General features: G+C 74.6%; 58 protein-coding genes (2 of these 58 only partly in view). 33 read left to right on the top strand and 25 right to left on the bottom strand.

Annotated elements, in window-relative coordinates:
• The 3 genes from HNR08_RS07520 to HNR08_RS07510 form a co-directional block, all read right to left on the bottom strand.
• A protein-coding gene (locus HNR08_RS07520; RefSeq protein WP_246803026.1) for an NADH:flavin oxidoreductase/NADH oxidase crosses the window boundary here: on the bottom strand, positions 1-595 show its 5' portion. It extends 530 nt beyond the left edge of the window; 595 of the gene's 1125 nt are visible here — the first part of the coding sequence; the start codon lies at positions 593-595; its stop codon lies beyond the left edge, outside the window.
• Between the two features lie 74 nt (positions 596-669).
• Positions 670-1323 carry a VOC family protein gene (locus tag HNR08_RS07515; protein WP_146836371.1) on the bottom strand — a complete coding sequence of 218 codons (654 nt, stop codon included), beginning with the start codon at positions 1321-1323 and terminating at the stop codon, positions 670-672.
• A 52-nt stretch (positions 1324-1375) separates the two neighbouring features.
• Positions 1376-2227 (bottom strand): nuclease-related domain-containing protein, encoded by an 852-nt coding sequence (locus HNR08_RS07510; protein ID WP_146836368.1) that lies wholly within the window; start codon positions 2225-2227, stop codon positions 1376-1378.
• Between the two features lie 108 nt (positions 2228-2335).
• On the opposite strand from HNR08_RS07510, the gene HNR08_RS07505 reads away from it, so the two are divergent.
• Positions 2336-2722 (top strand): VOC family protein, encoded by a 387-nt coding sequence (locus HNR08_RS07505; protein WP_146836365.1) that lies wholly within the window; start codon positions 2336-2338, stop codon positions 2720-2722.
• Positions 2723-2726: 4 nt separating this feature from the next.
• Here the strand turns inward: HNR08_RS07505 and HNR08_RS07500 are convergent, their stop codons facing one another.
• Positions 2727-3248, bottom strand: coding sequence for a PadR family transcriptional regulator (locus tag HNR08_RS07500; protein WP_146836362.1), 522 nt, complete (start codon positions 3246-3248; stop codon positions 2727-2729).
• A gap of 35 nt (positions 3249-3283) precedes the next feature.
• Here HNR08_RS07500 and HNR08_RS07495 point away from each other — a divergent pair, with 35 nt between their 5' ends.
• Positions 3284-3661: a hypothetical protein gene (locus tag HNR08_RS07495; protein WP_146836359.1), complete on the top strand. Its 378-nt coding sequence runs from the start codon at positions 3284-3286 to the stop codon at positions 3659-3661.
• On the opposite strand, the gene HNR08_RS07490 is transcribed toward HNR08_RS07495, so the two are convergent.
• The 7 genes from HNR08_RS07490 to HNR08_RS07460 all read right to left on the bottom strand — a co-directional run bounded on the left by HNR08_RS07490 (position 3658) and on the right by HNR08_RS07460 (position 10123).
• The gene (locus tag HNR08_RS07490; protein WP_146836356.1) at positions 3658-3927 is read right to left on the bottom strand and encodes a hypothetical protein; all 270 of its coding nucleotides are present in this window, start codon (positions 3925-3927) and stop codon (positions 3658-3660) included. The two genes, HNR08_RS07495 and HNR08_RS07490, sit on opposite strands and share 4 nt — an antisense overlap.
• 338 nt (positions 3928-4265) lie before the next feature.
• A complete protein-coding gene (gene fni, locus HNR08_RS07485; protein ID WP_146836353.1) occupies positions 4266-5363 on the bottom strand; it encodes a type 2 isopentenyl-diphosphate Delta-isomerase in 1098 nt (365 codons plus the stop codon).
• Positions 5353-6495 (bottom strand): phosphomevalonate kinase, encoded by a 1143-nt coding sequence (locus HNR08_RS07480; protein ID WP_221287245.1) that lies wholly within the window; start codon positions 6493-6495, stop codon positions 5353-5355. Before HNR08_RS07480 ends, fni begins: the two co-directional genes overlap by 11 nt.
• A complete protein-coding gene (mvaD, locus tag HNR08_RS07475; protein WP_146839548.1) occupies positions 6492-7487 on the bottom strand; it encodes a diphosphomevalonate decarboxylase in 996 nt (331 codons plus the stop codon). The genes HNR08_RS07480 and mvaD overlap by 4 nt, the downstream gene beginning before the upstream one ends.
• Positions 7484-8476 carry a mevalonate kinase gene (gene mvk, locus HNR08_RS07470; RefSeq protein WP_183834920.1) on the bottom strand — a complete coding sequence of 331 codons (993 nt, stop codon included), beginning with the start codon at positions 8474-8476 and terminating at the stop codon, positions 7484-7486. The genes mvaD and mvk overlap by 4 nt, the downstream gene beginning before the upstream one ends.
• Positions 8473-9825: a tripartite tricarboxylate transporter permease gene (locus HNR08_RS07465; protein WP_146839544.1), complete on the bottom strand. Its 1353-nt coding sequence runs from the start codon at positions 9823-9825 to the stop codon at positions 8473-8475. Before HNR08_RS07465 ends, mvk begins: the two co-directional genes overlap by 4 nt.
• A gap of 10 nt (positions 9826-9835) precedes the next feature.
• The gene (locus tag HNR08_RS07460) at positions 9836-10123 is read right to left on the bottom strand and encodes a hypothetical protein (protein ID WP_183834918.1); all 288 of its coding nucleotides are present in this window, start codon (positions 10121-10123) and stop codon (positions 9836-9838) included.
• A 196-nt stretch (positions 10124-10319) separates the two neighbouring features.
• On the opposite strand from HNR08_RS07460, the gene HNR08_RS07455 reads away from it, so the two are divergent.
• Positions 10320-11213 (top strand): SDR family oxidoreductase, encoded by an 894-nt coding sequence (locus HNR08_RS07455; RefSeq protein ID WP_146839540.1) that lies wholly within the window; start codon positions 10320-10322, stop codon positions 11211-11213.
• A 106-nt stretch (positions 11214-11319) separates the two neighbouring features.
• Here the strand turns inward: HNR08_RS07455 and HNR08_RS07450 are convergent, their stop codons facing one another.
• From HNR08_RS07450 to HNR08_RS07435, 4 genes are read right to left on the bottom strand one after another with little or no spacing between them, the layout of a single operon-like run.
• The gene (locus tag HNR08_RS07450) at positions 11320-12075 is read right to left on the bottom strand and encodes a uracil-DNA glycosylase (protein WP_276509375.1); all 756 of its coding nucleotides are present in this window, start codon (positions 12073-12075) and stop codon (positions 11320-11322) included.
• Between the two features lie 2 nt (positions 12076-12077).
• Positions 12078-12464: a type II toxin-antitoxin system VapC family toxin gene (locus HNR08_RS07445; RefSeq protein ID WP_146839538.1), complete on the bottom strand. Its 387-nt coding sequence runs from the start codon at positions 12462-12464 to the stop codon at positions 12078-12080.
• Positions 12465-12466: 2 nt separating this feature from the next.
• Positions 12467-12745, bottom strand: a complete 279-nt coding sequence (locus HNR08_RS07440; RefSeq protein ID WP_246803129.1) for a type II toxin-antitoxin system Phd/YefM family antitoxin — start codon at positions 12743-12745, stop codon at positions 12467-12469.
• Positions 12746-12789: 44 nt separating this feature from the next.
• Positions 12790-13410, bottom strand: coding sequence for an L-threonylcarbamoyladenylate synthase (locus HNR08_RS07435; protein ID WP_146839554.1), 621 nt, complete (start codon positions 13408-13410; stop codon positions 12790-12792).
• A 375-nt stretch (positions 13411-13785) separates the two neighbouring features.
• Between HNR08_RS07435 and HNR08_RS07430 the strand changes: the two genes are divergently transcribed.
• Positions 13786-15123 carry an MFS transporter gene (locus tag HNR08_RS07430; protein ID WP_146839536.1) on the top strand — a complete coding sequence of 446 codons (1338 nt, stop codon included), beginning with the start codon at positions 13786-13788 and terminating at the stop codon, positions 15121-15123.
• On the opposite strand, the gene HNR08_RS07425 is transcribed toward HNR08_RS07430, so the two are convergent.
• Positions 15090-15788, bottom strand: a complete 699-nt coding sequence (locus HNR08_RS07425) for a helix-turn-helix transcriptional regulator (protein ID WP_146839534.1) — start codon at positions 15786-15788, stop codon at positions 15090-15092. The two genes, HNR08_RS07430 and HNR08_RS07425, sit on opposite strands and share 34 nt — an antisense overlap.
• A gap of 89 nt (positions 15789-15877) precedes the next feature.
• Between HNR08_RS07425 and HNR08_RS07420 the strand changes: the two genes are divergently transcribed.
• The 4 genes from HNR08_RS07420 to narI all read left to right on the top strand — a co-directional run bounded on the left by HNR08_RS07420 (position 15878) and on the right by narI (position 22629).
• Positions 15878-19603: a nitrate reductase subunit alpha gene (locus HNR08_RS07420; RefSeq protein WP_246803128.1), complete on the top strand. Its 3726-nt coding sequence runs from the start codon at positions 15878-15880 to the stop codon at positions 19601-19603.
• 64 nt (positions 19604-19667) lie between these two features.
• Positions 19668-21197, top strand: a complete 1530-nt coding sequence (narH, locus tag HNR08_RS07415; RefSeq protein ID WP_146839532.1) for a nitrate reductase subunit beta — start codon at positions 19668-19670, stop codon at positions 21195-21197.
• On the top strand, positions 21194-21907 hold the full coding sequence (narJ, locus tag HNR08_RS07410) for a nitrate reductase molybdenum cofactor assembly chaperone (protein WP_168430426.1): 714 nt from the start codon (positions 21194-21196) through the stop codon (positions 21905-21907). The genes narH and narJ overlap by 4 nt, the downstream gene beginning before the upstream one ends.
• Positions 21908-21909: 2 nt before the next feature.
• Positions 21910-22629, top strand: coding sequence for a respiratory nitrate reductase subunit gamma (gene narI / locus HNR08_RS07405; protein WP_146839528.1), 720 nt, complete (start codon positions 21910-21912; stop codon positions 22627-22629).
• Positions 22630-22729: 100 nt separating this feature from the next.
• On the opposite strand, the gene HNR08_RS07400 is transcribed toward narI, so the two are convergent.
• Entirely contained in the window at positions 22730-23329 is a 600-nt protein-coding gene (locus HNR08_RS07400; RefSeq protein ID WP_246803127.1) for a class I SAM-dependent methyltransferase, read from the bottom strand.
• A gap of 86 nt (positions 23330-23415) precedes the next feature.
• On the opposite strand from HNR08_RS07400, the gene HNR08_RS07395 reads away from it, so the two are divergent.
• Entirely contained in the window at positions 23416-23832 is a 417-nt protein-coding gene (locus tag HNR08_RS07395; protein ID WP_146839526.1) for a MerR family transcriptional regulator, read from the top strand.
• A gap of 59 nt (positions 23833-23891) precedes the next feature.
• Here the strand turns inward: HNR08_RS07395 and HNR08_RS07390 are convergent, their stop codons facing one another.
• From HNR08_RS07390 to HNR08_RS07380, 3 genes are all read right to left on the bottom strand, one after another.
• On the bottom strand, positions 23892-25967 hold the full coding sequence (locus HNR08_RS07390) for an elongation factor G (RefSeq protein ID WP_146839524.1): 2076 nt from the start codon (positions 25965-25967) through the stop codon (positions 23892-23894).
• 120 nt (positions 25968-26087) lie between these two features.
• Entirely contained in the window at positions 26088-27017 is a 930-nt protein-coding gene (locus HNR08_RS07385; RefSeq protein ID WP_246803126.1) for an FKBP-type peptidyl-prolyl cis-trans isomerase, read from the bottom strand.
• A gap of 82 nt (positions 27018-27099) precedes the next feature.
• The gene (locus HNR08_RS07380) at positions 27100-27492 is read right to left on the bottom strand and encodes a winged helix-turn-helix transcriptional regulator (RefSeq protein WP_146839520.1); all 393 of its coding nucleotides are present in this window, start codon (positions 27490-27492) and stop codon (positions 27100-27102) included.
• A 111-nt stretch (positions 27493-27603) separates the two neighbouring features.
• Here HNR08_RS07380 and HNR08_RS07375 point away from each other — a divergent pair, with 111 nt between their 5' ends.
• The 10 genes from HNR08_RS07375 to HNR08_RS07330 all read left to right on the top strand — a co-directional run bounded on the left by HNR08_RS07375 (position 27604) and on the right by HNR08_RS07330 (position 36915).
• Positions 27604-28467 carry an SDR family oxidoreductase gene (locus tag HNR08_RS07375; protein ID WP_146839518.1) on the top strand — a complete coding sequence of 288 codons (864 nt, stop codon included), beginning with the start codon at positions 27604-27606 and terminating at the stop codon, positions 28465-28467.
• Between the two features lie 69 nt (positions 28468-28536).
• Entirely contained in the window at positions 28537-29529 is a 993-nt protein-coding gene (locus HNR08_RS07370) for a TIGR03557 family F420-dependent LLM class oxidoreductase (RefSeq protein ID WP_146839516.1), read from the top strand.
• Between the two features lie 12 nt (positions 29530-29541).
• Complete coding sequence (locus HNR08_RS07365; protein WP_146839514.1) at positions 29542-29907, top strand: hypothetical protein; 366 nt, start codon at positions 29542-29544, stop codon at positions 29905-29907.
• 113 nt (positions 29908-30020) lie between these two features.
• Positions 30021-31148 (top strand): VIT1/CCC1 transporter family protein, encoded by a 1128-nt coding sequence (locus HNR08_RS07360; RefSeq protein ID WP_146839512.1) that lies wholly within the window; start codon positions 30021-30023, stop codon positions 31146-31148.
• Positions 31149-31216: 68 nt separating this feature from the next.
• Complete coding sequence (locus tag HNR08_RS07355) at positions 31217-32158, top strand: siderophore-interacting protein (RefSeq protein WP_146839510.1); 942 nt, start codon at positions 31217-31219, stop codon at positions 32156-32158.
• A 140-nt stretch (positions 32159-32298) separates the two neighbouring features.
• On the top strand, positions 32299-32487 hold the full coding sequence (locus HNR08_RS07350) for a DUF2180 family protein (RefSeq protein WP_183834916.1): 189 nt from the start codon (positions 32299-32301) through the stop codon (positions 32485-32487).
• 288 nt (positions 32488-32775) lie between these two features.
• Positions 32776-32967: a hypothetical protein gene (locus tag HNR08_RS07345; RefSeq protein ID WP_146840903.1), complete on the top strand. Its 192-nt coding sequence runs from the start codon at positions 32776-32778 to the stop codon at positions 32965-32967.
• A 419-nt stretch (positions 32968-33386) separates the two neighbouring features.
• The gene (gene rhaI, locus HNR08_RS07340) at positions 33387-34553 is read left to right on the top strand and encodes an L-rhamnose isomerase (RefSeq protein ID WP_146840902.1); all 1167 of its coding nucleotides are present in this window, start codon (positions 33387-33389) and stop codon (positions 34551-34553) included.
• A gap of 4 nt (positions 34554-34557) precedes the next feature.
• Entirely contained in the window at positions 34558-36066 is a 1509-nt protein-coding gene (locus HNR08_RS07335; protein ID WP_183834914.1) for a rhamnulokinase, read from the top strand.
• 24 nt (positions 36067-36090) lie between these two features.
• The gene (locus HNR08_RS07330) at positions 36091-36915 is read left to right on the top strand and encodes a class II aldolase/adducin family protein (protein WP_146840548.1); all 825 of its coding nucleotides are present in this window, start codon (positions 36091-36093) and stop codon (positions 36913-36915) included.
• Positions 36916-36951: 36 nt separating this feature from the next.
• Here HNR08_RS07330 and HNR08_RS07325 read toward each other — a convergent pair whose 3' ends face one another.
• Positions 36952-37953 (bottom strand): LacI family DNA-binding transcriptional regulator, encoded by a 1002-nt coding sequence (locus HNR08_RS07325; RefSeq protein ID WP_146840547.1) that lies wholly within the window; start codon positions 37951-37953, stop codon positions 36952-36954.
• A 192-nt stretch (positions 37954-38145) separates the two neighbouring features.
• Here HNR08_RS07325 and HNR08_RS07320 point away from each other — a divergent pair, with 192 nt between their 5' ends.
• The 4 genes from HNR08_RS07320 to HNR08_RS07305 all read left to right on the top strand — a co-directional run bounded on the left by HNR08_RS07320 (position 38146) and on the right by HNR08_RS07305 (position 42469).
• The gene (locus HNR08_RS07320; protein ID WP_146840546.1) at positions 38146-39411 is read left to right on the top strand and encodes an ABC transporter substrate-binding protein; all 1266 of its coding nucleotides are present in this window, start codon (positions 38146-38148) and stop codon (positions 39409-39411) included.
• Between the two features lie 63 nt (positions 39412-39474).
• Positions 39475-40407, top strand: coding sequence for a carbohydrate ABC transporter permease (locus HNR08_RS07315; RefSeq protein ID WP_246581789.1), 933 nt, complete (start codon positions 39475-39477; stop codon positions 40405-40407).
• Positions 40404-41321 (top strand): carbohydrate ABC transporter permease, encoded by a 918-nt coding sequence (locus tag HNR08_RS07310; protein WP_146840545.1) that lies wholly within the window; start codon positions 40404-40406, stop codon positions 41319-41321. The genes HNR08_RS07315 and HNR08_RS07310 overlap by 4 nt, the downstream gene beginning before the upstream one ends.
• 50 nt (positions 41322-41371) lie before the next feature.
• Positions 41372-42469, top strand: coding sequence for a glycoside hydrolase family 172 protein (locus HNR08_RS07305; RefSeq protein WP_246803192.1), 1098 nt, complete (start codon positions 41372-41374; stop codon positions 42467-42469).
• Positions 42470-42553: 84 nt separating this feature from the next.
• Here the strand turns inward: HNR08_RS07305 and HNR08_RS07300 are convergent, their stop codons facing one another.
• Together HNR08_RS07300 and HNR08_RS07295 are read right to left on the bottom strand one after the other, a co-directional pair.
• Complete coding sequence (locus HNR08_RS07300; RefSeq protein ID WP_146840544.1) at positions 42554-43990, bottom strand: MATE family efflux transporter; 1437 nt, start codon at positions 43988-43990, stop codon at positions 42554-42556.
• A gap of 109 nt (positions 43991-44099) precedes the next feature.
• Positions 44100-44540 (bottom strand): MarR family winged helix-turn-helix transcriptional regulator, encoded by a 441-nt coding sequence (locus HNR08_RS07295; protein WP_146840543.1) that lies wholly within the window; start codon positions 44538-44540, stop codon positions 44100-44102.
• A gap of 100 nt (positions 44541-44640) precedes the next feature.
• Here HNR08_RS07295 and HNR08_RS22630 point away from each other — a divergent pair, with 100 nt between their 5' ends.
• Positions 44641-44937, top strand: coding sequence for a DUF6412 domain-containing protein (locus HNR08_RS22630; protein WP_168430405.1), 297 nt, complete (start codon positions 44641-44643; stop codon positions 44935-44937).
• 201 nt (positions 44938-45138) lie between these two features.
• Positions 45139-45927, top strand: coding sequence for a membrane protein insertase YidC (gene yidC, locus HNR08_RS07285; protein WP_146840542.1), 789 nt, complete (start codon positions 45139-45141; stop codon positions 45925-45927).
• Positions 45928-46017: 90 nt separating this feature from the next.
• Here the strand turns inward: yidC and HNR08_RS07280 are convergent, their stop codons facing one another.
• Both HNR08_RS07280 and HNR08_RS07275 read right to left on the bottom strand, forming a co-directional pair.
• Positions 46018-46257, bottom strand: a complete 240-nt coding sequence (locus tag HNR08_RS07280; RefSeq protein ID WP_146840541.1) for a type II toxin-antitoxin system antitoxin — start codon at positions 46255-46257, stop codon at positions 46018-46020.
• Positions 46254-47210 (bottom strand): SPFH domain-containing protein, encoded by a 957-nt coding sequence (locus tag HNR08_RS07275; protein WP_146840540.1) that lies wholly within the window; start codon positions 47208-47210, stop codon positions 46254-46256. Before HNR08_RS07275 ends, HNR08_RS07280 begins: the two co-directional genes overlap by 4 nt.
• 280 nt (positions 47211-47490) lie before the next feature.
• On the opposite strand from HNR08_RS07275, the gene HNR08_RS07270 reads away from it, so the two are divergent.
• From HNR08_RS07270 to HNR08_RS07235, 8 genes are all read left to right on the top strand, one after another.
• Complete coding sequence (locus tag HNR08_RS07270) at positions 47491-48489, top strand: LacI family DNA-binding transcriptional regulator (RefSeq protein ID WP_183834912.1); 999 nt, start codon at positions 47491-47493, stop codon at positions 48487-48489.
• Between the two features lie 168 nt (positions 48490-48657).
• Positions 48658-49407, top strand: coding sequence for a cupin domain-containing protein (locus HNR08_RS07265; protein WP_146840538.1), 750 nt, complete (start codon positions 48658-48660; stop codon positions 49405-49407).
• Between the two features lie 67 nt (positions 49408-49474).
• Entirely contained in the window at positions 49475-50506 is a 1032-nt protein-coding gene (locus HNR08_RS07260) for a substrate-binding domain-containing protein (protein WP_183834910.1), read from the top strand.
• A gap of 61 nt (positions 50507-50567) precedes the next feature.
• Positions 50568-52085 (top strand): sugar ABC transporter ATP-binding protein, encoded by a 1518-nt coding sequence (locus HNR08_RS07255; protein ID WP_183834907.1) that lies wholly within the window; start codon positions 50568-50570, stop codon positions 52083-52085.
• Positions 52078-53124 carry an ABC transporter permease gene (locus tag HNR08_RS07250; RefSeq protein ID WP_146837019.1) on the top strand — a complete coding sequence of 349 codons (1047 nt, stop codon included), beginning with the start codon at positions 52078-52080 and terminating at the stop codon, positions 53122-53124. The genes HNR08_RS07255 and HNR08_RS07250 overlap by 8 nt, the downstream gene beginning before the upstream one ends.
• Positions 53121-54134: an ABC transporter permease gene (locus tag HNR08_RS07245; protein ID WP_146837016.1), complete on the top strand. Its 1014-nt coding sequence runs from the start codon at positions 53121-53123 to the stop codon at positions 54132-54134. The genes HNR08_RS07250 and HNR08_RS07245 overlap by 4 nt, the downstream gene beginning before the upstream one ends.
• Positions 54134-55150, top strand: coding sequence for a DUF4432 family protein (locus HNR08_RS07240; RefSeq protein WP_146837013.1), 1017 nt, complete (start codon positions 54134-54136; stop codon positions 55148-55150). The genes HNR08_RS07245 and HNR08_RS07240 overlap by 1 nt, the downstream gene beginning before the upstream one ends.
• A 101-nt stretch (positions 55151-55251) precedes the next feature.
• Positions 55252-55403 carry the 5' portion of a DUF3892 domain-containing protein gene (locus HNR08_RS07235; protein ID WP_146837010.1) on the top strand. 130 nt of this gene lie beyond the right edge of the window, so only the first 152 of its 282 coding nucleotides appear in the window; its start codon is at positions 55252-55254; the stop codon falls past the right edge of the window.

The raw sequence follows: 55403 nt of genomic DNA, 5'->3' as shown, positions 1-55403 counted from the left end.
AGGCGTCGGTGCGGTGGTTGGACAGCGGCGACAGGAACTGGTGCAGCAGGTAGCCGTGCGCGGCGTGCACCTCGACCAGGTCGAAGCCGGCGTCGAGGGCACGGCGGGTGGCGGCGGCGAACTGCCCGGGGACCGCGGCGACCTGCTCGGCCGTCATGGCCTGCGGGGCGGCGTAACCGGCGAACGCGACGTCGGACGGGCCGACGGTCTCCCAGCCGCCGTCCGCGACCGGGACCGAGCCGGAGCCCTCGCCGAACCCGCGGTAGGTCGAGGCCTTGCGGCCGGCATGGGCGAGCTGCACCCCGACGACGGCGCCGCGCGAGCGCACGAGGCCGGTGATCCGGCGCCAGGCGGCGACCTGCGCGTCGTCCCAGATCCCGACGTCGTTCGGGCTGATCCGCCCCTCGGGGACGACCGCGGTCGCCTCCGTCAGCACGAGGCCGAAGCCGCCGACGGCCCGGGCGCCGAGGTGCGCGAGGTGCCAGTCGGTCGGGAAGCCGTCGGCGCCGGCGGAGTACTGGCACATCGGGGCCAGCCAGACGCGGTTGCGGAACGTGGTGCCGCGCAGCGTCAGCGGCGAGAGGAGGAGGCTCACACGAGGCCGAACGGCGGCGGCGCGGGTCGCCATTCCGCGCGGGCGGCCGCCGTGACGCAGGTCACATCGCGCGGTCAGTCCTCGCGGCCCTGCCAGGTCGCGACGTCCACCTCGTTGCCCTCGGCGTCGGCGAGCGTCCACCACGCCGGCGCGTGCGCGTCGCCCACCAGGCGGCCTCCCGCGGCGAGGGCGGCCGCGACGCGGGCCTCCGCCTCGTCGTGCGGCACGGAGACGTCGACGTGCAGGCGGTTGCGCTGAGGGCGCGGGGTGTCGAGGCGCTGGAACCACACCCGGGGACCGTGGCCCGCGGGGTCGACGAGGTCGCCGTCCGCGTCCTCGGTGTACCCCAGCACGGCGCGCCAGAACGGCCGGACGTCCGCCTCGGCGGCCGCGTCCACGGCGATCATCACCGTCTGCACGCCGACGGTGTCCGCCGGGACGTCGAGCTCCCGGGCAGCGGCGGAGATCTGCCGCGCCAGGGCGACGTCCCGCTCGCTCAGGCCGCCCACGTCGTGCGACACGAGCCGCACGGTGACGCCGGCGTACCGCAGGTCCACGTCGGGGTGGTGGTCCGCGGCGTCCGCCAGCTCGCCGATCGCGTCGACCAGCTCGACGCCGGCTGCGAACGACCCGGTCCGGAAGTGCGCGCACGCGCCCCCGGCCACGACCCGCCAGTCCTGCACGCCCTCGGCCGCGTGGAACTGCCCGGCCGTGATCCGTCCGCCCATGCCGCCACGCTAGACCCGGGCGTCCCCGACGGCGCGGGCGGTGCGACCGGCGTCAGCCCGCGGCGTCGAGCCAGGCGAGCAGCACGTTCCCCGCCGTGAGGAGACCCAGCACGAGCAGGCCGACCCGGAGCAGCCCCTCGCCGACGAGCCCGCGCGCCGGGGCGGGTCGCGCGTCCTCCGGCTCCTGGTCCGGATGGCCCGGGGGGTTCGCCGGCGCGGTGTAGCGCGGCGCGTCCCGGAGGGCCCGGGGACCGGGCACGTCGGGGGCCGACCACACCGCCGGGGAGCGGAAGACGTCGTCCAGCGTGAGCTGCTCCGGGCTCGACGGCCCGCCCAGCTCCGCCGCGAGGTAGTCCACGACCAGCCGGACGTCGGGCGCCGACAGCTGTTCCGGGAGCGCCGCGAGGTACGCCGTGGCCTGCTGCTCGCCGAGCGCCACGGCGCCGCCGCGGACGGCCACGGGGTCCAGGTCGTGCCCGGCCAGCCGCAGCACGGCCCGCACCGCGCGCCGGTGGGTGGGGGCGAGCAGGGCGGTGACGGCGCCCGCGGCGTCCGCGACGGTCGCCGCGTCCGGCGTGCGCCCGTACCCCTGGTGCCGGAGCGTGCCGTTGACGACCGCGACCTCCCCGGGCCAGCGCACGGTCTCGACGACGACGATCCCCCCGGGTCCGACGGCGATCCGCTCCACTGTCGCGACGCCGCTGCCGGGCCGGTGCAGGCCGCGCAGCACGGTCCAGCCGTCGGGGACCTCGAGGTCGGCGGGAGCGGCGTCGCCGGAGAGCCAGGCGTCGAACCACGCGTCCGCCTGCGTGCGGGCGCGCGGCAGCCCGGCCGCCGTGCCGGCGCGTCGCCGGCCCAGCCGTCGCGCCCGTCGCGCTGCCGGCTGCCCGAAGCCGTGGACCATCCGCGTCACCCCCGTAGGGCCCTATCGGCCGGTCGGGGCGGGCAACTGAGCGAATGCGGTTCCCGGCCGCCCTCCCGGTGATGCGGGCGCCGCCGTACGCTAGGCCGCATGGCCGCCCTGCGCGACGTCGTCGTCGACTGCCGCCACCCGGCGTCGCTCGCGCGCTGGTGGGCGCGCACGCTGGACGGGTACCGGGTCGCTCCCTACGACGAGTCCGAGCTGGCACGGCTGCGCGCGGCCGGGGTCGAGGACCCGGAGGACGACCCCTCGGTCCTCGTCGAGCCGGTGGACGGCGCCGGGCCACGCCTGTGGTTCACCCGCGTCCCGGAGCCGAAGGCGGGCAAGAACCGGCTGCACCTCGACCTCACGGTGCCCGACCTGGCCGCCGGCGTCGCGGGGCTCGTGGAGCGCGGGGCGGCAGTGCTCGCGCGGCACGACGGCTGGGTCGTCCTGGCGGACCCGGAGGGCGACGAGTTCTGCGTGTTCCCCGCGTGACCGGTCAGTCCGCCCAGGACGCGATGGCCTCCCGGCTCTCGGTGGCCCAGGCGAGCAGCGCGCGCCCGCGGTGCACGCCGGCGCTGAGCGTGAGCAGCGCGTAGCGCTCGTCCGGGTCCGTCGGGTCGAGCGTCGCGCGGACGGCGGCGAGCTCGGCGAGGCTCCGGGTGACCTGCTGCTCCGTCTCGGCGAGCAGGTCGAGGCAGGCCTGCCGCCCGATCCGGCGCCCGAAGAACAGCCGGAGCAGCAACCCGTCGCGGGGCGGCCCGGACTCCGGCGGGGTCCGGAGCAGGTCGCGGAGCCGCGCCAGGCCGTCGTCCGTGATCGTGAACCGTCCGGCGTCGTCGCGACCGACGAGGGCCGAGGACTCGAGCCGTGACAGCGTCGGGTAGATCTGCCCGAAGCTCTCGGTCCAGAAGTGCCCGAGCGTGTCCCGGATCTCCGCACGGAGCCGGTACCCGGACATCGGCGCGATCGACAGAGCGCCCAGGACGGCGAGCTCGGTCTGCGGTGCGGGGCGGGCCATGACGCTGACTATATCTGTCAGATATAGTCAGCGCCATGACGACCACTGCCGCCCTCGCCGCCACCGTGGTCCTCGCCGCGCTCGCCGTGCTCCAGGTGCTGCTGGCCGCGGGTGCCCCGCTCGGGCGGTTCGCGTGGGGCGGTTCGCACGACGTGCTGCCCGCCCGGCTGCGGCTCGGCAGCGCCGTGTCGGTGCTGCTCTACGCGGTGTTCGCCCTGCTGCTGCTCGACCGGTCCGGCGTCTTCGACGTGCTGCCCGACGCGGTCTCCGCGGTCGGGACCTGGGTGCTGCTCGGCTACCTGGTGATCGGCACCGCCATGAACGCGATCTCCCGGAGCCGCGCGGAGCGGGCGGTCATGACGCCGACGGCCCTGGTGCTCGCCGTCCTGGTCCTCCTGGTGGCGCTCGGCTAACCCCCCTCCAGCGCGCGGCGCTCCGCCTGCCCCTCGGCGATGAGCCGCTGCGCGAGCTCGTCGAGCGACTCCTCCGCCTCCAGCGCCCCGGGTGCGCTCTCCAGCCGTCGGAGGCGCTGGAAGTCCTCCACGCCGATGAGCACCGCGACGAGCGCGCCGTACCGGTGCAGGCCGATGCGCCCGCGCGCGAACGCGGCCTCGTTGCTGAGGGTCGCGAGCTCGGCCCGGAACTGGCGGGCGGTGACCTCGCGGGTGAGCGTGTTCATGCTCCGACGCTAGGGCCGGACGGGCCCCGGATCGCGGTCGTCCACAGCCCCATCTGTCCCGGAGCGACTCATGCGTCCACCGCGTACACGCGCAGGGTGGGATGTGGTCTCCCGGGAGCGTGGACACCTGGTACGCCGCCGACGCGGGGTACCAGGTGTCCACGTCGTGCAGGGGGAGGGGTGCTGCCGGCGCGGGTACGCGGGGTACGAGGTGTCCACGTCGTCCGAGGGCATGGTCCTGCGCCCCGGGGGTACGCGGTGGACGCATCGTGCGCCGGGGCCCGGCCTGGACCTCGCGCCCCCGCGCGCTCCAGATCGCGCGGCTCCCGGTGCCCGGGCTAGAGGCCGCTGCGGCGGGCGTAGGCGGCGGCGTCGATCCCGCGCAGCTCGCAGAACTCCCGCACGGGTCCGGTCAGCAGGAGGTCCACCCGGCGCAGGTCGGGGACGGTGTGCGCGCCGACCAGGGTCATGACGTCGCCGATCTGCCCGAGCCACGCCTGGATCCGCGCGACCAGGGCCGCCTCGCCCTCCGTGAGCAGCACCCGCAGGAACCCGCCGGCCACGCCGACTGCCGTGGCCCCGAGCGCGAGGGCCCGGACGACGTCGAGCGGGTGCCGGACACCACCGGACGCCAGCAGGTCGACGCCCTCGACGGACGACGCGTCGAGCAGGCCCTCGACCGCGGACTGCCCCCAGCCCGCGAGGTAGTCCATGCCGCCGTCGGTGCGCCGGGCGGACTCGATCGCCGTGAAGTCGGTGCCGCCGCGCCCGGAGACGTCCACGGCCGCGACGCCCAGGTCCCGCAGCCGGGCGACCGTGCCGCGGCTCATCCCGGCGCCGACCTCCTTGACGACCACCGGGACGCCGACGCCCTCGACGATCGCCGCGACGTTGTCGGCCCAGCGCGTGAAGTCCCGGTCACCCTCCGGCATGACGATCTCCTGCGCCGGGTTGATGTGCACCTGCAGGCCGTCGGCCTCGAGGATCTCGACGGACCGCCGCGCCTGCGCCGGCGTGAGGTTCGCGTTGACGTTGGCCAGCACGAAGCCGTCGGGGTTGAGGTCGCGCAGCACCCGGAACGAGGGGATCGCGGCGGGGTCGCGGTGCAGGATCCCGGTGGAGCCCGAGGCGATCGGTACGCCGGTCTCGCGCGCCGCCAGGGCCAGGGCGCGGTTGATCGTGGCGGTGTGCGCCGTGCCGCCGGTCATGCCGTTGATGTAGAGCGGCACGGGCCAGTCGAGCACCCGGCCGGTGGTGCGCAGCGACACCCGGGACCGGTCGCCCGCGGCGAGCGGGTGGTTCATCGGCCGGACGTGGTCGAAGTCGTGCGCGCGGGGCTCGGCGTGCTGGGCGGACGCGAGCCGGACGTGGTCGTCCTTGCGCCGCGCGTCCTGCGCCGCGGGGTCCTGCGCCGCGGCGGCGTCCTCAGCGGCCATCGACGTCCTCCTCCGCGCCCTCGACGGACGGCTGCACCCGCAGGGACAGGTGCCGCACGTCGGACAGCTCCCAGCCTCGCAGCATCGGCGCCAGGTCGGCGTCGGCGTCCACCAGCACGATGCCGCAGTCGCCGCCACCGGCGCCGGAGGACTTGGCCGCCGCGCCGACGCTCTCGGCGGTCTCGCACAGGGTGCGCAGCGCCGGCGTCTCGATGTCGACCCCCGCGGCGCGTGCCAGCGACGTGAGCAGCCCCCGTGCCCGGTGGATCTCGGCCTTCGCGGCCTCGGCGTCGTCGCGCTCGATCGCGTCCGCCAGCGCGTCCACGCACGCCCGCGAGGCGGCGAGGAAGTCGGGGTAGTGGCTCTCCGCGGCGCCCTTGCGGGACTGCATCCGCTCGACCAGCCGCGTGGTGGAGGCGGGCTGCCCGGTCCAGCCGACGACGAGGTGCATCGACCGGGGCGTCGGCAGCCGTCGGACGGCGAGGCCGGGCCAGTCGGCGTCGAGCAGCGTGCTGAGCGGGCGGGGGTCGCCGGACGCCTCCGCCGCGGCGAGGGCGGCGCGCAGCCACTCCCGGTCGAGGGCGGCGTACCGGATCCACCCGCCGTAGAGGCTGGCGGCGACGTCCCCGCCGGAGCCCATCGGGTTCACGGCGACGGTCGCGAGCAGCGCGAGGCGCAGCAGCCGCTCGGTCGGCAGGCGCAGGTCGTAGAACCGCTCGAGCGCGCGCACGGTGGCGGCCGTCACGGCGGCCGACGACCCGAGGCCGAACTTCCGCCCGGACGGGTCGTCGAGCTCGGAGGTGATGGTGATGTCGTAGAAGCCGAGCGTGCGGCCCTGCTCGGCGGCGAACCGCTCGACGACGTCGATCGCCGCGAGCACGTAGTCGAACGGACGGCTGTCGTGGTCCAGGACCACCCGGCCGCCGTCGCGCCGCCACACGACCGGGAGCCGGCCGTACTGGTCGGAGGCGATCGACCCGGCGCCCTCCGCGGGCGCGAGCCGGACGGTGACGTGCCGGTCCACGGCGACGAGCACCGCGGGATACCCGGCCTCGACCACGGCGTACTCCCCGGCGACGAAGAGCTTGCCGGGCGCGCGGGCCTCGATCGGCGCGCCGCCCGCGGCCGTCACGCGGTGCCCCCCGCGGTCACGCGCAGGTCCGGTCCGGGACGGGCCGTCACGACCCGGCGGGTGCCGCCGGCGGACAGGGCCTCCGCGACCGCCGCCAGGTCCCGGCCGGCCGTCAGGACCTTGACGTTCGGGCCCGCGTCGATGGTCGCCCAGCACGGCAGCCCGTCCGCGCGCAGCGCCTGCACGCGGTCCAGCACCGCGACGGTGTGCTCCGTCCAGTACCGCACCGGCGGCCGGGCGCCGAGCATCGTGGCGTGCATCCGCAGGGCGTTCGACTCGGCGAGCTCCCCGAGGGTCGCCAGGTCCCCCGCGCGCACGGCGTCGAGCATCAGCGCGACGTCCCGCTCGGTGGCCTCGGTCCAGGCCGGGAAGAACGGCGACGTCTCGACGGTGCGGCGCATCGCCTCGCGGCTGGACACCGACTTCTGCCCGGCGTCCAGGACGACCACGGCCATCGCCGGGTCCAGCGGGCCGCCCGCCTCCCCGCCGGGCACCGGCTCGGCGAACGACGTGGCGTCGTCGGACCCGGCGTGCCAGACGACCAGGCCGCCGAACACCGACCGGGCGGCGGAGCCGGACCCCCGCCGGGCCAGCCGGGACAGCGCCCGGGGGTCGAGGTCGAGGCCGTACGCGGCGGAGGCCGCCCCCGCCAGGGCGGCGAACCCGCTCGCGGACGACGCCAGGCCGGCGCCGGTCGGGACGGTGGACACCGAGGTCACCGCGGCGTGGGTCGCGGAGCCGGCGCGGGAGCGCACGAGGTCGAGGAACCGGCGCACCCGGACGAGCTCGCCGTCGGACATCGGCCGTCCGTCGAGGGTCCCGCTGTCCGCGTCGGCACCCGGGTCCAGCGTGACGGTGGTGGTGGCGTGGAACGCGTCCAGCGTCAGGGACAGGCTGGACGTCGCGGGGAGCGCCAGGGCCTCGTCGCGCTTCCCCCAGTACTTGGCGAGGGCGATGTTGGCGTGCGCGACGGCGGTCGCGGAGTTCGTCATCCGAGGGGCACCTGGGCGGAGGGAGCGGCTGGGCGCCGCGCGTCGGTCCGGTGCAGCCACGTGCGCGCCGCGCCCGCGCGGCGCAGGGCAGCGGCGATCGTACCAGCGGACCCGGCGTCGGCCGCGAGCGCGAGCAGGCAGCCGCCCTGGCCACCGCCGGTGAGCTTGGCCCCGAGGGCGCCGGCCGCGAGGGCCGCCCCGACCAGCCGGTCGAGCTCCGGGGAGGACACCCCGAGCTCCGCCAGGGCGCCGTGCGCGCGCGTCATCCGGGCGCCGAGCTCGCGGGGCCGGTCCTCGGCGAGGTCGACCACGACGTCCCGGGTGATCCGCCCGAGCTCGGCGATCAGCTCGGCCCCGCGGGCGGGGTGCCGCTCGCGGAACGACCGCACGTCGGCGACCGCGACGCGGGTCCGGCCGTGCACCCCGGTGTCGGCGACGACCAGGTGCGCCCGCAGGCGCAGGTCGAGGGGCCGGATCTCGCCGGCCTGGAACCAGACGGGCTCGGTCGAGGCGGTGGTGCGGGCGTCCAGGCCGCTGGGGTTCCCGTGCGCGACCCGCTCGCCGACCTGCACGAGGTCGAAGTGCTCCTGCGGTGTGAGCGTCCGCCCGGCGAGGTCGGCCAGCGCGAGCGCGAGGGCGCCGGCGGTCGCGGCGCTGGACCCGAGGCCGCGCGCCGCGGGGATGGTCGACTCGGTCGCGAGCACGATCCCGCGGTGCGGCAGGTCGAGGTGGTCGAGGGTGGCCTCGACGGCGGCCCGCGGGGCGGCGAGCTGCTCGGGGGCGTCCGCGAGCGGACCGGAGTACAGCACGGACTCGAGCGTCAGCGGGCCGTCCTCGCGCCGCGCGGTGGCGCGCATCGGGAGGCTGGCGAGCGGCAGGGCGATGGCGGGCTCGCCGTACACGACGGCGTGCTCGCCCACGAGGATCGCCTTGGCCCGGGTGTGCCCGGTGCCGGTGCTGCGGTCGGTGCGGATGGTCGGCTCCTTCACATGAGGTGGGCGACGAACCACGGGGCCGCGTACAGCGACATGAACTGCACCCCGAAGTTGACGCCCAACCGGTTCAGCGTGCCGCAGGTGATCCCGACGAGCAGCACGGCGAAGACGTTGATCAGACCCGCGTCCAGGTACGCGAGCAGCAGCACGAACACGACGAACAGCGCGAGCACCGCCTCGTGCGGGACGTACCGGGTGACGAGCGCGGTCAGCCGGAACGAGTACCGGACGGCGAGGACGTAGGACAGCACCAGCGCGATGACCGTGCCGACGACGACCGCGGCGACGAACTGCGGCGTGGACAGCAGGTGGTGCACGTTGCGGTCGAGGCTGAGCACCGGCGGCGCGTTGAACAGCGCGTTCGCCGGGCCGACGGCCACCGGGGACAGCGGCAGCCCGACGGCGAGCAGCGGGATGATCACGCCCGCCAGGTAGGTGGAGTGCGCGAGCGCGGCCATCGAGGTGACGGCCCGGGACGACCGCTCCGCGGGCTCCTTCGCGCGGGCGCCGGAGGCCTCGCCCATGAGCAGGGTCAGCGCGACCGGGCTGAGGAAGAACAGCGGCGTGGACGCCACGGACACGGTCGCGCTGGCCCCGAGCTCCGCCCGGGTGAGCAGCCGCCGCGGGTTGAGCGGCGCTCCCTGCAGCTCCGAGCGGGTGATCCGCACCGGGGTCCGGCCCGCGCGGGGGAGGGCGGCGCGCAGCGTCGGGTTGAGCAGCGTCGCCAGGCTGAGCAGCAGCGGCCCGGCCGTGATCGACAGGAAGAACGACACCGTGATCGTCCCGTCCTCGGGCAGCACGCCGGTCTGCCGGTACAGCGCCTGCACGCCCTGGAACAGCAGGCCCAGCGGGATGATCGCCAGCAGCGACAGCACCCGGTTCTTCCCGAGCAGCGCCAGCACGACGGCCCCGCCGACGAACAGCAGCGACCCGTACTCCCGCAGCTGCTCCGCCCAGGGCGTGATGGCCCCGGCGATGAGCAGCGCCAGCGGGACGGCGATGAGCGTCCCGACGACCGACCCGGCCGCCATCTTCCGGATCGTCTCCGCGGCGCGGCCCTCGCGCTTGAGCGTCAGCGCGTGGTCGATCATCGGCGCCGACAGCACGCCGCCGGGCAGCCCGACGAGCGCGGTCGGGATGGAGTTCGTGAGGTTGAGCGTCACCACGGCGGCGATGAAGAACGCCAGCACGACCTGCGGGTCCGTGCCGGCGAGCACCAGCGCGAGGGTGACGGGCAGCAGCACCGAGGTCTCGTCGGTGCCGGGGATGAAGCCGATCAGCGTGTACAGCAGCACGGCGGCCAGCGCGGCGCCGGCCATCGGCAGCAGGAGGGTGAGGTCCACGGCGGGCGGCTCAGGCGGCGGGGCGCGCGTCGGCGGGGCGCGCGACCTCGGCCTGCCCGGCGTCGTCGGCGTCGTCCGCCACGATCTGCACGTCCCGCTTCGGCCGGACCAGCGCCACCGCGGCGCCGAACCCGACGACCGACCCGCCCAGGCCCCAGAAGAACTCGGACGACCCCAGCGCCCGGCCGATCACGACCGCGACCACGGTCGTGGCTGCGCACGCCGCGAGGGCGATCACCAGGTCGCGCATCGAGACCCGGTCGCCCCAGATCTCGACGTACTGCTCGTCGTCGCTCACGTTCCTCCTGTCGGCCACGGTCCGAAACCCTAGGTCCCCGGGCGGTCGGACCCTGTGCGGCCGGTGTGCGCGCGACGTGGACGTGCTGGTCGGGTGCGGTTCGGCCGACGGCCACTGTGCGGGCCGGGGCCCCGGTGCGGCAACTCGGAGGCTCCTCCGGTGGCGCTCCGCCCCAGGGTGCGGACGATGGATGAGCATGAGCGACCAGACGACTCCCCAGGACCCGACCACCCAGCACCCCGAGCCCGAGCAGCCCGCGGAGACCATCGAGCACCCCGGCCTCACCGGTGAGATGCCGCAGCAGCCGGACCACGGCGAGGACTCCTACGTCGGCTCCGGCCGGCTCGAGGGCAGGCGGGCGCTGATCACCGGCGGCGACTCCGGCATCGGCCGCGCCGTCGCCCTGGCGTTCGCGCGGGAGGGCGCGGACGTCGCGATCGTGTACCTGCCGGAGGAGGAGCAGGACGCGCAGGAGACCGTGCGCCTGGTCGAGGACGCCGGGCGCCGCGCGCTGACCCTGCCGGGCGACGTCCGGGACGAGGCGTTCTGCGCCGAGGTCGTCGAGCGGACCGTCGCCGAGCTCGGCGGGCTGGACGTGCTGGTGAACAACGCGGCCTACCAGATGTCCCAGGACGGCGGCCTCGCCGACCTGTCGACCGAGCAGCTCGACCGCACGCTGAAGACCAACGTGTACGCCCTGTTCTGGATCACGAAGGCCGCGCTGCCGCACCTGAAGCCGGGCGCGAGCATCATCAACACGACGTCGGTGCAGGCGTTCCAGCCGAGCCCCCAGCTCATCGACTACGCCGCGACCAAGGCCGCGATCCTCAACTTCACGAAGGCCCTCGCGCAGCAGGTCGCGGAGCAGGGGATCCGGGTCAACGCGGTCGCGCCCGGCCCGATCTGGACCCCGCTGATCCCCGCGACGATGCCGGAGGAGAAGGTCGAGCAGTTCGGCGCCGACACCCCGCTCGGCCGGGCGGGTCAGCCCGCGGAGCTCGCGCCGGCGTACGTCTTCTTCGCGAGCCAGGAGAGCAGCTACATCACGGGCGACCGCATCGGCGTGACGGGCGGGCGCATCCTGTCCTGAGCCCCGCCCCTGTGCCCCGCCGAAGTCGGTGGTTCAGCCCGGCGCCCCGGCGTGTCGGCCCGGCGTGTCGCGCGGAACCACCGACCTCGGCGGCCGCGCGCGCCGGCTACGCCGGCTGGGCCCCGGCCCCGGCGAGCGCCCGGGCGCGGAGCAGCACCGCGTCCAGCATCTCCGGGGTCAGGCGGCCCGTGAAGGTGTTCTGCTGGCTGACGTGGAAGCAGCCCAGCAGGGTGAGGGTCGCGCCGCCGGGGTGCTCGAGGATCTGCTCGGCTCCGTGCGCGAAACGCGGCCGGGGGCGCGGGACCGCCCAGCCCTGCTCGGCGAGCGTCCGCAGCAGCGCGTCCCAGCCGAACCCGCCGAGCACCACCGCGACCCGCGGCCGCACCAGCTCCAGCTCGCGCGCCAGCCAGGCTCCGCAGCGGTGCCGCTCCTCGGGCAGCGGGGCGTTGTCGGGCGGCGCGCAGTGCACGGGCGCGGTGATCCGCACCCCGCTGAGCGTCAGCCCGTCCCCGGCGTGCGTGGACGTCGGCTGCGACGCCATCCCGACGCGGTGCATCGCCGCGAACAGGAAGTCCCCGGACCGGTCGCCGGTGAACATCCGGCCGGTGCGGTTCGCGCCGTGCGCCGCGGGCGCCAGCCCGACGACGAGCACCGCCGCGTCGGGGTCGCCGAACCCCGGGGCCGGGCGGGCCCAGTACGTCTGGTCCCGGTAGGCGGCGCGCTTCACGGTGGCCACGTGCTCCCGCCAGGCCACGAGCCGGGGGCACGCCCGGCACTCGACCACGGCCCCGTCCAGCGCGGCCAGGTCCCCGGCGGCGGGCGCGGCCTCGGCGGGGTACGCGGGGTCGTCGGGGGTGCGCACGGTCAGGTCACCGGGTGCTCGACGTCGAGCCCCAGGTGCCCGGCCACCGCCGCCATGGTGTCGTCGTGCGTCACGACGACGACCGGCTCGCCGATCACGAGAGCCGTCGCGAGGTGCAGGGCGTCGAGCGTCTTCACGTGCCGCTCGATCGATTCGGCGACCGAGGCGACCTCGTCCGAGAGGGACACGAGCCCGACCCGGGACAGCAGCGGGCTGGCGGCACTGACCGGGAGCCTCTCGCGGCGCAGCACGCGCACGATCTCGGTCCGCAGCAGGCGCGAGGAGACGAGCTTGCCCGCGCGGGCGTCGACCCAGTGCAGCACGCGCGGGCGCTCCGGGACGTCGAGGACGGCGCGCAGGGCCACGGACGAGTCGAGGTAGAACGTCATCCTCAGTGCTCACCGCGGGTCTCGTCGAGCAGCTCGTCGACCCGGCTGCTCGCCATGGGCGCGCCGGCGCCGTGCTCGGGCCAGTCGAGGGGCTCGGAGGACGGTGGTGTGTACCGCCCCTCGCGCTGGAGCCGGTCCAGGGCACCGGCCGGCTCGGTGTACCCGGAGACCCGCCAGCGGGGGCGTCCGCGCTCGGTGATGATGATCTCGACGCCGCCGTCCACGCGCGCGAGGACCGTCGCCGTGTGCTGGTTCAGCTCGCGCTTGGTGATGGTGTCCACGACGTCAATGTACTACACGTGTCTGACATCAGTCAGGGGTCGGTTCAGGCGAAGCGGTCCGGGTCCCCCGCGCCCACGCGGACGACCTCGGGGTAGCCCTCCGACCAGTCCACGACGGTGGTCGGCTCGGTGCCGCACTCGCCCGCGTCCACGACGGCGTCGACCACGTGGTCCAGCTCCTCCTTGACCGTCCAGCCGTCGGTCTGCGGCTCGGTCTCGCCGGGGAGGATCAGCGTCGAGGACAGCAGCGGCTCCCCGAGCTCGCGCAGCAGCGCCTGCACGACCCGGCTGTCCGGGATGCGCACGCCGACGGTCTTCTTCTTCGGGTGCGCGAGCCGCCGGGGCACCTCCTTGGTGGCCGGGAGGATGAACGTGTACGGCCCGGGCGTCGCGGCCTTGATCGCCCGGAACGGTGCGTTGTCCAGTCGCACGAGCTGCCCGAGCTGCGCGAAGTCGGCGCACATCAGCGTGAAGTGGTGCTTGTCGCCGAGGTGCCGGATCGCCCGGATGCGGTCGGCGCCGGTGTGGCTGTCCATGCGGCAGCCGAGCGCGTAGCCGGAGTCGGTGGGGTAGGCGATGAGGGCGTCGTCGCGGAGCAGGGCGACGAGCTGGCCGACCGCCCGGGCCTGCGGGTCGTGGGGGTGGACGTCGAAGTACCGGGCCATGGCGTCGAGCCTGGCACGCGGCGCGGGCCCGGACCAGCCGGTCCACCCGCACGTCGGCGCGACGAAGGGAACCCTCATCTGCGCATCGTTACCTGATCGTGACCAACGCGGCACCGCCGCCCCGCGCGCGCTGCCGCCCGGATTCTCCCGGGGAAATGCCGGCGACCGGCCTCCCCGGCGGCAGGTCCGCCGTCCCGCGCGCGCATTGTTGCGTGAGAACTGCGCCGCCCTCCGGAGCGCCCCGACGACCCTCCGGAACGCCCCCGCCGCCCCCGCCCGGCGGGGTCCCCCGCCGCTGGGACCAAGGCCACGCCCCCTCGTGAAACGGCTCCATAAGTTCCCGGTCACCTACTTGTTCACCGAGGAGCATCCCCGATGGCCACCGAGACCGCGCCGACCGTCGCCACCGTGACGGTCACCGCCGACAGCCGACGCGACCTGGTCGGCTGGGACCCGCAGGACCCCGCACGCTGGGACAGCCGGACCGCCTGGACGACCTTGTGGGTCACGACGATCAACCTGCTGCTGGCGTTCGTCATCTGGTACCTGCCCGGGGCGCTCATCCCGACGCTGGGCACACTGACCGGCTGGGACCTCTCGGAGAGCCAGTCGTACTGGCTGCTCGCGATGCCGGGCCTCACCGGCGGCGCGCTCCGCCTGGTGTGGATGACCCTGCCGCCGCTCATGGGCACGCGGAAGATGCTCACGCTGTCCGCGCTGCTCATGCTCATCCCGTTCGCCGGGTGGACCTGGGTCGTCATGCTGCCGGAGCAGCCCTCGTACGCGCTGCTCGTGGCGCTGGCGCTCGCGGCCGGCCTCGGCGGCGGCGTGTTCTCCGGCTACATGCCGTCGACGTCGTACTTCTTCCCGAAGCGGATGCAGGGCACGGCGCTCGGCCTGCAGGCGGGCCTCGGCAACTTCGGCGTCTCGGTCGTCCAGTTCGTCGTGCCGTGGGCCATCGGCTTCGGCCTGTTCGGGATCGCCGGCCAGGTGTCCGTCGCGGACGACGGCACCACCAAGGACGTGTGGCTGCAGAACCCCGGCCTGATCTTCATCCCGTTCGCGGTGGTCGGCCTGGTGCTCGCCTGGACGCTGCTGACGTCCGTCCCGGTGAAGGCCAACCTGCGCCAGCAGTTCGACATCTTCTCCAACAAGCACACCTGGATCATGACCCTGCAGTACGTCATGACCTTCGGGATGTTCTCGGGCCTGGCCGGCACGTTCGGCATGCTGCTCAAGACGCAGTTCGGCCCGGGCTACCTGAAGTTCGTGTTCCTCGGCGCGCTGGTCGGCTCGCTGGCCCGGATCTGCTGGGGCCCGCTGTGCGACCGGTTCGGCGGCGCCGTCTGGACCGTGGTGTCCGGCATCGGCATGGCGGCCTCGGCGGGCGTCGTCCTCTACGGGCAGGTCGTCGCCGGCGACGAGCCCAGCCTGGGCATCTTCATGACCGGCATGGTGCTGATCTTCTTCTTCGCCGGCATCGGCAACGCCTCGACGTTCAAGCAGATGCCGATGATCTTCCCGGCCCGCCAGGCCGGCGGCGTGATCGGCTGGACGGCCGCGATCGCCGCGTTCGGCCCGTTCCTGTTCTCCATGGCCTTCAACTACCTGCCGCGGACGGCCGTGTTCGCGGGGGTGCTGGTGTACGCGCTGCTCTGCGCGGCGCTGGCCTGGTACTACTACGCGCGGCCGGGCGCGGAGGCGCGGTCCTGATGCTCCCGGGCGAGCCGCACGGTCCAGCCGTGGTCGCCGTCGAGCGGGGTCATCTCGACCACCCGCTCGGCGGCGCCCAGGGCGTGCAGCGCGCCGTCCAGCAGGCCCCGGTGCACCGCCCGCACGGCCTCCGGGTGCTCCCGGACCGCCGCGGTGAACGGGCAGTGGTGCAGCAGCAGGGTGCCGTCGGGCAGCAGCTCGGGGGCGAACCACAGCGCCTCGAGCTTCGCGACGACCGCGGGCACCGGGCCCGCCGTGGCGGCCGTCGGGTACACCAGCCGGGCGCCCCAGGCGCGGCCGACCTCGTAGAGCGTGCCGGCCGGGTCGGGCAGCCCCGCGGCGAGCGTGCAGGTCAGCGCCTCGGCCAGCAGCCGGTAGCCCTGCGCCCGCTCGTGGGTCTGGCTGGGCAGGGTGCCCTGGTAGAGCACCTTCGGCCGGCCGCGGGTCGTGCGCTCCTGGCGCACCCGGTCCGCCATGCCGGCGTCGGCCACGGACTCCAGGTGGTACCGGGCGATGCCGGGCGTCGCGCCGATCGCGTCGGCGGCGTCCTGCACGGACACCGGCACGGGGGAGTCCCGCAGCAGCTGGATGACCCGCGTGCGGTAGCCGCCGTGCTGACCCGTCCCGGTGGTGCCGTCGAACCCTCGCCGGTCCTGCGCCGCCATCGCCGTCCTCTCCTGAGCGCGTCCCGCGCGCCACGTCCGTCCCCGGGCCACCAGCATGGCCCAACCTCCGCCCCCGAGGAGCACGCTGCATGACCACCGACGCCCCCGCCGGTCACTCCGCCGGCCCGTCCCCGATGCTCCGCGGCCTCCTCGCCGCCCGGGGCCGCCTCGGGGGTTCCGAGATGCTCGACAGCGCGCACGCGCTGGTCGAGACCGACGACTCCGACTGGGACACCTTCTACCGGCAGCGGTGGGCCCACGACAAGGTGGTGCGGTCCACCCACGGCGTGAACTGCACCGGGTCGTGCGCCTGGGACGTGTACGTCAAGGACGGGCTCATCACCTGGGAGCACCAGGGCACCGACTACCCGACGACCGGCCCGGACAGCCCGGAGTACGAGCCCCGCGGCTGCCCCCGCGGCGCGTCGTTCAGCTGGTACACGTACTCGCCGTCCCGGGTGCGCTACCCGTACATCCGCGGCGTGCTGCTGGACCTCTACCTCGACGCCCGCTGCCGGCTCGGCGACCCGGTGCTGGCCTGGGCCGAGATCGTGGAGAGCCCGCTCAAGGCGACGATCTACAAGCGCGCCCGCGGCACCGGCGGCTTCGTCCGCGCCGACTGGGACCTGGCGACCGAGATCATGGCCGCCGCCCACGTGCACACTATCAAGTCCTACGGCCCCGACCGCTGCGTGGGCTTCACGCCGATCCCCGCGATGTCGATGGCGTCGTTCGCGGCCGGCACCCGGTTCCTGTCGCTGATCGGCGGGACCCTGCTGAGCTTCTACGACTGGTACGCCGACCTGCCCCCGGCCAGCCCGCAGGTGTGGGGCGACCAGACCGACGTCCCGGAGTCGGGCGACTGGTGGAACGCCGGCTACCTGATGATGTGGGGCTCCAACGTCCCGGTGACCCGGACCCCGGACGCGCACTGGCTCGCGGAGGTCCGGTACAAGGGCACGAAGGTCGTCGCGGTCAGCCCGGACTACGCGGACAACGTGAAGTTCGCCGACGACTGGATGGCCCCGGCCCCCGGCACGGACGGCGCCCTCGCGCTCGCCATGGGGCACGTGATCCTCGCGGAGTTCCACCGCGACCGGCAGGTCCCGTACTTCACGGACTACGTGCGGCGGTTCACCGACGCGCCGTTCCTCATCACGCTCGAGCCCGGGGCGGACGGCACGTACCGGGCCGCGAAGTTCCTCACGGCGGCGGACCTGGCCGGCGAGGCGACCGGCGCGCGCGGTGCCCTCGGTGCCCGCCCCGAGTTCCGGCCCGTCGTGCTCGACGCGGCCACCGGCGAGCCGACCGTCCCCGCGGGCACCCTCGCGGACCGCTGGACGGATGAGGGCGTCGGCCGGTGGAACCTCGACCTCGGCGACGTCGAGCCCGTGCTCACCCTGCACGGCGACGCGGCGGCATCGGGCGTCGTGGTGCGGCTCCCGCGGTTCGACGTCGGCGAGACCGAGGGCGGCGGGGTCGTCGACCGCGGCGTCCCGGCCCGCGTGGTCGGCGGCCGGCTGGTGACGACCGTGCTGGACCTCATGCTCGCGCAGTACGGCGTCGGGCGGGACGGCCTGCCCGGCACCTGGCCCACCGGATACGACGACGCGGAGTCCCCGGGCACCCCGGCATGGCAGGCCGCGATCACCGGCGTCCCCGCCGAGCAGTGCACCCGGATCGCCCGGGAGTTCGCCCGCAACGCGGAGCAGACCCGCGGCCGCTCGATGATCATCATGGGCGCCGGGACGAACCACTGGTACCACTCGGACACCATCTACCGGACGTTCATCGCGCTGCTCACGCTCACGGGCTGCCAGGGCGTGAACGGCGGCGGCTGGGCGCACTACGTCGGCCAGGAGAAGGCCCGCCCGGTGACCGGGCAGCAGCACCTGTCGTTCGCGCTCGACTGGCAGCGGCCGACCCGGCACATGGCGGGCACGGCGTTCTGGTACGTCGCGACCGACCAGTGGCGGTACGACGGCTTCGGCCCGGACGAGCTCGCGTCGCCGGCCGGCCCGGGCACGATGTCCGGCCGCACGATGATGGACTGCCTCGCGCAGGCCACCCGGATGGGCTGGACGCCCGGCCACCCGGGCTTCGACCGGAACCCGCTCGACCTGTGCGACGAGGCCGCCGCGGCCGGCACCCCGGTGCCGGACCACGTCGTCGAGGAGCTCAAGGCCGGGCGGCTCAAGTTCGCGCTCGAGGACCCGGACGCCCCGCACAACGTGCCGCGCGTGCTCACCGTCTGGCGGGCCAACCTCATCGGCAACTCCGCCAAGGGCAACGAGTACTTCATCAAGCACCTGCTCGGCGCGGACAACGCGCTGCGCGCCACCGAGGCCCCCGAGGACCGGCGGCCGACGGACGTCACGTGGCGGGAGCAGGCCCCCGAGGGCAAGCTCGACCTGCTGACGAACATCGACTTCCGGATGACGTCCACGTCGCTGTTCTCGGACATCGTGCTGCCGGCGGCCACCTGGTACGAGAAGCAGGACATCTCGACCACGGACATGCACCCGTTCGTGCACGCGCTCAACGCGGCGATCGCCCCGCCGTGGCAGGCCCGGACCGACCACGACGCGTTCGCCGGCCTGGCGGACAAGGTCGCCCAGCTCGGTGCCGTGCACCTGGGGAGGCGGACCGACGTCATCGCCGCGCCGCTGACCCACGACACCCCCGACGAGATGGCCCAGCCCGGGGGCGTCGCCCGCGACTGGAAGGCCGGCGAGTGCGACCCGATCCCGGGCGTGACGATGCCGCGCCTGGTCGTCATCGAGCGGGACTACGCCGCGATCGGCGAGAAGATGCGCGCGCTCGGCCCGCTGATCTCCACGGTCGGCACGACGACCAAGGGCGTGACGGTCGTGCCGGAGCAGGCCGTCGAGCACCTGCTCAAGGCCAACGGCCGGCGCGAGGAGGGCGTGGCCGCGGGCCGGCCCGTGCTCGACACCGCCGCGCACGTCTGCGAGGCGATCCTCGCGCTGTCCGGCACCACCAACGGGCACGTGGCGCACGCGGGGTTCCAGGCGCTGGAGAAGCGGGTCGGCAAGCAGCTGTCCGACCTCTCGGAGGAGAACCGCGACCGGCAGGTGACGTTCGCGCAGACCCTGACCGGCCCGCAGCCGGTGTTCACGTCCTACGAGTGGTCCGGCTCGGAGCACGGCGGCCGGCGGTACTCGCCGTTCGTCATCAACACCGAGCGGTCCAAGCCCTGGCACACCCTCACCGGGCGGCAGCACTTCTTCCTCGACCACGACTGGCTCGCGGACCTCGGGGAGCAGCTGCCCGCGTACCGGCCGCCGCTGGACATGGCGCGGCACTTCGGCCGGCCCTCGTCCGGGGTCGGCGGCGCCGAGGTCACCGTGCGGTACCTGACCCCGCACTCCAAGTGGTCGATGCACTCGCAGTTCCAGGACAACCCGTACATGCTCGCGCTCTCCCGCGGCGGCCCCACCATCTGGATGTCGGTCGCGGACGCCGAGGCGGCCGGGATCGAGGACAACGACTGGATCGAGGGCGTCAACCGCAACGGCGTCGTCGTCGCCCGGGCCGTGGTCTCGCACCGGATGCCCACCGGCACCGCGTACATGTACCACTCGAAGGACCGGAACATCGACGTCCCGAAGGCCGAGGCCTCCGGCAGGCGCGGCGGCATCCACAATGCGCTGACGGCGATCCTGCTCAAGCCCTCCCACCTGCTGGGCGGCTACGCACAGCTCACCTACGCCTTCAACTACTACGGCCCGACGGGCAACCAGCGCGACGAGATGACCGTCATCCGGCGGCGCTCGCAGGAGGTGCAGTACTGATGCGGGAGCTGCGGAGGCGCCGTGCTGTGCCCGACCTGCGAGGAACGAGCGAAGGGCAAGCGCGATGAGAGTCATGGCTCAGGTCGCCATGGTGATGAACCTGGACAAGTGCATCGGGTGCCACACCTGCTCGGTGACGTGCAAGCAGACGTGGACGAACCGCGACGGCGTCGAGTACGTCTGGTTCAACAACGTCGAGACGAAGCCCGGCGTCGGCTACCCGCGCCGGTACGAGGACCAGGACCGCTGGCGCGGCGGCTGGGAGCTGGACCGCAAGGGCCGGCTGCGGCTGCGCTCCGGCGGGCGGCTGCGCCGGCTGGCGACCATCTTCTCGAACCCGGACCTGCCGGAGCTCGACGACTACTACGAGCCCGCCACGTACGACTTCGACACGCTGATCTCCGCGCCGGCCGGGTCGGACATCCCGGTCGCCCGCCCGCGCAGCGCGATCACCGGCAAGGAGATGAAGGTCTCCGGCGGCTCGAACTGGGACGACGATCTCGCCGGCTCCCCGCTGCACGCCGCGCAGGACCCGAACCTCGACGCCATGACCGAGCAGGTCAGGATGTCGTTCGAGCAGACGTTCATGTTCCACCTGCCGCGCATCTGCGAGCACTGCCTCAACCCCGCGTGCGTGTCGGCGTGCCCGTCGTCCGCGATGTACAAGCGGGTCGAGGACGGCATCGTCCTGGTCGACCAGGACAAGTGCCGCGGCTGGCGGATGTGCGTGTCGGCCTGCCCGTACAAGAAGGTCTACGTCAACCACCGGACCGGCAAGGCCGAGAAGTGCACGTTCTGCTTCCCGCGCATCGAGGCCGGCCTGCCGACGGTGTGCGCGGAGACCTGCGTCGGGCGGCTGCGCTACATCGGCCTGGTGCTGTACGACGCCGACGCGGTGGCCGCCGCGGCCTCGGTGGTCGACCCCGCGGACCTGCTGGACGCCCAGCGGTCGGTGTTCCTGGACCCGGACGACCCGGAGGTCCAGCAGGCGGCCCGGGCGGCCGGCATCGCGGACGACTGGATCGCCGCCGCGCAGGCCTCCCCGATCTGGCAGCTCATCTCCCGGCACAAGGTGGCCCTGCCGCTGCACCCGGAGTACCGGACGCTGCCGATGGTCTGGTACATCCCGCCGCTGTCGCCGGTGCTCGACGCCACGACGTCCCGCGGGGCCGACGACGCGGACGCCGACGACATCTTCCACACCATCACCGCGCTGCGGATCCCGATGGAGTACCTGGCGAGCCTGTTCACCGCCGGTGACGTGGACGTCGTCGCCGGGGTGCTGCAGAAGCTCGCGGCCGTCCGGGCGCACATGCGCCGGCGGAGCATCGACGGGTCCGCGGACTCGCGGGCCCTGGCGGGCGCCGGGATGTCCGAGAGGGATGCCGAGGACCTGTACCGGCTGCTGGCGATCGCCAAGATGTCCGACCGCTACGTCGTCCCGAAGGCCCACAAGGAGGACGCCGCCGAACTCGCGTCGTGGGCGTCCGGCTGCTCCCTCGACGGCCCCGGCGGACCCGGCATGGGCGGCCCGGGCGGCGGGCCCGGCGGTGGTCCGGTCGCACTGACGTTGCAGCGCCGGGGCCCGTCGTGACCGCCGTCCGGGTGCCGCTGCTGCGCCGGTCGCGCCGCCGCGACGTCCCCGAGGTCCCGGCGCGGGCCGACGTGCTCGCGCTGTGCTCGGTGCTGCTCGGGTACCCCGACGACGACCTCTACGCCCTGGCCGACGACCTCGCGGCGTCGGTGCGGGACCTGCCCGCGTCGGAGCCCGCCGAGCACCTGCGGGCGTTCTGGGACTCGTTCGCCGCGCAGACCCCGGCCGAGGCGCGCGCCGCGTACGTCGAGGCGTTCGACCTGCGGCGTTCGTCCGCGCTGTACCTGTCGTACTACCTGCACGGGGACACCCGCCGCCGAGGCGCCGCCCTGCTCGCGATCAAGCAGCGGTACCGCGCCTGCGGGTTCACCCCGCCCGAGGACGAGCTGCCCGACCACCTGCCGCTCGTCCTCGAGTTCGCCGCCTACGCGGGCACCGCGCTCGGGGAGGGCGTGCTGCGGTCGCACCGCGCCGGCATCGAGCTGATCCGCCGCGCCCTCGCCGACCGGCGGTCCCCGTACGCGCGGGTGCTCGACGCGCTCGACGCCCTGCTCGGCCCCGCGCCCGCCGCCTCGCACGCGGCGGTCGACGCGTTCACGCTCGCCGGCGCCCCCACCGACACGGTCGGCGCCGAGATCACCCTCGCCCCCTACGGCCCCGGCTGGTCCACCGACGACGCCGCGTGCCCCACCCCCTCCGGAGGACGCTGACCATGTGGGACACCCTCGCCTTCGTGGTGCTGCCCTACGTCTGCCTGGCCGTGTTCGTGGTCGGCCACGTGTGGCGCTACCGGGCCGACCAGTTCGGCTGGACCACCCGCACCAGCCAGGTGCTGGAGAAGAAGTGGCTGGCCCTCGGGTCGCCGCTGTTCCACTTCGGCGCCCTGTTCGTCATCGTCGGGCACATCGGCGGCCTGCTGGTCCCCGAGTCCTGGACGCGGGCCGTCGGCATCTCGGACCACACGTACCACGTGGTCGCGGTGGCCGGCGGCACCGTCGCGGGCGTCGTGCTGTGCGCCGGCCTGGCGATCCTGCTGCTGCGGCGGTTCGTGTACTCCGAGCGGATCAAGGCCGTCACGACCCCGATGGACCGCGTGCTGTACGCGCTGCTGTCCGCCGAGATCCTCGTCGGCATGTGGCAGACCGTGGCCATCAACGTGTTCGGGTCCGGGTACGAGTACCGCGGCACGATCTCGGTCTGGTTCCGGGGCCTGTTCGCGCTGGACCCGGACCCGTCGCTCATCGCGGACGCACCCGCCGTGTACGGGGCGCACGCCATCCTGGCGTGCCTGCTGATGGCGGTGTGGCCGTTCACGCGCCTCGTGCACGTGTGGTCGGTGCCGCTGGCGTACCTGGCCCGCCCGTACGTGGTCTACCGCCAGCGCACGGCGACGGCCGCGCGCGCCCGCGAGGCGGAGACCGTCCGCCGCTGACCGCCGGTCCCCTCCCGGCGAGGTCGTCGGTTGCGCCTGTCTGCCACGGTGCGCAACCGACGACCTGGGGCGGAACCATCGACCTCGGCCGGCGCGCGCCCTACGCGAGGACGGCGACGAGGAAGTCGGAGTCCGGCTCGAACGGGCGCAGGTCCCACGTCCCGAAGCGGTGCTGCACCTGGAGGCCGGCCTCCCGGGCGTCCAGGGCGAGGGTGTTGAACGGGTAGCCCCTCCCCGCGCCGAAGCCGACCACGAGCCGCCCGCCGGGGACCAGGTGCGCGCGGATCCGGCGCAGCACCTCCGCCTCCGTGCCCGGCGCGAGGAACGTCAGCACGTTCCCCGCCATCACGGCGACGTCGAACGGCTCCGCGACCCCCGCGGCCGGCAGGTCCAGCTCCGCGAGGTCCCCGACCAGCCACGTCCCGTCCGGGTGGTCCGCCCGCGCCGCCTCGACCAGCACCGGGTCCACGTCGACGCCCACCACGGTGTGCCCGCGCCGCGCCAGCTCGCCGCCCACCCGGCCCGGGCCGCACCCGGCGTCCAGGACGCGCGCGCCCCGGGGGACCATCGCGTCGATCATCCGGGCCTCGCCGGCCAGGTCGGCGCCCTGCGCGGCCATCGTCCGGAACCGCTCGACGTACCACTGCGAGCGGTCGGGGTTCTGCTGGCCGATCTGCTCCCAGCGGGTGGGCTGACGCACGGCGGTGCTCCTTGCTGCGGCGGGTGTCCGGGGGCCCACCGAGCCTAACGACCCGGCGGCTTGACCCCGCGGCGCATGCTGGGACGGTGACCGACCAGACGCCGACGCGCACGCTCACCATCGCCGAGGCCGCCGCCGCGACCGGGCTCTCCCCGCACACCCTGCGGTACTACGAGCGGGACGGGCTGCTGCTCGACGCCGTCGAGCGGGCGTCGTCGGGCCACCGGCGGTACACGGAGCGCGACCTCGGCTGGCTGCACCTGCTGACGCGGCTGCGGGCGACCGGCATGCCGATCCGGGAGATCCGCGAGTACGCCGACCTCGTCCGGCGGGGCGACGGGACGGAGCCGCAGCGGCTGGCGCTGCTGCAGGCGCACCGGGACGCGGTCCGGGCGCAGCTCGCCGAGGCGGCGGAGCACCTGGCGGCGATCGAGATGAAGATCGACCTGTACGCCGGACGCCTGGGCACGGGCGAGGCCGTGCCGGAGGCGGTCGGGCGCTGACCCGCGCCGGCACCGACCCGCGCGGCGGACCCGGGCGCTGGGCCCGCCGCGCGGGACGCTCAGGCCGGCGCCAGGTGCCCCGGTCGCACCTCGTAGTCCGCCGGTGCCAGCGTCAGCTCCCCGTGCCCGCCGGTGAGCGCCCGCAGGTCGAGCGCGTACCGGACGACCTCCGCCTCGGGGACGACCGCGTCGATCCGGACCCGCCCGTCGTCGGTGGTCGTGGTCGACGTGATGCGCCCGCGCCGGCCCGAGAGGTCGCCGAGCACGTCGCCCTGCACCTCGGTCGGCACGACCACCGTGACGTGCACGGTCGGCTCCAGGAGCACGGTCCCGGCGGCGGCCAGCGCGGCGCGGACGCCGGTCGCGGCGGCGGTGCGGAAGGCCATGTCGGAGGAGTCGACCGCGTGCGACTTGCCGTCGTAGACCTCGACCTGGACGTCCACCACGGGGTGCCCGAGCGGCCCGCCGGCGGCGAGCGCCTCGGCGGCCCCGCGCTCGACGGCCGGCAGGTACGACCGGGGGACGGCCCCGCCGACGACCGAGTCGACGAACGCGAACCCGGACCCGGGCGGCAGCGGCGCGAGCCGGAGCTGCACCACGGCGAACTGCCCGTGACCGCCGGACTGCTTCTTCAGCCGGCCCTCGGCCTCGGCTCCGCGGGCGATGGTCTCCCGGTAGGCGATCCGCACGGGCTCGGTGGTGACGTGCACGCCGAACACCCGCGCGAGCCGGTCGACGGCCACGGCCAGGTGCGCGTCCCCGAGTCCGCGCAGGACGGTCTGGTGCGGCGTGCGGTCCACGCGCAGGGTCGGGTCCTCGGCGGCGAGCCGGGTGAGCGCGGCGGACAGCTTGTCGTCGTCGGCCTGGCTGACCGGAACGAGGGCGATCGCCAGCACCGGGTCGCGGGCGGGTAGCGTCGCGGGCCGCACGGGCTGGGCCTTCGCCGCCAGCAGGCCGCCCGTCGGGGTGCCGGCGAGCTTCGCGACCGCCGCGATCGAGCCCGCCGGGACGGCGTCGACCGGCAGGTGCTCCCGGCCGCGCAGCCGGAACAGGCCGTGCACGCGCTCCTCGGTGCCGGTCGCGGTGCTGACCAGCTTGTCGCCGGTGCGGACCGTGCCCGACAGCACCTTGAACACCGAGACCTGGCCGACGAACGGGTCGGCGACCGTCCGGAACACGTGCAGCACCGTCTCGCCCGCGGGGTCGGCGGGGAGCTCGGTCTCGGCGCCCGCGTCGCCCCCGACCCGCAGCCGGGTGGCCCGGTCGGCGGGGGCCGGCCCGATCTCGCAGACCAGGTCGGCGATCCGGTCGATGCCGACGCCGGTGGCGGCCGACGCGACGAGCACCGGGATCGCCTCGCCCGCGAGCACCTCGCGGGCGAGGGTCCGCTCGAGGTCCGCGGCATCCGGCTCGTCACCGGACAGGTACCGCTCGAGCTGGTCGTCGTCGTGGGCGACGATCTCCTCCGTGACCTCGTCGTGCAGGCGGTGCTCCTCGTCCGCGACGTCCGCGGGCAGGTCGCAGTCGTGGTGCCGGCCGTCGGCCGCGTAGTCGAAGCCGCGGTCGGACAGCACGTCGGCGACGCCGTGCAGCGCCTGCTCCTCCCCGAGCGGGAGCTCCAGCGGGACGACGCCGGCCGGGTCGTGGCCGGTCCGGCGCGCGAGGTCGCGCACCTGGTCGAGCACGCGGTGGAAGTCCGCCCGCGCGCGATCCTCCTGCGAAACGACGACGAGGCGGGGGATCCCCGCCTCGTCGCACCGCCGCCATGCCGCCTCGGTCCCGGACTGGACCCCGTCGACCGCGCTGACCACCACCACCGCGAGGTCCGCGACGGCCAGCGCCGCATCGACCGCGCCGGCGAAGTCCGGCGCCCCGGGTGTGTCCAGCAGGGTGACCCGGTGGGCGCAGCCCTGGCTGCACGTCCAGTCCAGGTCGGCGACGCCGAGCGCCACCGAGGACCCCCGCGCCACCTCCTCGGGCTCGTGGTCGCAGACCGTCGAGCCGTCCTCGACCCGCCCGGCCCGGGGGATCGCCCCGGAGCGCAGCAGCAGGGCCTCGGCGAGTGTCGTCTTGCCGGATCCGCCGTGGCCGACCAGCGCCACGTTCCGGACCGTCGGCGTCGTTGCCGCGTCCATCCAGGTCTCCCGGGTTCGGGGGTCGCAGATGGTCAGGTTAACCACGTCGGTCGCACAGCAGAAGGGACCTCGGCCGCTGGTGCGGCCGAGGTCCCTGTGCTGTGTCGCGGAGCCGGTGCGTCAGGACGCGGCGAGGATGTCCACGACGAAGATCAGCGTGGAGTTCGCCGGGATCGAGCCCGACTCCTGGTCGCCGTAGCCGAGGTCCGGCGGGATGATCAGCAGCACCTGGCTGCCGACCGGCTGGCCCGCGAGGCCCTGCTGCCAGCCCTGGACGACGCCGCTGAGCGGGAAGGTCGACGAGGAGCCGCGCTCCCAGGACGAGTCGAACTGCGTGCCGTCCCACAGCCAGCCCGTGTACTGGACGGTGAGGGTCTGCCCCGCCTCGACCGCCGGGCCGGTGCCCTGGATCAGCGGCTGGACGACGAGCTCGGTCGGCGGGTCGGTGTCGACGGTCTCGATGGACGGGGCGCCGTCCTCGTCGAGGGTGACGGTCGGCAGGCCCTCGGGCAGCGGCGTCACCGCGGTGCCCTCGGCGCGGGTCGGGACGGACTGCGTGCCCATGACCTCGACGGCGAGCAGCAGCGTCGCCTCCTCCAGCGGGTTCGCGAACAGCAGGCGCGCGCCCACCTGCTCGCCGAGGAGCGCGTCGAGCAGCGCCTCCGGCAGGTTCGCCGCGTCGGCGACGTACGACTGCGGGGTGCTGCCGTAGGTGCCGCCCTGCTCGCTGCCGTCCTCGCCGCTGACGGCGGCGATGTTCACGCTGACGAGCTGGCCCTCCTCGACGGTCTCGCCGGTGCCGGGCGTGACGACCCGCGCGACCGGGGCGGACACCGTGAACGGCTGCTCGAACTCCAGGGTCGGCTGCTGGCCGGCCTCGCCGGTGACCGTCACGGCCTCGAGCGCGGCGATGTCCTCGGCGCTCGCGGTCGGGGCGACCGAGGCGGACGCCGACGCGCTGGGGGACGCGGAGTCGTCCGCGTCGTCGGCTCCGCAACCCGCCAGCAGCAGCAGGGACGCGGCGAGGATGGTGGCAGCCGTACGGCGCACGAGCTCGTCCTTCAGTCGGGGGAGGGGTGGCGAAGCGGACATCGTAGGCGCCCGACCTGTGCGCCGGCTGGACGGTCCGTCGTCAGCCCCGGCGGACCATGCCGTCGGCGTGCGCGACGATCCACGACATCAGCGGCAGCAGGTGCGTCGCGAGGTCCCGGCCCAGCGGGGTCAGCGAGTAGTCGACGCGCGGCGGGATCGACGGGGTCGCCTCGCGCAGCACCAGGCCGTCGGACTCCAGCGTGCGGAGCGTGGAGGCGAGCATCTTCTCGCTGATGCCCTCGACCAGCCGGCGCAGCCCGCCCCAGCGCAGGGTCCCCTCCGACAGGGCGACGAGGACGAGGACGCCCCACTTGCTGGTCACGTGGTCGAGCACGATCCGGGACGGGCAGGCCGCGGGCAGGACGCCGTCGGTGAGGAGCTCGCGCAGGACGCCCGACGTGCCCGGCGCGCTGGCCTCGATGCTTACCGTCATGCCAGTACCTTACGCGAAAGTGGGTACCGGCGATCGGGAAGGTAGGCGCACGACCGCCGGTTGCAGGCGGGTGCCGGGGACGTCCCGGCCGATCCGTCGAGAGGAACTCCCATGTCGTACGTCGTCACCGGTGCCACCGGCCACCTCGGTCGCCTCGTCGTCCAGCACCTGCTCGCCGACGGCGTGCCCGCCGCGGACATCGTCGCCACCGGCCGGCGCACCGAGCGGCTCGCGGACCTCGCGGAGCAGGGCGTGCGCGTCGCCGCCGTCGACTACGGCCGCCCGGAGACGATCGCCGCCGCGGTCGAGGGCGCCGACGTCGTCCTGCTGGTCTCCGGCAGCGAGGTCGGGCAGCGCGTCGAGCAGCACCGCGCGGTGATCGAGGCCGCCAAGGGCGCCGGCGTCCGGCGCCTCGTGTACACGTCCGCCCCGCAGGCCGACACGTCGCCGCTCGTGCTGGCGCCCGAGCACAAGGCCACCGAGGAGATCCTGCGTGCGTCCGGCCTGACCTTCACCATCCTGCGCAACGGGTGGTACACGGAGAACTACGTCGGCGACGTGCAGCAGGCCGCCGCCTCGGGCGAGATCGTCGCCGCCGTCGGGGACGGCCGGGTGGCCAGCGCCCCGCGCGACGACTTCGCCGCCGCGGCCGCCGTCGTGCTCCGCACCGAGGGCCACGACGACGCGGTGTACGAGCTGTCCGGCGACGTGGCGTGGGGCTTCGACGACCTCGCCGCCGCCGCGTCCGAGGTGCTGGGGCGCCCCGTGGTGTTCCGGGCCGTGACCTCCGAGGAGCGGCGCGCCGGCCTGCTCGCCGCCGGGCTGGACGAGGGGACCGCCGGGTTCGTCGTCGCGCTCGACGAGAACACCCGCGACGGGCTGCTCGCCGGGACGAGCGGGGACCTGGCGCGCCTGATCGGCCGCCCGACGACCCCGCTGGCGGCCGCGCTCCGCGCCGCCCTCGCGGCGGCCTGACCGCGCGCGGTCGTCCCGCCCGTGGCGCTCCGGATGCCGGGCGCCGCGGGCGGGGTGAGGCTGGGTCGCATGACGCGATTCGGGTACACCCTCATGACCGAGCAGTCCGGCCCGAAGCAGCTCGTCGGGTACGCCGGCGACGCCGAGCGCCTCGGGTTCGACTTCCTCGTGTCCAGCGACCACTACTTCCCGTGGCTGGACGAGCAGGGGCACGCCCCGTACGCCTGGTCGCTGCTCGGTGCGGTCGCCCAGGTGACCTCGCGCGTCGACCTCATGACCTACGTGACCTGCCCGACCGTCCGGTACCACCCGGCCGTCGTCGCGCAGAAGGCCGCCACCCTGGGCGTGCTGTCCGACGGGCGGTTCACGCTCGGGCTCGGGGCGGGGGAGAGCCTCAACGAGCACGTCGTCGGGGAGCGGTGGCCGGCCGTCGGCGAGCGGCACGACATGCTCGAGGAGGCCGTCGAGGTCATCCGGGCGCTGCTCGACGGGGAGCGCCTGACGTTCGACGGCGTGCACTTCCGGGTCGACTCCGCGAAGGTCTGGGACCTGCCGGAGCAGCCGGTGGAGATCGGCGTGGCGGTGTCCGGAGCGCAGTCGATCTCCCGGTTCGCGCCGCTCGCGGACCACCTGATCACCACCGAGCCGGAGGCCGACCTGATCGCGGGCTGGGACCGGGCCCGCGCCGAGGCCGGGGACCTGCCGCGCTCGCGGAAGATCGGGCAGATCCCGATCTCGTGGGACCCGGATGCCGACGCCGCGAAGCAGCGGGCGCACGAGCAGTTCCGCTGGTTCGCCGGCGGGTGGCACGTGAACGCGGACCTGCCGACCACCGAGGCGTTCGCGGCGGCGAGCCAGTACGTCCGCCCCGAGGACGTCGCCGGGACCATCCCGTGCGGGCCGGACCTGGACGCCGTGGTCGAGGCCGTGAGCGCCTACTGGGAGGCCGGCTTCACCGACATCGCCCTGGTGCAGGTGGGTGACGCGGCGCAGCAGCGGTTCCTCGACGAGGCCGCCGGCCCCCTGCTCGAGAAGCTCCGCGCCGCCGCCCCGACTGACTGAGAGGAGCCCGAGATGGCCGTCACCGCGTTCCAGGACCTCCCGCTCGCCGACCGCGACCGCGCGTGGGACGGCGCTGCCGCCGAGGAGCGCGTCCGCGCGTGGGCCGGCGCCGAGGACGACCCGAACGAGCAGTACCGCGACGCCCACGTCTGGTACGACGCCGACGCGAAGCAGAACTTCACCGCCTACAAGCTGCTGATCGCCGACGTGGTGGACGGGAGGCTCGTCGCGGTGCCGCGGGGCGTGTTCGCGGCGGCGGCCGTGATGCAGGGCTCGCGCGGCGGCGTCGACCTGCCCGCGAAGGACGCCGACCGGGTCCGGAGCCACCTGGCGAAGTACTACGCGAAGCTCGACGAGACGCCGCCCTGGGAGGATTGAGCGCCCCGGGCGTCCGCACCCGGTCCAGGGGCCGTGCGGACGGGCCGATTCGGGCTCCCGAATCGGCCCGGAACGCGTGACTCCCGGCTCTGCGGGCCCCACGATGGTGGACCGTGCCTCCCACCGAGACCTCCCCGGGCGCCGTCGCGCCCACCCGCCGGCAGATCCGCCGCTGGCGCCGCTACCTCGCCGACGAGCGCGCCGAGGCCGCCGCCTACCGCGACCTGGCCTCCCGCCGCACCGGCGAGGAGCGGGCGATCCTGCTGGCGCTCGCGGACGCCGAGAAGCGCCACGAGCAGCACTGGCTGGACCTCCTGGGCGACCAGGTCGGGCGGCCCCTGCGCGGCGACTACCGGTCGCGGGTGCTCGGCTGGCTCGCGCGCCGGCTCGGCGGGGTCTTCGTGCTCGCCCTGGCGCAGCGCGCGGAGTCCCGGTCGGCCTACGCGTCCGACGTCGACGCCACCGCGACGATGGCCGCCGACGAGCGGATCCACGAGGAGGTCGTCCGCAGCCTGGCGATGCGCGGGCGCAACCGGATCTCGGGGACGTTCCGCGCGGCGGTGTTCGGGGCGAACGACGGCCTGGTGAGCAACCTCGCGCTGGTGCTCGGCATCGGGGCCTCCGGCGTCGCGACGTCGACCGTCCTGCTCACGGGCCTGGCGGGCCTGCTCGCCGGTGCGCTGTCCATGGGCGCCGGCGAGTACGTGTCCGTGCGGTCGCAGCGCGAGCTGCTCGAGGCGTCGCGGCCGAGCCGGCAGGCCCGCGAGGCGCTGCCGCACCTGGACCTCGACGCGAACGAGCTCGCCCTCGTCTACCGGGCGCGCGGCATGTCCGAGGACGCGGCCCGGGACCGGGCGAGCAGCGTGCTGGCGAACCTGGCGGTGCTGGACGAGCCCGCCGGGGCGCCGCTCGGGGCCGACGAGGCCGACGACGCCGCCCCGGAGGTCGACGAGCACGAGACGGTGGGTTCCGCGGTCGGTGCTGCCGCCGCGAGCTTCTGCTTCTTCGCGACCGGCGCGCTGATCCCCGTGCTGCCGTACCTGCTCGGCATGGAGGGCTGGCCCGCGGTCGCGCTGGCGTCCGGCCTGGTCGGCGTCGCGCTGCTCGGCACCGGGGCGACGGTCGGCGTGCTGTCCGGGTCGAGCCCCGCGAAGCGCGCGCTGCGCCAGCTGGCCATCGGTTTCGGCGCCGCCGCTGCGACCTACCTGCTCGGCCTGGCGTTCGGCACGTCGGCCGCGTGACCGTCCACCCTGTGGGATGTGTCACACAGGGGGTGAGGTAAGCCTTGCCTACGGGTTACGGTGACGGCATGACCGCGTCCACCACCGCACCGGCCGTCACCACGCCGTTCCGGTTCTTCGGCGTCCGGGTCGCGCGCATCGTGGACCTCAGCCCGTCCTTCCGGCGGTTCACGTTCACCGGCCCCGACCTCGACCAGTTCGCGGACAACGGCTACGACCAGCGCATCAAGCTGCTGCTCCCGCTCCCCTGCGGCTACGACTCCGTCCCCCAGGGCGAGCAGTGGTACCTGGAGTGGCGCGACCTGCCCGACGAGCTGCGCCACCCGATCCGCACCTACACCGCCCGCGACGCCCGGAACGACGTCCGCGAGCTCGACGTCGACATCGTGCTGCACGGCGACGCCGGCCCGGCGTCCCGGTGGGCGAACCGCGCGGTCGTCGGGGACGGGCTGGTCGTCCTCGGCCCCAACCGCGAGCACGACGGCCCGGCCGGCGGCATCGACTTCGTCCCGCCCGCGCACGCCGACCGGCTGCTGATCGCCGGCGACGAGACCGCGGCCCCCGCCATCGCGGGCATCCTCCAGCGCCTGCCCCGCGACGCCCGCGGCGAGGCGATCGTCGAGGTCCCCGTCACCGGCGACGCCATCCCCGTCGACGCGCCCGCGGGCGTCACCGTGCGCTGGTTGCCCCGCGACGGCGCCGCGCACGGCTCGCTGCTGGTCCCCGCCGTCCAGGCGGCCTGCGCCCGGCTCATGCCCGGCGAGGCCCCGCTGCCGGACGGCGCCGCGTTGGAGGACGTCGACATCGACCACGGGATCCTCTGGGAGGTGCCGGTCGACCACGCCACCGGGGAGCCGCTCGCGCGGTCCGCGGCGCTCTACGCGTGGCTCGCGGGGGAGGCGGGGGCGATCAAGACGCTCCGCCGGCACCTCGTGGGGTCGTGCGGGGTGGACCGGAAGGCCGTGGCGTTCATGGGGTACTGGCGCGAGGGGCGGGCCGAGGGGGTCTGAGGTCGGGCCGCTCGGCCGCGAACGCGCAGGCAGCCGGGTCCCCGGGACGGTACGCGTCCACGATGAGGACCGCCGCCCCTCGGGCGCGCAGCCGGGTCCTATATTGGAACAGTTCCAATAAGACCGACCTGGGAGATGCGGTGCTCTGCTACGAGGACGCCAAGATCGAGAACACGGTGCCCGCCGTGGCCTTCTGCACGAGCTGTGGGGCGGGCGTGTGCGCCGCGCACGTCCGGGAGGGCGTGATGGCGAACGTGACCACCAACGCCGTCGGCGCCCCGACCGTCGGTCCCGACCGGCGGGTGCTGCGCTGCCTCGCCTGCCACTAGCAGCTGGTGCGCGTCACGGGCCCCCGGTCGCCGATCGGGGGCCCGTGCGCGTCCCGGCCGGGTGGCGAGCATCCGGCCGCGGAGCTCGCCTCCTCCCGCCCGTCTGGCGGCGGAGTTTCCGTCGTCGTCCGACCAGACCGGCTGGGCCCGGTGGGGCATCGAGCGCTTCGAGAGCGCGCTCGACGTCAGCCGGCCCGTCTGCACCGCCCGCGACGACCAGGACCGGCTCGTCGGGATGGGGCGCGTCATCTCCGACGGCGCCCTGCACGCGTTCGTGACCGAGCTGTCGTGGACGGCTCGGGGTGGGGCCCCGGTCTCGGGGGCGAGATCCTGCGCCGCCGGCTCGCGGAGTCGCGGCGGCGCGGGGCGGCGGACGTGCAGCTGTTCGCCGCGCGCCGGCGGGCCGGCTTCTCCCAGCGGAACGGGTTCACGCGCCGCCCCGAGGACACGCCCGGCATGGACGCCACGAGCAGCCGGTAGTCCTCCGGCCGCCGGTGCCTCTGGGCATGAGGGTCCGGGACCGGCTTCGCCACGCTGACCGACCGGGCCGTCAGCCGAGGCTGCCCGCCAGTGCCCGCCCGCGCTCCCTCTCCCGTGCCCGTGCGCCGAGATTGCCGTACCTGCTGCCGTGCGGCGCGCGAACCCCGCATCTGCTGCAACCTCGGCGCACCGCTGCGTCGAGACGGCAGGATCCGCCGGTCCGTGGGGTGCCGGCCCAGTCGGATCCTGCAGTCTCGGCGGGTGCGGGTGCGGGTGCGGGTGCGGGTGCGGGTGCGGGGCGCGCGCCGGGGCTCGGGGGGTGGTGGCAAGGGGAGTGCGGCGGTTGCGGGAGGCTCGCGCGGGTTGACACGGGCGTCACCACGGTGAAACGATTCAGCGCACGACGTCGAAGGAGACCCATGTCTTTCACCCCCGCCCTCAACGAGACCCTCGCCCGGCAGGCGATCGAGCTGCCGTCGTGGGCGTTCGGCAATGCCGGGACGCGGTTCAAGGTGTTCAGCACGCCCGGGACGCCGCGCACGATCCAGGAGAAGCTGGCGGACGCGGCGCAGGTGAATCGACTCACGGGGTTGGCGCCGTCCGTGGCGCTGCACATCCCGTGGGACCTGGTGGACGACTACGGCGCCCTCGCGGCCTACGCCCAGGACCTCGGGGTGCGGTTGGGGACGGTGAACTCGAACACGTTCCAGGACGACGACTACAAGCTCGGGTCCCTGACCCACGTCGACCCGCGCATCCGGCGCAAGGCCATCGACCACCACTTCGCGTGCATCGACGTGATGGACGCCACGGGGTCGCGGGACCTGAAGATCTGGCTGCCGGACGGCACGAACTACCCGGGCCAGGGCGACATCCGGGGCCGGCAGGACCGGCTGGCGGACTCCCTGCAGCAGATCTACGCGCGCCTGGGCGAGCACCAGCGGCTGGTGCTGGAGTACAAGATCTTCGAGCCGTACTTCTACACGATGGACGTCCCGGACTGGGGCACGTCCTACGCCCACGTCACGGCGCTCGGGGAGCGGGCGATGGTGTGCCTGGACACCGGGCACCACGCCCCGTCGACGAACATCGAGTTCATCGTCGCCCAGCTGCTGCGCCTGGGCCGGCTCGGGTCGTTCGACTTCAACTCGAGGTTCTACGCCGACGACGACCTGATCGTGGGGGCGGCCGACCCGTTCCAGCTGTTCCGGATCATCGCCGAGGTCGTGCGCGGCGGCGGCCTGGAGGCCGGGTCCCCGGTGGCGTTCATGCTCGACCAGTGCCACAACATCGAGGACAAGATCCCCGGGCAGATCCGCTCGGTGCTCAACGTCCAGGAGATGACCGCCCGCGCCCTGCTCATCGACCAGGCCGCCCTCCGGGCCGCGCAGGACGCCGGCGACGTCCTGGGCGCCAACGCGATCTACATGGACGCGTTCTACACCGACGTGCGCCCGGCCCTGGCGGACTGGCGCGAGGACCGCGGCCTGCCCCGCGACCCGGTCGCCGCCTACGCCGCCTCCGGCTACGCCGAGCGCATCGCCGCCGACCGCGTCGGCGGCACCCAGGCCGGCTGGGGCGCCTGACCCGATGCCCGCCGAACTCCCGACGATGCTCGCCGTCGACCTCGGCGCCTCCAGCGGCCGGGTGATCGCCGGGCGCCTCGAGCGCGGCCGGCTGCGCACCGAGGAGCTGTCCCGGTTCGCGAACGGCCCGGTCGCCGTGCCGACCCCGACCGGGGAGCGCCTGCACTGGGACGTCCTGTCCCTGTGGGCGGGCATCACGGCGGGGTTCCGCGCCGCGGGCGCCACGGGCGCAGCGGGCGCAGCCGGACCGGTCGCGAGCATCGGGATCGACTCGTGGGCCGTCGACCACGGCCTGCTGGACCCGGACGGCGCCCTGCTCGGCAACCCGGTGCACTACCGGGACGCCCGCACGGCCGGCTGGCCCGAGCGCCTGACGGCCGCGCTCCCGGCGCCCGAGCACTACGCCACCACCGGCACCCAGGTGCAGCCGTTCAACACGGTGTACCAGCTCGCAGCGGCGGCGGGCGACGCCCAGCTCGCGGCAGCCGAGCGGCTGCTCATGATCCCGGACCTGCTCGGCGCCTGGCTCACGGGCCGGCACGTCACCGAGCTCACCAACGCGTCCACCACCGGCCTCCTCGACGTCCGCAGCGGGACCTGGAGCCCGCGGGTGCTCGACGCCGTCCGCGCGGCCACCGGCCGCGACGTGGCGCGGCTGCTCGCTCCGGTCGTCCCCCCGGCGACGGTCGTCGGGGGCCTCCTGCCGCACGTGGAAGCCGAGCTCGGCCTCCCCGGCACGCGGCTCGTCGCGGTCGGCTCGCACGACACCGCCTCGGCCGTGGCCGCGGTGCCGATGGCGGGCGACGCCGCGTACGTGTCGTCGGGCACGTGGTCGCTGGTCGGCCTCGAGCTCGACGAGCCCGTCCTCACCGAGGACAGCCGGGCGGCGAACTTCACGAACGAGCTCGGCGTCGACGGCACCGTCCGGTACCTGCGGAACGTCGCGGGCCTGTGGCTGCTGCAGGAGAGCATGCGGACCTGGGCCGACCGGGGCGACCCGCGGGACGTCGCGGACCTCGTGGCGGCCGCCGCGGACGTCCCGGCGCTGCGGACCGTGGTCGACGTCGACGACCCGGTGTTCGCACCGCCGGGGGACATGCCCGCGCGGATCGCGGACGCCGCGCGCCGGACGGGCCAGCCCGTCCCCGAGGACCCGGCGGCGGTCACCCGCTGCATCCTCGACTCGCTCGCCCTGGCCTACCGCCGGGCCATCCGCACGGCCTCGACGCTCACGGGGCGATCGGTCGAGGTCGTGCACGTCGTCGGCGGCGGGTGCCGGAACGCCCTGCTCTGCCGGCTCACCGCCGACGCCACCGGGCTGCCGGTGGTGGCGGGACCGGTCGAGGGGACGGCGATGGGGAACCTGCTGACGCAGGCGCTCGCCCTCGGCCAGATCGACGGCGGGCTGACCGCGGTGCGCGAGGTCGTGCGCGCGTCGGTCGACCTCGTCCGCTACGACCCGACGGGTCCGGACCTCGCCTGGCAACGGGCCGAGGACCGGCTCCGGCCCTGATCCACCCACCGAGAAGGACACGCCATGCCCCTGCACGAACCGTTCCCCGAGCTCGACGAGCTGCTGGCCGCCATGGGCGAGGCCGGCTCGCGCATCTGCGACATCGACGCCTCCGAGGCCGGCGCCGGGAACATCTCGGTCTACATCGGCTGGGACGTCGAGCTGCGCCGCCGGTTCCCGATCACCGAGGAGATCACGCTTCCCCTCGCGGCCCCGGCGCTCGCCGGGAAGACCGTCCTCGCGACCGGGTCCGGCCGCCGGCTGCGGCAGCTCAAGGACGACCCGGAGGCCGCGATCGGCGCGGTCCGCGTCCGCGAGGGCGGCACGACCGCGACGCTGTACACGTCCCCACGCCGCCTGTTCGAGCGCCTGACCTCGGAGTTCAACTCGCACCTCGCGGTGCACCAGGACCAGGTCGCCCGCCGGGGCATCGACTTCCAGGCGGTCGTGCACGCCCAGCCGCCGCACCTGACGTACCTGTCGCACATCCCGGCCTACCGGGACACGAAGGCGATGAACGCGGCGATCCTGCGCTGGGAGCCGGAGTCGATCGTGTCGCTGTCCCAGGGCATCGAGGTGCTGGAGTTCATGATCCCGGGCTCCGACGAGCTCCAGGCCGCGAACGTCGCGGGGCTGCGGGAGCGGGAGATCGTGCTGTGGTCGAAGCACGGCACGATGTCGCGCTCGGACTTCTCGGTCACCCGGGCCGTTGACCGCGTCGAGTACGCGGAGACCGGAGCGAAGTACGAGTACATGGACCTGGTCGCGGGGCGGCAGGCGCAGGGCCTGACCCGCGAGGAGATCACGGCGGTCGCGAACGAGTTCGACATCGACTCGCCCTGGGCCTGACGGGCCCGGACCGGAGGGGTCCCGGCGGCGCGCGCCTCAGCCCGCCGGGATCTCCCCCGACCCCCGGGGGATCAGCGTCGTCCGCAGCCGCACGCCCTCGACCACCTCGTCCGGCCGCGCGAGCTGGTCGAGCAGCAGCCGCGCCGCGCTGCGCCCCACGGCGACGGGGTCCTGCGCCACCACGGTGAGCCCGGGCTCCACGAGGTCGGCGAGCTCCACGTCGTCGAACCCGACGAGCGCCACCCGGCGCTGCGCCCCCGCGTGGTGCAGCGCGCGCAGGGCCCCGATCGTCGTGCCGTCGCGCCCGGTGACGACGGCGGTCGGCGGCTGCGGCAGGTCGAGCAGCCGCAGCACGGTCGCGTACGCGGCCTCGGGCGTCTCGACGTCGGTGCGCACGACGGCCGGGTCCGCGTCGAGCCCGTGCACCCGCAGGCCGTCGAGGAACCCGGCGTGCCGCTCCCGCATGGTGGCGGAGCGCAGGTCGGTGACGTAGGCGATCCGCCGGTGGCCGTGCGCCACGAGGTGCGAGACCGCCTCCTGCGTCCCGGCGCGGCCGTCGGACAGCACGGCGGGCGCGGCGATGCCGTCCGCGGGCCGGTCCACGAGGACCACCGGGATGCCCTGCCGGCGCGCGACGGCCAGGTAGGACTGGTCGCCCGGCGGCGGGGCGACGACGAGCCCGTCGACCTGCCGCGACCGGAGCTCCTGGACGAGCTCCGCCATCCGCTGCGGGTCCTCGTCGGTGCTGGCGGCCAGGACGAGGGAGCCGCGCGCCCGCACCGCGTCCTCGATCTCGCGGTGCAGCTGCGCCTGGAACGGGTTGGCCACGTTCTCGATCACGAGGCCGACCGTCCACGTGGGGCCGCCGCGCCGCCGCAGCGTGGAGGCGGCGTGGTTCCGGGTGTAGCCGAGGGTCGTCACGGCGTCGTGCACGCGCGCCGCGGCGTCGGCGCCGACGTTGCCCGTGCCGTTCACGACGCGCGACGCCGTCATGGGGCTGACACCGGCCAGTCGCGCCACGTCCTTGATAGTCGCCACCGCTGCTCCCTCGCTGGTCAAAGGTCACGTTACCAAGTCGCAACAGAATCCGGGAGAACTTCCTGCTAGACGCGTCACGAACCCGGAGGTAGCGTTACCACCGCAGCGGTCCGGGTCACGGCGGGCGGCGGCAGCTCAGCACAGTCAGCGACGACTTGGGAGGAAGCTGTGACGCGAACGAGGCTCCGGGCGGTGGCCACCGCGGCCGTGACGGTCCTGGCGGGCGGGGCGCTCGCCGCCTGCGGCGGCGGGTCGGGCGGCGACGACTCGACCTTCACGATCCTGCAGTACGAGACGACGTCCACCGCGCAGTACAAGGGCTGGCAGGTCGCCCTCGAGATGTTCCGCGAGGCGCACCCCGACGTCGACGTCGAGTTCGCCACGACGAGCTTCGACTCGATCCGGTCCAACGCGAAGATCCTGCTGACCGGCGACGACGTCCCGGACGTGATGCTGGTCAACACCGGCAACGCCGACGGCGGCCAGCTCGCCGCGCAGGGGCTGCTCGACCCGCTGACCGACGTGGTCGAGGAGAACGGCTGGGACGAGGACATCACCGGCTCGGTCGCCGCGCTCGCGAAGTACGACGAGAACGGCCACGCGGGCTCCGGCGACTGGTACGGCGTGCCGAACGTGGCGTCGTTCTTCACGTTCTTCTACAACGCCGACATGCTCGCCGAGCACGGCTACGACGCCCCGCCGGCGACGATGGCCGAGCTCGAGGAGATGTTCGACGCGTTCCTCGCGGACGGCATCACCCCGGTGTCCAGCAACGCCGGGGAGCACGCGGTGCTCCAGACCTGGTGGCAGCTCATCTCCGCGCAGGCGGACCGCCAGGAGGTCGACGACTTCATCTTCCTGCAGGGCGAGCCCGACGTGACGTCCGGTGCGTTCGAGGCCGGCACCACGCAGCTCCAGGACTGGATCGAGAAGGGCTACCTCGGCTCCCAGCTCGCCGGCATCAAGGCCGACGAGATGGAGCGCGCGTTCATCGCCGGGGAGTTCCCGTTCATGGCGCAGGGCACGTGGTCGTTCAGCCGGGTCGCCGAGGAGGCGGACTTCGCGTGGGGCACCTTCGCGTTCCCGGAGTCGTCGCTGAACGCCGGCGCGTCCGGCCACCTGTGGAGCGTCCCGGCGAACTCGGCGAACAAGGAGCTCGCCTACGACTGGATCGCCACGACCCTGTCGCCCGAGGTCCAGAACGCGATCGCCTCGGAGGGCGGCATCCCGGTCGCCGGCGACACCGCCGCGATCGAGGACCCGAAGATGCGCGAGCTCAACGAGCAGTTCGACCAGATCAAGGCCGCCGACGCCCTGTCGTTCTACCCGGACTACCCGGTGCCGGGCCTGCTCGACTTCCAGATGAGCGAGCTCCAGGCGATGACGAACGGGTCCACCGACGCCGCGTCCTTCCTGGCCGGGCTGCAGGACTTCTACGACTCCGGCAAGGACTCCTGAGCCGCAGGGCCCGGGCCGGACGACCCCGGCCCGGGCCCGCCCCCACCCCGGGAGACACACCCCATGACAGCCACCACCCCCGCGCGCCCGGCGTCGCCCGTGCGCACCCGCCGGCCCGTCAGCTACTGGGCCTACCTGATCCCCATGGGCGTCGGGTTCGGCGCCGTCGTCCTCGTCCCGTTCGTCATGAACCTCTGGTACAGCTTCTTCAGCTGGAAGGGCGGGCTGGCGCCGCGGACCTGGGTCGGCCTCGACAACTACCGCGAGCTGATGCAGGACGACGTGTTCTGGCGCTCGTTCGGCAACACGCTCTACCTGATCGGCGCGGTGGCGGTCGTCCCGACGATCATCGGCCTCGTCCTCGCCGCCCTGCTGTTCGACCACGTCGGCCGGAGCTTCGGCTCCCGCGCGGCGTCGGTGCTCCGCGCGAGCTACTACCTGCCGCAGATCCTGCCGATCGCCGTCGCCGGCGTCGTGTGGAGCTGGATCCTCGAGACCCGCGACGGCGCGCTCAACTCGGTGCTCCGGTCGCTCGGCGTCACGACGCTGCCGGACTGGCTCGGCGACCCGTCGATCGCGCTGTGGTCGATCATGCTCATGCTCGTCTGGCTGCAGATCGGCTACCCGGTCGTGGTCTTCATGTCGGCGCTCCAGCGGGTCGACCCCGAGCTGTACGAGGCGGCCGAGCTCGACGGCGCCGGCTGGTGGCGGCGGTTCCGTGCGATCACCGTGCCGCACATCCGCACCGACATCTACGTGGTCGTGCTCACCGCGACGATCGGCGCGATGAAGCTGTTCGCCCCCGTGCTCATCCTCACCAAGGGCGGCCCCGAGAGCTCGACCTACGTGCCGTCGTTCTTCTCGTACCGGAACTTCTTCGAGCTGTCCCGGGTCGGCTACGGCGCCGCCTCGGCGACGGTGCTCGCGGTGGTCATCGGCCTGGTCGCCGGCGGCCTCATCTTCTGGCAGGCGCGTTCCGTGGAGGCCGACCGATGACGACGACGACCGCCCCCGCCCCCGTGCGGCACCCGGAGCCCGACCCGGCCCGCGGCCGCCGGCGCCGCTCGCGCGACCGCCGCGCCTCCGTGCTGCTGCTCGGGCAGCGCTGGCTCGTGCTGCTCGTCGCCGCGCTGGTCGGCGTCGTGATGCTGCTGCCCTTCTACCTGCTGGTGACGAACGCGTTCAAGACCGGTGCCGACTACTCGCGCCGCGGGCCCCTGGCCCTGCCGGAGGAGTGGTCGCTGACGGCGTTCGAGCGCTACCTGTCCAGCGTCGACTACCCGCAGCTCCTCGGGAACTCCGTGCTGATCGCCGGCGTCGTCGCGGTGCTCGGCGTGGCCCTCGCGATGCTCAGCGCCTACGCCCTCGGCGTCGGGCGCGTGCGCGGCCGCACCTGGGTGGTGTTCCTGCTGCTGCTCGCGACGATCCTGCCGCAGGAGGCGCTGATCTACCCGCTGTTCTCCGGCGCGCAGGCGCTCGGGCTGCAGAACTCGGTGTGGTCCGTCGTCATCATCTTCGTGGTGCTGCAGGCGGCGTTCGGCACCTACCTGCTCGGCTCGGTGCTCGGCACGTTCCCGCACGAGATGCTCGAGGCCGCCCGCGTCGACGGGGCGAACCGGTGGGTCGTGCTCACCCGGATCGTCGCGCCGATCATGCGGCCCACGATGTCGGTGCTGCTGGTGTTCTTCTTCGTCTGGACGTGGAACGAGTTCTTCATCCCGATGATCATGCTGATCACGCCGAAGTCCCAGACGATCCCCATCGCGCTGGCCGCCCTCAAGGGGCAGAACACCCTCGACGTCACCCAGCTCGCCGCCGCGTCCCTGCTGTCGCTGCTGCCGACGCTCGTCTTCTTCTTCCTGTTCCAGCGCACCCTCACCCGCGGCGTCACCGCCGGGGCCGTGAAGTGACCGCCGGACCCGCCCTCCGTCCCCCGAACCCGACCCCCAGGAGCTCCGCCGTGCCGATCGCCATGCCCGCCTACGCCGTCCTCGACGGGACCCGCACCCGGTCCGTGAGCGCCGAGAACCCCACCGGTGCCGCGGGCGCCGGCGGGACCGAGGCGTCCCGGCTGGGCCCGGGGCGCAAGGGCCGGCCGTGCGTGCCGGTGCCGGCGGGGGAGACGGTGACGATCGCGGACGTCGAGGGCCCGGGCGTCATCCGGCACATCTGGTTCACCCTGCCGCGGCAGACCGAGGCCGGGCCGTACGTGCTCCGCGACCTCGTGCTCCGCATGACGTGGGACGACGCGGCGGAGCCGGCCGTCGAGGTGCCGTTCGGGGACTTCTTCTGCAGCGGCTTCGGCGAGGCGTCGGTCCTGACGTCGGAGGCCGTGGTCGTCGCGCCGAACGGCGGGTTCAACTGCTACCTGCCGATGCCGTTCCGGCGCCGGGCGCGCATCGAGCTCGTCAACGAGCACGGCGGGGACATCCCGTACGTCTTCTACCAGGTGTCCTACTCGCTGGACGACGACCTGGGCGACGACGTCGGCTACCTGCACGCCACCTGGCGGCGGTCGGACCCGGCCGCCCCGCGCGGCACGGACCACGTCGTCCTCGACGGCGTCGCCGGCCGCGGCGCGTACGTCGGGACCTACATCGGGGTCACCGCCCTGGAGCGGTACTGGTGGGGCGAGGGCGAGATGAAGTTCTTCATCGACGACGACGGGGACCTGCCGACGATCTGCGGCACCGGCGTGGAGGACTACGTCGGCGGCGCGTGGGCGTTCCAGGACCACCTCGGGGCCGTCCCGGTGCCGCGGTCGCAGCCGTTCAGCACCGCGTACCTCGGCTACCACCAGCGGATCGTCGAGGACGCCACGGCGATCTCCCCGTACGACACGACGATGCCGCCGAGCCACGGGATGTACCGCTGGCACCTGCCCGACCCCATCCGGTTCGCCACCGGCCTGCGCGTCACCCTGCAGCAGATCGGCGACCGGGGCGGGTACCTGTTCGAGCGCGCGGACGACGTCTGCACGACGGCGTTCTGGTACCAGGACGCCCCCGGCGGCGTCCGCGAGCCGCTGCCGCCGGCTCCGCTGCGCGAGCCGCGCTGACGCACGGCGCGCCGAGGACCCGCGCCGGACGCGGCGCGGAGCGTGCCCGGGGTCCCCCGTGACGGGCCCCGGGCACGCGGGCGCTCAGGCCTCGGCGGCGGCGAGCGCCTGCTCGGCCCGCTCCGGGCTGCCCCCGTCGAGCCCGCGGTCGATCGCGCGCCGGTTCGCGAGCCACAGCACCGCGCCCGCCGCGAGCACCGCGACCTCGGTCGCCGTGAGGGCCCAGATGATGCCCGGCAGCCCGAACCAGCGGTTCGCCAGGAGGACGACCGGCACGAACAGCACCCCCTGCGTGAGGGACATGATCGTCGCGGCGAGGGCACGGCCGGTCGCCTGGAACAGCGAGGTGAGCAGGCCGGTGAAGCCGTTCGCGATCATCGCGGTGAGCTGCGCCGCGAGGATCGTGACGCCGACCGCGAGCACGGCGCGGTCGGTGAGGAAGACGGCGAGCACCTGGTCGCGCAGGACGAGCACGACCACGGAGAACAGCACCGCCACCCCGCCGACGGCGATGCCCGAGGTCCGCAGCGCGGCCGTGAGCCGGGCGCGGTCGCCCTTGCCGTAGGCGTAGGCGAGCAGCGGCAGGACCCCGAGCGTCACCCCCATCACCAGGAACTCCGGCACCTGCGCGATCCGGACCGCCACGCCCATCGCGGCGAGCGGGCCGTCGCCGTACGCGGCCGCGAGGTTGTTGAGCACGAGCGCGGTGACGACGAGGAAGGCGGACTGCAGCAGCGTGCCCACCCCGACGCCGAGGACGGGACGCACGACCGCGGGTGCCAGCGTGAACCAGCGCGGCGCGAGGCTCATCTGCGCGCTGTGCCGCGTCAGCCACGTGGCGAAGTACCCGACGGTGACGAGGTTGGCGAGGCCCACCGCGAGCGCGGCGCCGGCGACCCCCCAGCGCAGCACGAGGATGAACAGGACGTCCAGCAGCACGTTCGCGACGGTCGACCCGATGAGCCCGACCATGACCTGCCGCGCGGCCCCCTCGGCGCGCACGAGCTGCTCGAGGCAGACCGCCGCGGCGAGCACGGGCAGGAACCCCAGCAGGACGGCGACGAACGTGGTGGTCGCGGGCCGTGCCGCGGCGTCCGCACCGAGCAGCCCGACGAGCGGCCGGAGCAGCGCGAGGCCGGTGCCTCCGACGAGGGCGCCGACGCCGACGGCGCCCCAGAGCGCGAACGCGGAGACCCGGCGGATCCCGTCCGCCCGGCCCGGGTCGCGCTCCGCCGCTCCGAGCAGCCGCGAGACGAGGGCGCCGCCGCCGACGCCGAACACGTTGCCGACCGCCATCACCAGGGCGAGCACGGGTGACGCGAGGGTCACGGCGGCGAGCAGGGCGTCGTCGTGCAGCGAGCCGATGAAGCCGGCGTTGACGACGTTGTAGACGGCGCCGACGATCATCGCGGCGGCCATCGGCACGCACAGGTGCACGAGGGCGCTGACGACAGGCGCGGAGGACAGGTACCAGCGGTCGGTGCCGACGGCGTCGGCGGGCGGGGTGGTCGTGGTGGACATGGCTGCTCCGTTCCAGGGCAGGGCGAAGCGCGCGGCGGAGGCCGCGTGGGTGCTCGGGCAGGGGGTGCCGCCGCACGGACCGGCCGCGCGGTGGGGAGGGTCCGGGGCGTCAGTCCCGCGTGGGGCGGGGCAGCGCGGCCGTGACCTTGGAGAGCAGGGCGAGCAGGGTCTCGCGCTCGTCGGCGTCGAGCGGGGCCAGGATGACCTCGTCGGCAGCGGCCATCGCGGCGTCGAACCCGGCGACGAGCTCGGCCCCCGCCGGGGTGGCGTGGACCCGCTTGCTGCGCTCGTCGCCCGGGTCGGTGCGCCGCTCGACGAGGTCCCGGGCCTCGAGCCCTTTGAGGAGGCTCGAGACGCTCGCCGCGCTGGTCCGGGTGACCGCGGCGATGTCGCGCTGTCGCGCTCCGGGGCTCTGCGCGAGGTACCCGAGCACGAAGGCCTGCTCGTGGGTGAGCCCGCGCGAGCGGACCCAGTCCTCGCCGGCCCTGCGCTGCTCCCAGGCGATCCAGCGGACCTGGTCCAGGGTGGTGGTGAGCTCGGGCTGCTGCATGCCTCGAACTCTAAGAGTTAGAACTCTAACCGTCAACCCTCGAACTGTTGCGGAGGTCCCTAGGCTGGTCGCAGTCGTCGGACACCGAGGGGAGGCCGCCGTGGGTGACGTCCTGCCCGTGCTCGCGCTGCTGCGCGACGCCGTGGTGTCGGTCGCCCTGCTCGTCGGCGCGAGCACCCCGACCAGCGCCCTGGTCCTCGTCGGCGCCACGACGCTGGCCGTCGCGGTCGCCGCCGCGCTGCTCGCCCGCGGCATGCGGACGCTCGTCCTCGACGTCGCGGCGCTGCCGGGGCGGCACGTGCGCGCGGCCGCGGACGCCGGTCCGTTCGTGGCGCAGAGCGATCCCGACGCCCCCGGGCGACCCCGGCCCCGGGCACCGGGCCTGGCCCTCGGCTGACCACCCCGCACGCGTGCGCCCCGGCGCACGGCGCGCACCCGTGCCCCGCCCGGCGCGCCGAGGGAGGACCGTCCGCGCGGGACAGGGCTTCACGACGCCCTGTCCCGGCCGCCAGGCCCCGTCTCGGCGCAGGTGGTGGCGGGATGGCGTGCGGGGTGGTCGGCGGATGCGTACCCGCCCGCTCCGACCGAGGACCCCACCATGGACCTGCTCTCCCTGCCCCCTGTCGCCGCCGTGCTCGACGCGGCCTACCGCGCCCTGATGGGCCTGACCCACCTGCTCGAACCCCTCGCGGGCGGCGCTGCCGCGGCGGCCGCCGTCGTGCTCGTGACCCTGCTCGTCCGCGCCGCCCTGATCCCCGTCGGCGTCTCCCAGGCCAAGGCCGAGCGCACGCGGGCGCGCCTCGCGCCGCGGCTGGCCGAGCTCCAGCGCCGGCACCGGAACCAGCCCGAGAAGCTGCAGGCCGCGACCATGCAGCTCTACGCCGACGAGGGCACCACGCCGTTCGCGGGCTGCCTGCCGATGCTGGTGCAGGCCCCGGTCGTGGGGGTCATCTACGCGGTGTTCGTCCACGCGCAGATCGCCGGGCACGGGAACGCGCTGCTCGGCCGGACGCTGGCCGGGGTGCCGCTCGGGACGAGCCTCGCGGCCACGGTCACCGGCGGGGGCGCGTCGGTCGCGGTGCTGCTCGTGTTCGGGGTGCTGGTCGCGGCGATCGCCGCGGTCGGGGAGCTGAGCCGGCGGGCGGCGCGTCCCGGCGGCGCGCTGGCGGTGCCGGTTCCCGCGGCGGCGGGCGCGGCGGTCGCGGCGGGCGCCCCGCCGAACCCGCTGGCCGGCGCCGGGATGCAGCGGGCGCTCGGCGCGCTGCAGTTCATGACGGCCGTGGTCGCCTGCTTCGTCCCGTTGGCGGCGGGCCTGTACCTGCTCGTCACGGTCTGGTGGACGTTCGCCCAGCGCCTGCTGCTCCGCCGCCGCTACCCGCTCGGGTAGCCGCGCCGGCCCGCGAGGTCGACGGTTTCGCATGCGCACGCGGCGTGTCGCCCCGGCGTGTCGCGCGGAACCGTCGACCTCGGCTGCCGATCACCCCCGCGGGCGGCCCGGCCGGCCCGGGCGGCGCGGCGGGGCGGCGTCGGGCGGCATGCGGCCCGCGTCCGCGAGGGCGCGGCGCAGGAGGAGCTCGATCTGCCCGTTCACCGAGCGCAGGTCGTCGGCCGCCCACCGGGCCAGCGCGTCGTGCACCGCCGGGTCCAGCCGCAGCAGCACCGACTTCCGCTCCCGCCGGGCGGGACCGCCCCCGCCCGGCACCGGCGTCTCGCTCATGCGTACAGGCTGCCCGTGTTCACCACCGGTGTCGCGCGGCCCTCCCCGCAGAGGACGACGAGCAGGTTCGAGACCATCGCGGCGCGGCGCTCGTCGTCCAGCACGACGACGTCGTCCCGCTCGAGCCGGGACAGCGCGTCCTCGACCATCGACACCGCGCCCTCGACGATCCGCTCGCGCGCGGCGATGATCGCGCCGGCCTGCTGCCGCTGGAGCATCGCCTGCGCGATCTCGGGCGCGTACGCGAGGTTCGAGATGCGCGCCTCGATGACCTCGATGCCGGCGATGACCACGCGGGCGGCCACCTCGGCGGCGATCTCCCCGGACACCAGGTCGGTCGCGCCGCGGAGCGACTGCTCGCCGTCGTCGGCGTGGTCGTACGGGTGCGACATGGCGACGTGCCGGAGGGCGGACTCCGACTGCACGCGCACGAAGTCGGCGTAGTCCTCGACCGCGAACGTGGCCTTCGCGGTGTCGGCGACCTGCCACACGACGATCGCGGCGATGTTGATCGGGTTGCCGTCGGCCTCGTTGACCTTGAGCTCGTTGGTCTCGAAGTTCCGGACCCGGACCGAGACCTTCTTGCGCGTGGTCAGCGGGACGGTGAGCACGAGGCCCGTCCGGCGGATCGTGCCCAGGTAGCGGCCGAACAGCTGGACGACCATCGTCTGGCCCGGCGACACGATCGACAGCGCGGTCAGGGCGAGGACGCCGACGAGGATCGCGACGACCCCGAGCACCCCGAGCGCCGCCGAGCCGCCCTCCGCCGCGACGAACAGGGGGATCGACCCGCCGAGCAGCCCGAGCGCGAGCAGCAGGACCAGCGCCGCCGCGGCCGCGCCGGCGGACCGCGCGGGACGCTCCTCGATGTCCACCCGGGCGCCGCTGTGCCCGACCGGCTGGCCGGCGGGCTCGCCGCCCTGGGACTCCTGCGGGGGGACTGTCTCGGACACGGGGACCTCCTGGGGTCGCGCACCCCGGCCGGTCCGGGGCGATATCAAAGTGATATCAGATTAGACCGACCGGGCGCCACGGGCGGACGTCCCCGACCTCGGCGACGGCCTATCGTCCGGTCGTGCGCGCCGGACCGGGATGTAGCATCCGTGCCCGGACCTCCGCGGGTTGACCCGCTGGTCAGCGGGGCACGAACGGCGACGACGACGGTCGCCCGGACGAACAGGGGTACGCGTGCCGAACGGCGCAGGACGAGACCGCACCGGACGTTCCGTCGGGGTGCGCGACGTCGCGGCGCGCGCGGGGGTGTCCCTCGGCACCGTCTCCAACGTGCTGAACAACCCCGACCGGGTCGGCACCGACATCCGCGAGCGGGTCGAGGAGGCGATGCGCGCGCTGGGCTTCGTGCCGTCCCGCGCGGCCGGCCAGCTCCGCAGCCGCCGGTCCGAGCTGATCGGCGTGGTCGTCCCCGACGTCGGCAACCCGTTCTGGGCGGCGGTGCTGCGCGGCGTCGAGGCCGGCGTGGACGCGGCGGGGCTGACGATGGTCGTCGGCTCGACGCACCAGGACCCGGAGCGGCAGCGCCACGTGCTGCTCGGCCTCGAGAGCCAGGGCGTCGACGGGCTCGTCATCGCCCCGATCGTCGACCGGGCGGCGGACTGGGCCGCGTTCGAGCGGCGCCGGCTCGGGGTCGTCACGCTGGAGCGGCAGGGTCGCGACTCGGACGGCGCGTGGGTGAGCCTCGACAACGTGCGCGGCGCCCGCCTGGCGATGGCGCACCTGATCGCGGAGGGCCACCGCAGCATCGCCCTGGTCAACGGCCCTGTCTCGGTGTCCTGGTGCGCCGAGCGCCGGGAGGGCGCCGCGCAGGCGCTGCTGGACGCCGGGTTGGCGCCGGACGACGTGCTGGTCGACGTCGAGGTCCGCGACCTCACGGTGGCCGAGGGGGCCGTGGCCGTGGCCCCGCTGCTCGACGCGGGCCGGGTGACGGCCGTGATGTGCGTGAACGACATGCTCGCCCTCGGTGCGCTGCTCGCGATGCAGGAGCGCGGCATCCGGGTGCCCCAGGACGTCGCGCTCGTCGGGTACGACGACGCCGACTTCGCGCCGGCGCTGAACCCGCCGCTGACGACCGTGCGCCAGCCGTCCTACGACATGGGCCTGGCGGCGGCCCGGCTGCTGCTCCGCGGCGGCGAGCGGGTCCCGGGGGAGCACGTCGAGTTCGAGGCGCACCTGGTCGTCCGCGGCTCCAGCGTGGCGGACCCGGCCCGGCGCTGAGCGCCCGCGCGAGCACCGCGACGCGGCGTCACCGAACCGTGACCTTCAGGGATTGACACCGGCGGCCGGACCAGGCATCGTATGAACCGGTTCACGATGAACCGGTTCATGACAGCACGGCCGCCGCCCCGACGTGGGGGCGGCGCACACGATCCAATGGAGGAATCCGTGACCCGGACGGCCATCTCCCGCCGCGAGTACGACGAGTGGCTCAGCGAGGCCGCCAGCCTCGCCCGCGCCCTGCGCTACCCCGTCACCCCGGAGATGGTGAACGACAGCGCCGGGATCGTCTTCGGCGACGACCAGTACGAGGCCTTCGCCCGCGGCCTGTGGTCCCGCGAGCCGTACGAGGTCATGGTCATCTTCGAGTCCCTCAACGAGCCGGCCGTCGACGGGCTCCCCGCGGCCGGGGCCGCCCACGCCGAGTACTCCGGCCTCTGCGACAAGCTGATGATCGTGCACCCGGGCAAGTTCTGCCCGCCGCACTTCCACCAGCGCAAGACCGAGTCGTACGAGGTCGTCCTCGGCGAGATGGAGGTCTTCTACGCCCCCGAGCCGGTGACGGTCGGCGACGACGAGGTCCTCGCGTTCAGCCCGATGCCCGCGGGATCCCCGTGGCCGGAGGGCGTGGCGCTGCCCGCGGGCCGCGAGGACTCCTACGCCCGGCTGACGAGCTACGCCCGCCTGCGCGCCGGCGACCCCAAGTTCGTCATGCACCGCAAGCACCTGCACGCCTTCCGCTGCCCGGCCGACTCGCCGGTGCCGCTGGTCGTCCGCGAGGTCTCGACGTACAGCCACGAGCCGACGGAGCACGCCCACGACAAGGCCGTCCCGCTGCCGCAGTGGCGCGGCCTGCACGACAACACCTTCGTCGCGGAGGCGGCCAACTCGGGCCGGCTCGCGACCGCCATCGCCTGATCCGCATCCCCGCACCATCCCGCACCACCCGCCGGACCCCTCCGGCCCCGTCAAAGGAGACACACCCGTGCGACACCTCTCGCGTGCGATCGCGCTGACCGCGGCCGCCACCCTCCTGCTGTCCGCCTGCGCCAGCGGCGCCGACGAGCCCGCCGCCGAGGGCACCGGCTCGGCCGGCGGCGGCACGACGGAGTTCGAGGCCAAGGACCCGCTGACCCTCGGCTACTCCGTCTACGACCTGCAGAACCCGTACTGGCAGTCCTACTCGGCCGGCGTGAAGGCCGGTGCCGAGGCGGCGGGCGTGGACGTGGTCGTCGTCGACCAGAAGTCCGACCAGCAGCAGCAGGTCTCCGGCTCGCTCGACCTGATCAACCAGGGCATCTCCGGCCTGATCGTCACCCCGGTGCAGCCGTCCGCGCTCCCGTCCACCATCGACGCCGCGCACGCCGCCAAGATCCCGGTGGTCATCGCGGACATCGGCACGGCCGGCGACTACGACGGCTACATCCTGTCCAACAACTACAACGGCGGCGAGATCGCGGCGCAGTACGTGATCGACCAGCTCGGCGACCAGCCGGGCCCGCACAAGGTCGGTGTCATCGAGCTGCACGCCGGCTCGGTCGTCGGCGAGGAGCGGGTCGCCGGGTTCGTGGACACGCTCGCGGAGAACGACGCGTTCGAGGTCGTCGCCAGCCTGGACGGTCAGGACACGGTCGACGGCGGGTTCGCGGCGGCGCAGGACATGCTGTCCGCCAACCCGGACCTCGAGGTCATCTACGCGGCGAACGACGACTCCGCGATCGGCGCCCAGCGCGCGATGGAGACCGCCGGCAAGTCCGTGCAGGACGGGTTCTTCCTGATCGGGTTCGACGGCGCCGACGGCGCGCTCGACCTCATCGACCAGGGCCTGATGAGCGCGACCGTGGCGCAGGACCCGTACGGCCAGGGCATGAAGGCGGTCGAGACCGTGCTCGCGCTGCTCGACGGCGAGGACCCGGGCTTCGACGACGAGGCGGGCCGCACCGTCTACTTCCCGGTCGAGATCGTCACCGCCGACACCCTCGCGGGCTTCCGCGAGACGCGCGCCGCGCAGAAGTGACCACCGGCGGGGGCGGGGCGTCGCGGCCCCGTCCCCGCCCGTCAACGTCAGGAGGGCGTCGATGGCTGCCGTCGTGCAGGTCGTGGACGTGGTTCAGGAGTACCCCGGCGTGCGCGCGCTCAAGGGCGTGTCGCTCGACCTCGAGCCCGGGCAGGTGCTCGGCCTGGTCGGCGAGAACGGCGCCGGGAAGAGCACGCTGATCCGGGTGCTCGGCGGCATCGAGCAGCCCGTGAGCGGCTCGGTGCTCGTGCACGGGGCGGCCCGGACGTTCCGCGGGTCGGCCGACTCGCAGGCCGCGGGCATCAGCGTCGTCAGCCAGGAGTTCCGGCAGGTGCCGCAGCTCTCCGTCGCCGACAACGTGTTCCTCGGTCACGAGCTCGCCACCGGCGGGGTCGTCGACCGGGCGGGCACCCGCCGCCGCGCGGCCGCGCTGCTGGACGACCTGGGTCTCGACCTCGACCCGGACCGCCCGGTGTCGTCGCTGACCGTGGGCGACCGCCAGATGGTCGAGATCGCCCGCGCGCTGTCGCGCGAGTTCGACGTCCTCATCATGGACGAGCCGACGGCGGCGCTGAACGGCGCGGAGATCGTCCGGCTGCACGAGATCGTGCGGCGCATCGCGACCCGGGGCAAGGCCGTCGTCTACGTGTCGCACCACCTCGACGAGATCTTCGCGATCTGCGACGACGTCGCGGTGCTCCGCGACGGCGCCCTCGTCGCGCACGCGCCCACCGCGGAGCTCGACGAGGCGCGGCTCGTGGAGCACATGCTCGGCCGGGCGCCGCAGGCGTTCGAGCGGTCCGGCGCGGCCGCGTCCGCCGGCCGGCCCCGGCTCGAGGTCGCGGGCCTGCGGGTCCCCGGCGTCGCGGAGCCCTTCGACCTCACGGTCGGGGCGGGGGAGATCGTCGGCCTCGCGGGCCTGGTCGGCTCGGGCCGGACCGAGCTCACGCGGGCGCTGTTCGGCGACCTGCCGGGCACCGGCGGGACGGTCCGCGTCGACGGGCGTCCGGTCCGGCTGCGTTCGCCGCGCGAGGCGATGCGGGGCGGGGTGTTCATGCTCAGCGAGGACCGCAAGGGCGAGGGCATCCTGCCGCACCTCGACGTCACCGAGAACGCGATGGTCTCCCGGGACCGGTCGCGCCTCCCGCTGCTCCAGCGGCTGCTGCCCGTGCCCGCCGACGAGCGGGCCCGGTTCGCCCGGCTGCGCGAGGACATGCGGATCCGGGTCCCGCACGGGCGCCAGCTCATCGGCAACCTGTCCGGAGGGAACCAGCAGAAGGTGCTGCTCGGCCGGGCGCTGCTGTCCGGCTGCTCGGTCCTGCTGCTCAACGAGCCGACCCGCGGCGTCGACGTCGGCGCGAAGGTCGACATCTACCAGCTGATCAAGCAGCTCGCCGACGCCGGCGTCGCCGTCGTCGTGTCGAGCTCCGACGCCCCCGAGCTCGCCGCGATCTCCGACCGCTGCGCCGTGTACTTCGCCGGCCGGCGCATCGCCGAGCTCACCGGGCGCGACGTCACGGAGGACAACATCGTCGGGGCGTCCGTCGGACAGACCGCCGAGGAGGCCAGCCATGCCTGACGCCGTCACCACCACCGCGCCCAGCGCGCAGGACCTGGTCGCCGACGAGCGCGCCCGGTCCGCCGAGCGGGCCCGCCGCGCGGAGCGGCGCCGGAGCCTGCTGCAGAACGCCGGCGTCCTCATCCCGTTCGCCCTGGTGCTCGTCGCCGGCGTCGCCGCGGTGCCGAACTTCGTCTCCGGCTCGAACGTCACCAACGTCCTGGTGAACGCCGCGATCCTCGCGATCGTCGGCTACGGGATGACGCTCGTCATCGCCGTCCGGGGCATCGACCTGTCGGTCGGCTCGGCCCAGGCGCTCGCCGCGTGCGTCGCCGCGTGGGCCGTCAACGGGGCGGGTCCGCTCGCCGGCGCGGTCGTCGGCATCGCCGTCGGTGCGGCACTCGGCCTCGTGAACGGCCTGCTCGTCACGCAGCTCCGGGTGCCCGGGTTCATCGCGACCCTGTCGACGATGAGCGTGTTCCGCGGCCTGGTGCTCCTGTTCACGGGCGGCGCGCCGATCATGATCGCCTCCGGCGGGTTCAAGTCGGTCGCCACCGCGTCGGTGCTCGGGGTCCCCGTGCCGTTCGTCATCGCGCTGCTCCTCGGCGCGGGCGCCTGGTTCGTGCTGGACCGGATGCGGTTCGGCAAGCACGTGGTCGCCGTCGGCGGCAGCCCCGAGGCGGCGATCGACTCCGGCATCGGCGTGTCCCGCGTGCTCCTGCTCGCCTACGTCGCGGCGGGCGCCGCGGCGGGTGTGGGCGGGGTGCTGCTCGCCAGCCAGCTCGGCGTCGTCAACGGCTCCGTCTCGTCGGGCCTGGAGCTGCAGGCCATCGCGATCGTCGTCCTCGGCGGCACCAGCATGGCCGGCGGCCGGCCGCGGATCGTCGGCACGTTCGTCGCCGCGCTGCTGCTGTCGATGATCAACTCCGGCCTCAACCTGCTCAACGTCCCGTCGTTCTACCAGTACGTCGCGCTCGGAGCCCTCCTGGTCTTCGCGCTGAGCATCGACGGGGCGCAGCGTGCCGCCGTCCGTCGGATGCTGGAAGGGAGGAACTCGTGACCCGCACCGAGACCACCGCGCCCCCGGCGGCGCCCCGCGCGGACGACCGGCCGCCCCTCGGCCAGGTGCTGCGCCAGTTCGGCGCGCGGCAGTACCTCGTCGGCGTCCTCGTGGTGCTCTGCGTGGCCGTCGGCGCCGCGAAGCCGTCGTTCTGGGGGACCGGCAACCTGTCGAACGTCCTGTTCCAGGCGTCGTTCGTCGGCCTGGCCGCCTGCGGCATGACGCTGCTCATCGCCGCCGGCCTGCTGGACCTGTCGGTCGGCGGGGTCGTCGCGGTGGCGTCCATCGCGGTCGCGACCGTGCTCCCGCACACCACGATCGGCGCGGCCGTGGTGCTCGCGCTCGTCATCGGCGCGGTGCTCGGCACGCTGAACGGCCTGCTCGTGACGTACGTGCGGATCCCCCCGTTCATCGCGACGCTCGGGACGCTGTACCTGTTCCTCGGGGCGGCCTTCATCTGGACGTCCGGCAAGGTCGTCCCGGTGACGTCGACGAACTACCGCGCCGCGACCACCGGCACCGTCGGCTGGCTGCCGGTGCCGTTCCTCGTGTTCGTCGTCCTGGCCGCCGTGACGTTCCTCGTGCTCCAGCGCACGTACTTCGGCCGCACGCTGCGCGCGTTCGGGTCCAACGAGCGGGCGGCGGTGCTCGCCGGGCTGCCGGTGAACCGGGTGAAGGTCGCAGTGTTCGCGCTGGCGGGGGTGTGCTTCGCGCTCGCGGGCGTGTTCATGACCGGGCGGCTCTCCTCGGCGGAGGGCACCATGGCCATGGGCTTCGAGATGGACGTGATCGCCGCGGTCGTCGTGGGCGGGACCGCCCTGCGCGGCGGGCGGGCGACGACGTTCGGGACGGTGGTCGGCGCGCTGCTGTTCGCCGTGCTGGCCAACGCGCTGAACCTGCTCGGGGTCGCCTCCTACTGGCAGTACGTGCTGACGGGCACCGTGCTCATCGCGGCCATCGCGGTGGGGGCCCGGCGGTCGGCGGCCGCCGAGGTGCGGGGCGCGGGCTGATGGGGTTCGGCGCGGACTCCCTCGCCGCCGCCGAGCACGTGCGGCGCCTGGTCGGCGCGCCGGACCAGCTGGTGCAGGTCGACCGGCTGGTCCGGGACGAGGGACCCGGCCGCGGAGCGCCCGTCCTCGTGGTGCGGAACCCGCGAGGCGTCTCCGTCGAGGTGCTGCTCGACCGCGCGCTCGACCTGGGCTGGGCCGACGCCGGCGGCATGCCGCTCGCCTGGCGTTCCGCGCGCGGACCCGTGGCGTCCGAGCGCCACGAGCCGCGCGGGGCGGGCTGGACCCGGACGTTCGGCGGCGGGCTGCTCACCACGTGCGGCCTCGCGTCGACCGGCGCGCCGTCCACCGTCGACGGGACCCATCACGGGCTGCACGGCCGCGTCGGCCACATCCCCGCGGAGAACGTGCACTGGCGGCTGGTCGACGACGAGGGCTCGCCGGCCGTCGAGATCACCGGCGACGTGGTCGAGGCCGCCCTCGGGCAGCCGACGCTCCGGCTCCGGCGCCGGATCGTGCTCGCCACCGAGCGGCCGGAGCTCCGGGTCGAGGACGTCGTCACCAACGACGGCTTCGCGCCCGCCGGGCACATGTTCCGGCACCACCTCAACCTGGGGTACCCGCTCGTCGGGCCCGGGACCGTGGTCGCCGCGACGGCGGAGCCGTTCGCCGAGCGCGACCGCCCCGGCGCCGCACCGCGCGCCCTGCCCTGGACGCTGGACGTCGCGCCCGGTGCCGCCGCCGAGACCGTGCTGTACTGCCGGCCGCACCCCGGGGCCACGGCGACCGTCACGGTCACCGCGCCCGACGGGCGGGGCGTCGAGGTCGAGCAGGAGACCGGCGGCTGGCCGCTGCTCGTGCTGTGGCGCGATCCGACGCCGGGCGTCAACGTGCTCGGCGTCGAGCCGTCGACCTCGCGGGACGGCGGCCGGGCGCAGGCAGTGCAGGACGGCGAGCTCGTGCTGCTCGGGCCGGGCGAGAGCCGGCGGTACCGGACGACGGTGCGCGTCGACCCCTGACCGCCGAGGACGGACCGAAGTCCCTCCCGGCGGCCGGGGCGCGGCTGCGATGCTGAGCCGGGCGCAGCGTCGCGCCGCACCGGTCGTCGAGGAGACGTGCCATGAGCATCCGCATCACCCACATCCGCCTGTCGGACGGGATCCGGGACCACGAGCACATCACGGATGTGCGCTGGACCAGCCGCGAGGACCACGGCGAGGGGGTGAGCTCGAGCGCGGCCGTCGTGAAGTGGATCGACAAGGAGGGCGGGCG

The organism is Cellulomonas hominis (assembly GCF_014201095.1).
Classification (GTDB): domain Bacteria; phylum Actinomycetota; class Actinomycetes; order Actinomycetales; family Cellulomonadaceae; genus Cellulomonas; species Cellulomonas hominis.
Note: the sequence above shows the minus strand (reverse complement) of the source record. Positions and strands in the feature narration are given on the sequence as shown.

What these genes read in the sequence shown, in the direction of transcription:
- HNR08_RS07515 (WP_146836371.1), bottom strand. Translation starts at nt 1,323, where the DNA reads ATGGGCGGACGGATCACGGCCGGGCAGTTCCACGCGGCCGAGGGCGTG.
- HNR08_RS07510 (WP_146836368.1), bottom strand. Translation starts at nt 2,227, where the DNA reads ATGGTCCACGGCTTCGGGCAGCCGGCAGCGCGACGGGCGCGACGGCTG.
- HNR08_RS07505 (WP_146836365.1), top strand. Translation starts at nt 2,336, where the DNA reads ATGGCCGCCCTGCGCGACGTCGTCGTCGACTGCCGCCACCCGGCGTCG.
- HNR08_RS07500 (WP_146836362.1), bottom strand. Translation starts at nt 3,248, where the DNA reads ATGGCCCGCCCCGCACCGCAGACCGAGCTCGCCGTCCTGGGCGCTCTG.
- HNR08_RS07495 (WP_146836359.1), top strand. Translation starts at nt 3,284, where the DNA reads ATGACGACCACTGCCGCCCTCGCCGCCACCGTGGTCCTCGCCGCGCTC.
- HNR08_RS07490 (WP_146836356.1), bottom strand. Translation starts at nt 3,927, where the DNA reads ATGAACACGCTCACCCGCGAGGTCACCGCCCGCCAGTTCCGGGCCGAG.
- fni (WP_146836353.1), bottom strand. Translation starts at nt 5,363, where the DNA reads ATGGCCGCTGAGGACGCCGCCGCGGCGCAGGACCCCGCGGCGCAGGAC.
- mvaD (WP_146839548.1), bottom strand. Translation starts at nt 7,487, where the DNA reads ATGACGAACTCCGCGACCGCCGTCGCGCACGCCAACATCGCCCTCGCC.
- HNR08_RS07455 (WP_146839540.1), top strand. Translation starts at nt 10,320, where the DNA reads ATGAGCGACCAGACGACTCCCCAGGACCCGACCACCCAGCACCCCGAG.
- HNR08_RS07445 (WP_146839538.1), bottom strand. Translation starts at nt 12,464, where the DNA reads ATGACGTTCTACCTCGACTCGTCCGTGGCCCTGCGCGCCGTCCTCGAC.
- HNR08_RS07435 (WP_146839554.1), bottom strand. Translation starts at nt 13,410, where the DNA reads ATGGCCCGGTACTTCGACGTCCACCCCCACGACCCGCAGGCCCGGGCG.
- HNR08_RS07430 (WP_146839536.1), top strand. Translation starts at nt 13,786, where the DNA reads ATGGCCACCGAGACCGCGCCGACCGTCGCCACCGTGACGGTCACCGCC.
- HNR08_RS07425 (WP_146839534.1), bottom strand. Translation starts at nt 15,788, where the DNA reads ATGGCGGCGCAGGACCGGCGAGGGTTCGACGGCACCACCGGGACGGGT.
- HNR08_RS07420 (WP_246803128.1), top strand. Translation starts at nt 15,878, where the DNA reads ATGACCACCGACGCCCCCGCCGGTCACTCCGCCGGCCCGTCCCCGATG.
- narH (WP_146839532.1), top strand. Translation starts at nt 19,668, where the DNA reads ATGAGAGTCATGGCTCAGGTCGCCATGGTGATGAACCTGGACAAGTGC.
- narI (WP_146839528.1), top strand. Translation starts at nt 21,910, where the DNA reads ATGTGGGACACCCTCGCCTTCGTGGTGCTGCCCTACGTCTGCCTGGCC.
- HNR08_RS07390 (WP_146839524.1), bottom strand. Translation starts at nt 25,967, where the DNA reads ATGGACGCGGCAACGACGCCGACGGTCCGGAACGTGGCGCTGGTCGGC.
- HNR08_RS07380 (WP_146839520.1), bottom strand. Translation starts at nt 27,492, where the DNA reads ATGACGGTAAGCATCGAGGCCAGCGCGCCGGGCACGTCGGGCGTCCTG.
- HNR08_RS07375 (WP_146839518.1), top strand. Translation starts at nt 27,604, where the DNA reads ATGTCGTACGTCGTCACCGGTGCCACCGGCCACCTCGGTCGCCTCGTC.
- HNR08_RS07370 (WP_146839516.1), top strand. Translation starts at nt 28,537, where the DNA reads ATGACGCGATTCGGGTACACCCTCATGACCGAGCAGTCCGGCCCGAAG.
- HNR08_RS07365 (WP_146839514.1), top strand. Translation starts at nt 29,542, where the DNA reads ATGGCCGTCACCGCGTTCCAGGACCTCCCGCTCGCCGACCGCGACCGC.
- HNR08_RS07355 (WP_146839510.1), top strand. Translation starts at nt 31,217, where the DNA reads ATGACCGCGTCCACCACCGCACCGGCCGTCACCACGCCGTTCCGGTTC.
- rhaI (WP_146840902.1), top strand. Translation starts at nt 33,387, where the DNA reads ATGTCTTTCACCCCCGCCCTCAACGAGACCCTCGCCCGGCAGGCGATC.
- HNR08_RS07335 (WP_183834914.1), top strand. Translation starts at nt 34,558, where the DNA reads ATGCCCGCCGAACTCCCGACGATGCTCGCCGTCGACCTCGGCGCCTCC.
- HNR08_RS07330 (WP_146840548.1), top strand. Translation starts at nt 36,091, where the DNA reads ATGCCCCTGCACGAACCGTTCCCCGAGCTCGACGAGCTGCTGGCCGCC.
- HNR08_RS07315 (WP_246581789.1), top strand. Translation starts at nt 39,475, where the DNA reads ATGACAGCCACCACCCCCGCGCGCCCGGCGTCGCCCGTGCGCACCCGC.
- HNR08_RS07310 (WP_146840545.1), top strand. Translation starts at nt 40,404, where the DNA reads ATGACGACGACGACCGCCCCCGCCCCCGTGCGGCACCCGGAGCCCGAC.
- HNR08_RS07300 (WP_146840544.1), bottom strand. Translation starts at nt 43,990, where the DNA reads ATGTCCACCACGACCACCCCGCCCGCCGACGCCGTCGGCACCGACCGC.
- HNR08_RS07295 (WP_146840543.1), bottom strand. Translation starts at nt 44,540, where the DNA reads ATGCAGCAGCCCGAGCTCACCACCACCCTGGACCAGGTCCGCTGGATC.
- yidC (WP_146840542.1), top strand. Translation starts at nt 45,139, where the DNA reads ATGGACCTGCTCTCCCTGCCCCCTGTCGCCGCCGTGCTCGACGCGGCC.
- HNR08_RS07280 (WP_146840541.1), bottom strand. Translation starts at nt 46,257, where the DNA reads ATGAGCGAGACGCCGGTGCCGGGCGGGGGCGGTCCCGCCCGGCGGGAG.
- HNR08_RS07255 (WP_183834907.1), top strand. Translation starts at nt 50,568, where the DNA reads ATGGCTGCCGTCGTGCAGGTCGTGGACGTGGTTCAGGAGTACCCCGGC.
- HNR08_RS07250 (WP_146837019.1), top strand. Translation starts at nt 52,078, where the DNA reads ATGCCTGACGCCGTCACCACCACCGCGCCCAGCGCGCAGGACCTGGTC.
- HNR08_RS07240 (WP_146837013.1), top strand. Translation starts at nt 54,134, where the DNA reads ATGGGGTTCGGCGCGGACTCCCTCGCCGCCGCCGAGCACGTGCGGCGC.